The 57,671-nt window shown below is 52.2% G+C and carries 51 protein-coding genes and 1 tRNA gene (2 of these 52 running past the window's edge); 35 read left to right on the top strand and 17 right to left on the bottom strand.

Annotated features, from left to right (window positions below; all coding sequences use genetic code 11):
* The 3 genes from lptB to ptsN form a co-directional block, all read left to right on the top strand.
* A protein-coding gene (gene lptB, locus KHQ09_RS02950; protein ID WP_051139016.1) for an LPS export ABC transporter ATP-binding protein crosses the window boundary here: on the top strand, nt 1-651 show its 3' portion. Its footprint begins 132 nt before the window's first position; 651 of the gene's 783 nt are visible here — the last part of the coding sequence; its start codon lies off the left edge, out of view; its stop codon occupies nt 649-651.
* 385 nt (nt 652-1,036) lie between these two features.
* Nucleotides 1,037-1,627, top strand: a complete 591-nt coding sequence (gene hpf / locus KHQ09_RS02955; protein WP_075654090.1) for a ribosome hibernation-promoting factor, HPF/YfiA family — start codon at nt 1,037-1,039, stop codon at nt 1,625-1,627.
* A 485-nt stretch (nt 1,628-2,112) separates the two neighbouring features.
* Nucleotides 2,113-2,577 carry a PTS IIA-like nitrogen regulatory protein PtsN gene (gene ptsN, locus KHQ09_RS02960; protein WP_213596191.1) on the top strand — a complete coding sequence of 155 codons (465 nt, stop codon included), beginning with the start codon at nt 2,113-2,115 and terminating at the stop codon, nt 2,575-2,577.
* A gap of 163 nt (nt 2,578-2,740) precedes the next feature.
* On the opposite strand, the gene KHQ09_RS02965 is transcribed toward ptsN, so the two are convergent.
* Together KHQ09_RS02965 and KHQ09_RS02970 are read right to left on the bottom strand one after the other, a co-directional pair.
* On the bottom strand, nt 2,741-2,992 hold the full coding sequence (locus KHQ09_RS02965) for a BQ00720 family protein (RefSeq protein WP_075654091.1): 252 nt from the start codon (nt 2,990-2,992) through the stop codon (nt 2,741-2,743).
* A gap of 144 nt (nt 2,993-3,136) precedes the next feature.
* Nucleotides 3,137-3,577, bottom strand: coding sequence for an Hsp20 family protein (locus KHQ09_RS02970; RefSeq protein ID WP_022710706.1), 441 nt, complete (start codon nt 3,575-3,577; stop codon nt 3,137-3,139).
* Between the two features lie 222 nt (nt 3,578-3,799).
* Between KHQ09_RS02970 and KHQ09_RS02975 the strand changes: the two genes are divergently transcribed.
* Nucleotides 3,800-4,735, top strand: coding sequence for a nucleoside hydrolase (locus KHQ09_RS02975; protein ID WP_213596193.1), 936 nt, complete (start codon nt 3,800-3,802; stop codon nt 4,733-4,735).
* Between the two features lie 46 nt (nt 4,736-4,781).
* Here the strand turns inward: KHQ09_RS02975 and KHQ09_RS02980 are convergent, their stop codons facing one another.
* A complete protein-coding gene (locus KHQ09_RS02980; protein ID WP_213596195.1) occupies nt 4,782-5,663 on the bottom strand; it encodes a ribokinase in 882 nt (293 codons plus the stop codon).
* A 26-nt stretch (nt 5,664-5,689) separates the two neighbouring features.
* Nucleotides 5,690-6,208, bottom strand: coding sequence for a DUF2244 domain-containing protein (locus KHQ09_RS02985; protein WP_075654093.1), 519 nt, complete (start codon nt 6,206-6,208; stop codon nt 5,690-5,692).
* A gap of 151 nt (nt 6,209-6,359) precedes the next feature.
* Here KHQ09_RS02985 and nth point away from each other — a divergent pair, with 151 nt between their 5' ends.
* Complete coding sequence (nth, locus tag KHQ09_RS02990; protein WP_213599755.1) at nt 6,360-7,085, top strand: endonuclease III; 726 nt, start codon at nt 6,360-6,362, stop codon at nt 7,083-7,085.
* Here nth and KHQ09_RS02995 read toward each other — a convergent pair.
* Nucleotides 7,082-7,720: an aspartate/glutamate racemase family protein gene (locus tag KHQ09_RS02995; protein WP_213596197.1), complete on the bottom strand. Its 639-nt coding sequence runs from the start codon at nt 7,718-7,720 to the stop codon at nt 7,082-7,084. The genes nth and KHQ09_RS02995 overlap by 4 nt on opposite strands.
* Nucleotides 7,721-7,731: 11 nt before the next feature.
* Complete coding sequence (locus KHQ09_RS03000) at nt 7,732-8,451, bottom strand: sulfate transporter family protein (protein WP_022710712.1); 720 nt, start codon at nt 8,449-8,451, stop codon at nt 7,732-7,734.
* 248 nt (nt 8,452-8,699) lie between these two features.
* On the opposite strand from KHQ09_RS03000, the gene KHQ09_RS03005 reads away from it, so the two are divergent.
* On the top strand, nt 8,700-9,722 hold the full coding sequence (locus KHQ09_RS03005) for an adenosine kinase (protein ID WP_213596199.1): 1,023 nt from the start codon (nt 8,700-8,702) through the stop codon (nt 9,720-9,722).
* Nucleotides 9,723-9,759: 37 nt separating this feature from the next.
* Here the strand turns inward: KHQ09_RS03005 and KHQ09_RS03010 are convergent, their stop codons facing one another.
* The 3 genes from KHQ09_RS03010 to hrcA form a co-directional block, all read right to left on the bottom strand.
* Entirely contained in the window at nt 9,760-10,419 is a 660-nt protein-coding gene (locus KHQ09_RS03010; RefSeq protein ID WP_022710715.1) for a trimeric intracellular cation channel family protein, read from the bottom strand.
* A gap of 169 nt (nt 10,420-10,588) precedes the next feature.
* Entirely contained in the window at nt 10,589-11,236 is a 648-nt protein-coding gene (grpE, locus tag KHQ09_RS03015; protein WP_213596201.1) for a nucleotide exchange factor GrpE, read from the bottom strand.
* 106 nt (nt 11,237-11,342) lie between these two features.
* The gene (gene hrcA, locus KHQ09_RS03020) at nt 11,343-12,428 is read right to left on the bottom strand and encodes a heat-inducible transcriptional repressor HrcA (RefSeq protein ID WP_213596203.1); all 1,086 of its coding nucleotides are present in this window, start codon (nt 12,426-12,428) and stop codon (nt 11,343-11,345) included.
* Nucleotides 12,429-12,641: 213 nt separating this feature from the next.
* On the opposite strand from hrcA, the gene rph reads away from it, so the two are divergent.
* From rph to KHQ09_RS03090, 14 genes are all read left to right on the top strand, one after another.
* Nucleotides 12,642-13,358 carry a ribonuclease PH gene (gene rph / locus KHQ09_RS03025; protein ID WP_022710718.1) on the top strand — a complete coding sequence of 239 codons (717 nt, stop codon included), beginning with the start codon at nt 12,642-12,644 and terminating at the stop codon, nt 13,356-13,358.
* A gap of 146 nt (nt 13,359-13,504) precedes the next feature.
* Nucleotides 13,505-13,930, top strand: coding sequence for a VOC family protein (locus tag KHQ09_RS03030; protein WP_420801424.1), 426 nt, complete (start codon nt 13,505-13,507; stop codon nt 13,928-13,930).
* Nucleotides 13,931-13,934: 4 nt separating this feature from the next.
* The gene (rdgB, locus tag KHQ09_RS03035) at nt 13,935-14,588 is read left to right on the top strand and encodes an RdgB/HAM1 family non-canonical purine NTP pyrophosphatase (RefSeq protein WP_213596205.1); all 654 of its coding nucleotides are present in this window, start codon (nt 13,935-13,937) and stop codon (nt 14,586-14,588) included.
* Nucleotides 14,588-15,799: a radical SAM family heme chaperone HemW gene (gene hemW, locus KHQ09_RS03040; protein WP_213596207.1), complete on the top strand. Its 1,212-nt coding sequence runs from the start codon at nt 14,588-14,590 to the stop codon at nt 15,797-15,799. The genes rdgB and hemW overlap by 1 nt, the downstream gene beginning before the upstream one ends.
* 22 nt (nt 15,800-15,821) lie before the next feature.
* On the top strand, nt 15,822-16,727 hold the full coding sequence (gene rsmI / locus KHQ09_RS03045; protein WP_213596209.1) for a 16S rRNA (cytidine(1402)-2'-O)-methyltransferase: 906 nt from the start codon (nt 15,822-15,824) through the stop codon (nt 16,725-16,727).
* 58 nt (nt 16,728-16,785) lie between these two features.
* On the top strand, nt 16,786-17,157 hold the full coding sequence (locus KHQ09_RS03050; protein ID WP_116086339.1) for a YraN family protein: 372 nt from the start codon (nt 16,786-16,788) through the stop codon (nt 17,155-17,157).
* 125 nt (nt 17,158-17,282) lie between these two features.
* Entirely contained in the window at nt 17,283-18,755 is a 1,473-nt protein-coding gene (cysG, locus tag KHQ09_RS03055; RefSeq protein WP_213596211.1) for a siroheme synthase CysG, read from the top strand.
* Nucleotides 18,755-19,054 (top strand): DUF2849 domain-containing protein, encoded by a 300-nt coding sequence (locus tag KHQ09_RS03060; protein WP_213596213.1) that lies wholly within the window; start codon nt 18,755-18,757, stop codon nt 19,052-19,054. Before cysG ends, KHQ09_RS03060 begins: the two co-directional genes overlap by 1 nt.
* Before the next feature lie 28 nt (nt 19,055-19,082).
* Nucleotides 19,083-20,753, top strand: coding sequence for a nitrite/sulfite reductase (locus KHQ09_RS03065; RefSeq protein ID WP_213596215.1), 1,671 nt, complete (start codon nt 19,083-19,085; stop codon nt 20,751-20,753).
* The gene (locus tag KHQ09_RS03070; RefSeq protein ID WP_213596217.1) at nt 20,743-21,492 is read left to right on the top strand and encodes a phosphoadenylyl-sulfate reductase; all 750 of its coding nucleotides are present in this window, start codon (nt 20,743-20,745) and stop codon (nt 21,490-21,492) included. Before KHQ09_RS03065 ends, KHQ09_RS03070 begins: the two co-directional genes overlap by 11 nt.
* Nucleotides 21,489-22,028 carry a DUF934 domain-containing protein gene (locus KHQ09_RS03075; RefSeq protein WP_213596219.1) on the top strand — a complete coding sequence of 180 codons (540 nt, stop codon included), beginning with the start codon at nt 21,489-21,491 and terminating at the stop codon, nt 22,026-22,028. The genes KHQ09_RS03070 and KHQ09_RS03075 overlap by 4 nt, the downstream gene beginning before the upstream one ends.
* A 151-nt stretch (nt 22,029-22,179) precedes the next feature.
* Nucleotides 22,180-22,527 carry a 2Fe-2S iron-sulfur cluster-binding protein gene (locus tag KHQ09_RS03080; RefSeq protein WP_022710729.1) on the top strand — a complete coding sequence of 116 codons (348 nt, stop codon included), beginning with the start codon at nt 22,180-22,182 and terminating at the stop codon, nt 22,525-22,527.
* Between the two features lie 94 nt (nt 22,528-22,621).
* Entirely contained in the window at nt 22,622-22,915 is a 294-nt protein-coding gene (locus KHQ09_RS03085) for a Dabb family protein (RefSeq protein WP_213596221.1), read from the top strand.
* 174 nt (nt 22,916-23,089) lie between these two features.
* Nucleotides 23,090-23,335, top strand: a complete 246-nt coding sequence (locus tag KHQ09_RS03090; protein ID WP_022710731.1) for a hypothetical protein — start codon at nt 23,090-23,092, stop codon at nt 23,333-23,335.
* A 76-nt stretch (nt 23,336-23,411) separates the two neighbouring features.
* Here KHQ09_RS03090 and KHQ09_RS03095 read toward each other — a convergent pair whose 3' ends face one another.
* Nucleotides 23,412-23,894, bottom strand: a complete 483-nt coding sequence (locus KHQ09_RS03095) for a BA14K family protein (protein ID WP_116086351.1) — start codon at nt 23,892-23,894, stop codon at nt 23,412-23,414.
* Nucleotides 23,895-24,228: 334 nt separating this feature from the next.
* Here KHQ09_RS03095 and metH point away from each other — a divergent pair, with 334 nt between their 5' ends.
* Nucleotides 24,229-27,981 carry a methionine synthase gene (metH, locus tag KHQ09_RS03100; RefSeq protein WP_213596223.1) on the top strand — a complete coding sequence of 1,251 codons (3,753 nt, stop codon included), beginning with the start codon at nt 24,229-24,231 and terminating at the stop codon, nt 27,979-27,981.
* Between the two features lie 135 nt (nt 27,982-28,116).
* Entirely contained in the window at nt 28,117-28,371 is a 255-nt protein-coding gene (locus KHQ09_RS03105; protein WP_213596225.1) for a hypothetical protein, read from the top strand.
* Between the two features lie 94 nt (nt 28,372-28,465).
* Here KHQ09_RS03105 and KHQ09_RS03110 read toward each other — a convergent pair whose 3' ends face one another.
* Complete coding sequence (locus tag KHQ09_RS03110) at nt 28,466-29,593, bottom strand: NAD(P)/FAD-dependent oxidoreductase (RefSeq protein ID WP_213596227.1); 1,128 nt, start codon at nt 29,591-29,593, stop codon at nt 28,466-28,468.
* Between the two features lie 284 nt (nt 29,594-29,877).
* Here KHQ09_RS03110 and cysD point away from each other — a divergent pair, with 284 nt between their 5' ends.
* From cysD to cysQ, 3 genes are all read left to right on the top strand, one after another.
* Entirely contained in the window at nt 29,878-30,858 is a 981-nt protein-coding gene (gene cysD / locus KHQ09_RS03115; protein ID WP_213596229.1) for a sulfate adenylyltransferase subunit CysD, read from the top strand.
* The gene (gene cysN / locus KHQ09_RS03120) at nt 30,858-32,810 is read left to right on the top strand and encodes a sulfate adenylyltransferase subunit CysN (protein ID WP_213596231.1); all 1,953 of its coding nucleotides are present in this window, start codon (nt 30,858-30,860) and stop codon (nt 32,808-32,810) included. The genes cysD and cysN overlap by 1 nt, the downstream gene beginning before the upstream one ends.
* 74 nt (nt 32,811-32,884) lie before the next feature.
* On the top strand, nt 32,885-33,703 hold the full coding sequence (gene cysQ, locus KHQ09_RS03125; RefSeq protein ID WP_213596233.1) for a 3'(2'),5'-bisphosphate nucleotidase CysQ: 819 nt from the start codon (nt 32,885-32,887) through the stop codon (nt 33,701-33,703).
* A 50-nt stretch (nt 33,704-33,753) separates the two neighbouring features.
* Here cysQ and KHQ09_RS03130 read toward each other — a convergent pair whose 3' ends face one another.
* Both KHQ09_RS03130 and KHQ09_RS03135 read right to left on the bottom strand, forming a co-directional pair.
* On the bottom strand, nt 33,754-34,332 hold the full coding sequence (locus KHQ09_RS03130; RefSeq protein WP_022710739.1) for a transglycosylase SLT domain-containing protein: 579 nt from the start codon (nt 34,330-34,332) through the stop codon (nt 33,754-33,756).
* Between the two features lie 299 nt (nt 34,333-34,631).
* Nucleotides 34,632-34,708 (bottom strand) — tRNA-Pro (locus tag KHQ09_RS03135).
* Nucleotides 34,709-35,117: 409 nt separating this feature from the next.
* On the opposite strand from KHQ09_RS03135, the gene KHQ09_RS03140 reads away from it, so the two are divergent.
* The 8 genes from KHQ09_RS03140 (at nt 35,118) to KHQ09_RS03175 (ending at nt 46,513) form a co-directional block, all read left to right on the top strand.
* Nucleotides 35,118-36,659, top strand: a complete 1,542-nt coding sequence (locus KHQ09_RS03140) for a phosphomannomutase/phosphoglucomutase (RefSeq protein ID WP_213596235.1) — start codon at nt 35,118-35,120, stop codon at nt 36,657-36,659.
* 33 nt (nt 36,660-36,692) lie between these two features.
* Nucleotides 36,693-39,026, top strand: a complete 2,334-nt coding sequence (locus KHQ09_RS03145; RefSeq protein ID WP_238481548.1) for an AGE family epimerase/isomerase — start codon at nt 36,693-36,695, stop codon at nt 39,024-39,026.
* A 230-nt stretch (nt 39,027-39,256) separates the two neighbouring features.
* Nucleotides 39,257-40,024 carry a DeoR/GlpR family DNA-binding transcription regulator gene (locus KHQ09_RS03150; protein WP_213596237.1) on the top strand — a complete coding sequence of 256 codons (768 nt, stop codon included), beginning with the start codon at nt 39,257-39,259 and terminating at the stop codon, nt 40,022-40,024.
* A gap of 238 nt (nt 40,025-40,262) precedes the next feature.
* Nucleotides 40,263-41,789 (top strand): glycerol-3-phosphate dehydrogenase, encoded by a 1,527-nt coding sequence (glpD, locus tag KHQ09_RS03155; RefSeq protein ID WP_238481549.1) that lies wholly within the window; start codon nt 40,263-40,265, stop codon nt 41,787-41,789.
* Nucleotides 41,790-42,077: 288 nt separating this feature from the next.
* Nucleotides 42,078-43,079 (top strand): helix-turn-helix domain-containing protein, encoded by a 1,002-nt coding sequence (locus KHQ09_RS03160; protein ID WP_213596241.1) that lies wholly within the window; start codon nt 42,078-42,080, stop codon nt 43,077-43,079.
* Between the two features lie 233 nt (nt 43,080-43,312).
* A complete protein-coding gene (adh, locus tag KHQ09_RS03165; protein ID WP_213596243.1) occupies nt 43,313-44,830 on the top strand; it encodes an aldehyde dehydrogenase in 1,518 nt (505 codons plus the stop codon).
* A 262-nt stretch (nt 44,831-45,092) separates the two neighbouring features.
* Nucleotides 45,093-46,127, top strand: a complete 1,035-nt coding sequence (locus KHQ09_RS03170; protein WP_028233590.1) for a zinc-dependent alcohol dehydrogenase — start codon at nt 45,093-45,095, stop codon at nt 46,125-46,127.
* Nucleotides 46,128-46,147: 20 nt separating this feature from the next.
* Nucleotides 46,148-46,513, top strand: a complete 366-nt coding sequence (locus KHQ09_RS03175) for a DUF779 domain-containing protein (RefSeq protein ID WP_022710747.1) — start codon at nt 46,148-46,150, stop codon at nt 46,511-46,513.
* Between the two features lie 64 nt (nt 46,514-46,577).
* Here the strand turns inward: KHQ09_RS03175 and KHQ09_RS03180 are convergent, their stop codons facing one another.
* From KHQ09_RS03180 to KHQ09_RS03195, 4 genes are all read right to left on the bottom strand, one after another.
* A complete protein-coding gene (locus tag KHQ09_RS03180) occupies nt 46,578-48,938 on the bottom strand; it encodes a glucose/quinate/shikimate family membrane-bound PQQ-dependent dehydrogenase (RefSeq protein WP_213596244.1) in 2,361 nt (786 codons plus the stop codon).
* Between the two features lie 244 nt (nt 48,939-49,182).
* Nucleotides 49,183-51,693, bottom strand: coding sequence for a heavy metal translocating P-type ATPase (locus KHQ09_RS03185; RefSeq protein WP_213596246.1), 2,511 nt, complete (start codon nt 51,691-51,693; stop codon nt 49,183-49,185).
* Nucleotides 51,694-51,710: 17 nt separating this feature from the next.
* A complete protein-coding gene (locus KHQ09_RS03190; protein ID WP_213596248.1) occupies nt 51,711-52,013 on the bottom strand; it encodes a heavy-metal-associated domain-containing protein in 303 nt (100 codons plus the stop codon).
* A 111-nt stretch (nt 52,014-52,124) separates the two neighbouring features.
* The gene (locus KHQ09_RS03195; RefSeq protein WP_213596250.1) at nt 52,125-54,224 is read right to left on the bottom strand and encodes a putative bifunctional diguanylate cyclase/phosphodiesterase; all 2,100 of its coding nucleotides are present in this window, start codon (nt 54,222-54,224) and stop codon (nt 52,125-52,127) included.
* A gap of 490 nt (nt 54,225-54,714) precedes the next feature.
* On the opposite strand from KHQ09_RS03195, the gene KHQ09_RS03200 reads away from it, so the two are divergent.
* Nucleotides 54,715-56,808 carry an LTA synthase family protein gene (locus KHQ09_RS03200; RefSeq protein WP_238481550.1) on the top strand — a complete coding sequence of 698 codons (2,094 nt, stop codon included), beginning with the start codon at nt 54,715-54,717 and terminating at the stop codon, nt 56,806-56,808.
* Between the two features lie 160 nt (nt 56,809-56,968).
* Nucleotides 56,969-57,671, top strand: partial view of a sensor histidine kinase gene (locus KHQ09_RS03205; RefSeq protein WP_213596252.1) — the 5' end (the start) only. It continues 1,325 nt past the right edge of the window; only the first 703 of its 2,028 coding nucleotides appear in the window; its start codon is at nt 56,969-56,971; its stop codon lies beyond the right edge, outside the window.

Below are 57,671 nucleotides of genomic sequence, written 5' to 3' on the forward strand. Positions count from 1 at the left end.
GGTGTGCGTGCCGGTGAGGCTGTCGGTATTCTGGGGCCGAACGGTGCCGGTAAAACCACTTGCTTTTATATGGTGACCGGTCTGGTGCCGGTCGACAGCGGTACGATTGAGATCGACGGTTTTGACGTAACATCTATGCCGATGTATCGCCGTTCACGGCTCGGCATCGGCTATCTGCCGCAGGAAGCTTCGATTTTCCGTGGTCTGTCGGTTGAAGATAATATCAAGGCCGTGCTGGAAGTGGTTGAAAAAGACCGCAAAAAGCGTGCCATTGAACTCGATGCGCTGCTGGAAGAATTCCATATCACGCATCTGCGCAAGGCGCAGGCGATTTCACTGTCGGGTGGTGAACGCCGTCGTCTCGAAATTGCCCGTGCGCTGGCATCCCGCCCGAATTTTATGCTGCTGGATGAGCCTTTTGCCGGTGTGGATCCGATTGCGGTTGCGGATATTCAGCAGCTTGTGCGTCACCTCACCAGCCGCGGCATCGGTGTGCTGATTACCGATCACAATGTGCGTGAAACGCTCGGCCTGATTGACCGCGCTTATATTATCCATGCCGGACAGGTGCTGACCCATGGCCGTCCGAAAGAGATCGTCGCCAATCCTGACGTACGCAGATTGTATCTGGGTGATCAGTTTACTCTGTAAGTTCAAATTTTACGCAAAGCGTTATTAGAGCATTTCACAGTCAAGTTGGATCAACTTGACGTCGGGATAATGCGACAAACTAAAGAATCTAGAGCGAGCATTGCGATCCAGCATGAATGTAAACCGCTCTAGTCAGCGAATCCCGGGAGCAGTTTCTGCTCCCGAATTTATTTGAAATCGTTGATGATTTTGATAGCGGGCGTTTATTTCGCCGGAATTTTCGACAGGCGCTTATATAGTGACTGATTGTGTCAATCAAAGAGCTGTCCGCATATTCTTTTGGCACATGCAAAGTTTATTTTATTTTATGTCAGTTCGCTTTGCGCAATGCCTTCGCTTGTGGTTAGATTGAGGTGTTCGAATATAGACAGCGAGGTACTGCCACATGAGTCTCCGCGTTTCGGGTAAACATATGGACATCGGTGATGCTTTCCGCATCAGAATTGAAGACCGTGTCCGTGATGCTGTTAGCAAATATTACGAAGGTGGCTTTTCCGGTACAATTACAGTCGTTAAATCAGGTTCCCGTTTTACTACGGATTGCACTTTGCATCTGGATACCGGAGCGACTCTGCAGTCTTCTGCAGAAGCGCAGGATCCGCAATTTTCTTTTGACGCAGCGGCTGAAAAGCTGGAGACAAGGATGCGCCGCTATATGCGTCGCCTCAAGTCCCGCTCTCTGGTTCAGTCAGCGCGCAACAATCATCAGAATATCGCCTATAGCGTGATGGAACCGGCTCCCGACGAAGATCATGATCTTCCTGAGGATTATGCGCCGACGATCGTCGCGGAATCATCCGTTTCTCTGCGCACGCTGAGTGTTGCATCTGCCGTTGTTGAGCTTGATCTGACAGAGCATCCTGTATTGGTCTTCCGCAATGCAGGAAGTGAAGAAGTCAACATTGTCTATCGTCGTCCGGATGGCAATATTGGCTGGATTGATCCGTCCAGAGTCGCACAGGCAGCCCGCGTTTAAGGCTGAACAGACAGGCCCCGCTATTTGCGAATCCGCAGATAGCGGGGTTTTGCTTTTCCGGAACAGAATATTGAAGCGATGAGTGGGTTACCTCTCCCGTTTCCGGATGTATTTATACATCAATCAAAAAACTTGAAATTTTTCTCATATTTTAACTCACTGAAATAACATATAAAAAATCAAATAATGTTTTCTGCCCTGTCTTCTGCGTGGTTGCGGCTGTTATTCACGATATCTAGAGATAGGAATTTTTGTGTTACTGGTGTACCTTGAGCGGAATGCCGCGAAGCAGGCGTCAGTGAATGCGTGTTGTAATCTTTTTTTAATTTTTATTTATGATTGAAATCAATGCGTTACGGATTTGATGCGTGAAAAGTGTGAGTAGAATCGCGAATTTGACTTGAGTATCTGTTGAATGGGCAGTAGATCACTGCACCTCCCGGTTACGGAGATGATTACTCCGCATGAGAGAAGGAATGGAGAAAATGGATCTTAGCGATCTGATTCAGCCAGGGGCGATTATCCCTTCGCTGAAGGCAAGCTCCAAGAAGCAATTATTGCAGATCTTGGCTGAGAAGGCTGCTGAACTCACAGGTCTTTCTGAGCGAGAAGTTTTTGAAACTGTGACTCAGCGTGAGCGTTTGGGGTCTACCGGTGTTGGCAACGGCATCGCGATACCACATGGCAAACTGCCGAATATCAGTAAAATTACCGGTGTTTTTGCGCGTCTTGAGCAGCCGGTGGATTTTGAAGCACTGGATGACCAGCCGGTTGATCTGGTCTTTCTGTTGCTTGCACCGGAAAATGCCGGCGCCGATCATTTGAAGGCACTGTCCCGCATTGCGCGTTTGCTGCGCGATCCGGATATGGTTGCCAAATTGCGCGGCACCGTTGATGCGCAGGCTCTGCATTCGTTTTTGATTGCGCCGCCTGCAGCCAATGCGGCCTGAAAAGTTGATAATTCTGCTGAGTAAGCAGGGTTAGTTGAATTAAAAATGCCGTGTTTGCCCTGTGCAGCGCGGCATTTTTCATGAAGCGGGAATAAAAACAAAACCCGCCTGTGATACAGGCGGGTTGTAATGTGTTTAACCGGTTTCACTTTTCAGGATGCGCTTAATGCAGCATCACTGTGTGGAGTTCATGTTCCTGTGCTCCGGCCAATGCTGTGGCGCGCATATCGGAAAGCATGATCGGGGTTCCGCTGGCGCCGAAGAGAGCCCAGAGTTCCATGCCCGGCGCCATTGGTGGTAATGCAGGGAAGCGCCGTGACAAATCTTCGGAGCGAACTTTGCGCAAATAGGCTATTTCACCTTCGCCGAGATGGGCAAATTCGAATTCTGTAAAAATGTGTTTGTCAGCAGTCATTTTAGGCCTCCTGTCCTGGCAGCTCAAAATTGACGCTGCCTTTCGAGAGCATTTGCAGTTGCATTTATCAGCCGATAAAACTGCAACCACGGAGCTGATTATAACAATGAACCCTTTACAGTTCTTTTATAATCCTGAGAACGGTCACTCTTTCACGTTTATACTAATACGCTTGACGAGGCGTTCTGGTTCCGGTCTGTCGAGATCAATCGACAATAATCCGTTTTTTAGTTCCGCGTTGACCACGCGCATACCGTCTGCCAGCACAAAAACACGCTGAAACTGACGTGCAGCAATGCCGCGATGCAGATATTCCCGCTCGGATTCATCAGTCTGCCGTCCGCGGATAACCAGCTGGTTATCTTCAGTCGTAACTTCCAGATCGTCATCAGAAAAACCGGCAACAGCAAGCGTGATGCGCAATTTCTCAGGAACCGGTTGTTCCTGATCCTGCGCAGAACTGCGCAGTCTTTCGATATTATATGGCGGATAGCCGTCACCGGATTTAGCAATCCGTTCCAGCGTTTTTTCCATCGTATCGAAACCCAGCAGCAGCGGGCTGGAGAAAGGTGTAAGTCTGGTCATTGTTCAGTCCTTAAGAGCGACCGTTTGGGGAAAACCCGTAGCGGCGTTTTCCTGTTCTTTATATGGCTTGAGAAAAGCTCCACTTCAAGAGCAACAGCTGATATGTGCGTTATCGTTCAAGATTCGTGCTGAAAATAATTTCACTGCATTTATAGTGCGCCTGAAAGCTCATGAGTTCACATGACAGCATGCGCAGATTTTTTGATGAAAGGGATGGCTTTGATGGCCCGCAAAATTATTATCGACACAGATCCGGGGCAGGATGATGCATTGGCAATCCTGCTGGCACTGGCAAGTCCGGAGCTGGATGTGCTGGGTATTGTTGCTGTGGCCGGTAATGTGCCTTTGCCTCTGACGCAGCACAATTCTCTGAAAATTGCCGAGCTGGCAGGCAAGCCGCAGACAAAGGTTTTTGCAGGCGCGTCCAAGCCGCTGGTTCGTCCGCTGGTCACCGCAGAGGAAGTCCATGGCCGCACCGGTCTTGATGGTCCTGATCTGCCTGAGCCGGTGATGAAATTGCACAAGCAGCATGGTGTGGATTTCATCATTGAGACTTTGCTGCATGAAGCTGCGGGCACAGTCACGCTTTGCGTTCTCGGACCTTTGACCAATATTGCACTGGCGCTGAATAAGGCTCCTGAAATTGCCCCGCGCATTCAGGAAATCGTGCTGATGGGCGGTGGTTTCTTTGAGGGCGGCAATATCACGCCAACCGCTGAGTTCAACTTCTATGTGGATCCGGAAGCGGCGAAAGTCGTTTATGCCTCCGGTGTGCCGATTGTGATGATGCCGCTGGATGTTACCCATAAGGCGCTGACAACCGCAAAACGTATTGAGGCTTTCCGCTCCCTTGGTAACAAGGTGGGTGATGCCTGTGTGGCAATGCTGGAGTTTTTCGAACGCTTCGATGAGGAAAAATACGGCACAGACGGCGGACCGCTGCATGATCCGAATGTAATTGCCTATCTGCTGAAGCCGGAACTCTATTCAGGCCGTCATTGCAATGTTGAGATCGAAACCGCGTCCGAGCTTTGCCTCGGTATGTCGGTAATCGACTGGTGGGGTGTTACCAAACGCCCGAAAAATGCAATCGTGATGCGTGATGTTGACCACGAAGGTTTTTTCACATTGCTGACCGAGCGTATCGCAACGCTTTAAATATAGAGACGACAAAAAAGGCCGGAGATTGCTCCGGCCTTTTCTTTTACTGGACTTCTGCCGCGTAAGGAATGGAAGGCTGAGCACCGGCTTTCAGGCAGGTGAGCGATGCTGCCTTTGCAGCGCGCTGGCAGGCATCACGCAAAGACAGGCCGCTGTCGAGACCGGCTGCGAGATAGCCGCAGAATGTGTCACCGGCACCAACCGTATCCACCGGTTTAACCTTCAGGGCAGGCAGGCTGTAATGCTCATCCGGCGTTGCCACCATAATGCCCTGCGCACCCAGCGTTACGATAATGGTACGGCCATAATGTTCGGCAAAATCGATCATTCTGGCCTGACGGTCATCGCCGGACAATTCAAGCTGAACACTGGCCAGATCAAACTCCGTTTCATTGGCAATAATAATATCGGCGCGCGGCAACAGGCTTGCGGCATCATCGCGCCAGGGCGCGGTATTGAGAATGCAGGTTGTGTCGCTGGTTTCTGATGCAGCGATGGCTTTCTCCAGTGTCGGCAGCGGAATTTCCATTTGCAGAAGCAGATAACCGCCATCCAGATCAGCGGTGTTTACATCGTCTTGCGTAACCAGACCATTGGCACCCGGAATGACGATGATGGTATTTTCGCCGCTGTCTTCAACAGTGATGAGCGCGATACCGGTGGCATCGCCGCGTGTGGCGACACGGGTCAGATCCACGCCGTCGGCACGCAGCAATGCAACGGCCTGCGAAGCGAAGGAATCATCACCAACAGCACCGACCATACGCACGGATGCACCGGCACGTGCGGCAGCGAGTGCCTGATTGGCACCTTTGCCGCCGGCGGCTGTTGAGAAATTTCTGCCTGTGAGGGTTTCACCGGGCTCCGGCAGTTTCGGACTGCGGGCGATGAGGTCAAAATTAATCGAGCCGATAATCGTAATCATAAAACATCCGGTATTTAACCCGATCGTCAGCGGCGGCTGCGTGTCAGGGCGTTGGAAAAAGCACTTGCAAAGCTCTCGCGGTCATCGGGTGGCAAAAATCTGCCAATATCCAAAGTTCTGCCGTCACTATGCAGCTGCATCTGGATAATGCCGATATCATCTTTACGGGTAATGTGAAACCGTGTGCGGAAAGGATTAAACTGATATGCGCGGATACGTCCTGAAGCGGAGACTTGCCTGATGAGCAACTGTTCGCGTGACACCGTAATTTCTTCCCGTTGTCTGGCGGCATAATAATTAAGCCGGAACGCCAGATAGATCAGGGCAATGTCCAGTCCGAACAGCCCAACCACCGGCCCGACTACTGGCAATGCACCGATCTGCATGAAAACCATGCCAATACAGGCCCAGAGCAGCAGCAGGCTTAAAATCATAATCTGAAAACCGCGCGGTGAAAGCGAGCGGTAGGGAAGCAGGGTCGCTTTGAAAAACTGTGCGCCATAGGCGTCCGGATCCGCACCGTCCGGATGGTAGGGTGCATTCATGGCAATAACTCTCGGGCCGCATATCGTTGGTAAAAGCTCGGCAGCACAAAATGCTAGAGCAAGTTTTGTGTGCCCGAAAAAGAGCACGGTACTCCAGCCTGCGGCAAGCTTGCAGATAGGCTTCTTGCTTATAGCTTACTATATAAATGCCATGCAGAACAACCAGACCCAGATTCCCGCAAAATCTCAGCGTCGTGTCAGCGGCACGCTTTACACACCGGCAGAAATCCATGAGATTTTCCGGCGGTTTTCCGTGCAGCGTCCGGAGCCGAAAGGCGAGCTTGAGCACGTCAACACTTTCACGCTGCTGGTGGCGGTGATGCTGTCGGCGCAGGCAACCGATGCGGGCGTGAATAAAGCAACGCGGGCATTGTTTGCCATTGCTGACACACCGCAAAAAATGGTCGATCTGGGGGAAGAGGTTGTCGGCGATTATATTCGTACGATCGGCCTGTGGCGTAATAAAGCGAAGAATGCAATTTTATTGTCTCAGGCGCTGATTGATCATTTCGGCGGTGAAGTGCCGGGTGACCGTGATGCACTGGTGACTTTGCCGGGGGTGGGGCGCAAAACCGCGAATGTCGTGCTGAATATGGCTTTCGGCCAGCCGACAATGGCGGTGGATACGCATATTCTGCGTATTGGCAACCGGATCGGCCTTGCGCCTTACAAAACACCGGATGAGATCGAAGCCAAGCTGGTGAAGATCATTCCGGCAGAATTTATGATGCATGCCCATCACTGGCTGATCCTGCATGGCCGCTATGTCTGCAAGGCCCGTACACCGGATTGCGCCAATTGCGTGATCGCCGATATTTGCAAATCGGCGCAGAAAACCAATACGATTCCGGCACCCTTGCTACGGATCGAAGATTAAGCGCGGTGCAGAAGCTGGCGCAGGGCGGCAGTTGGTGCATCAAACACGTGTGTCTTGTGGCGGATAAGTGCAGCGGCATTTGCCATAGAGGTTTGCGCCAGAACTACCAGCTGGCTGCCTGTATCATGTGCGGCGTTCGCAGTATCTGCAATTGCTCTTTCATAGGCTTTGATCTCACCGGCACGGAATAAATCCCATGCGCCGTCAATCAGCCTGATATCGGGTGCGACCTGCGCATTGGCAAAGACCTGACGGAATAATTCTGTCGTCGGTTCCAGTGTTGTCGGGGCAGTACACAGAACACTCACAGATAAACCGCTCTCCAGAGCCTGCTCTGCCAGAGCACGGTCTGTGCGCAGAACAGGCTTGGCAAAACCGGCGCGGGCACTGTCAGCGATTGCACCAAGGGTTGAACAGGTCACAAGAACTGCATCTGCCTCAGTGATGAGGTTTTGGATGATATGCAGCGTTGCCATTTCAATGGCTGGAGTAATACCTCCCTGCTTTTCTGCCGCTTCCAGCAATTCACCGTGAACCGCATGGTTGAGCTGTCCGGCATCAAGCTGGAAGGCTGCGGCAGCTTTCCCGAAAATTTCAATATTGCTGGCGGCCGTATGCAGGCAGGCAATGCGCATCTGTTTCTCTGTCAGTTTCTGTTGTTTGTGACCGGTTTCTTGCCGCTCAGGGCTTTATGCAGATGCACCATCATGGCAGCGGCGAAGAGCGGTGTCAGCAAATTGATGAGCGGTATCGCCATAAATCCGGCAATCACCAGACCACCGAGAAAAACTGTAATCCGGTTTTCTTCACGGAAGGCTTTGGCACCATCCTCGCCGCGATAGCGCATGGCTGCAAATTCAAAAAACTCACGTCCGAGAAGATAGCCGTTAACGATGAAAAAGGCGATCAGATTAACGCCCGGTATCAGCAGCATCAGCAATGCGAACAAATTGCCGAGGATGACCACAACCAGAAATTTGAGCGAATAGACGAGGGAACGGCCAACCGGCATCGGTGTGCCGGCCGGTTCATTGCTGTAATCTTCGCGCTCGATAATCTCTGCCACATCATCAAGAAACATACCTGCAATCAACGCAGTAACCGGCGCAATCAGAAAGGCGAGCAACAGCGCCAGCACAAAACCGGCGGCAATCGCGGCAAACAGGCCGAGCCAGCTTGTCCAGTCCGGCATAGCAGGCAGCATATTTTCAAACCACGGCCATGCCAGCCAGAAAAAGAACTGCCGTGCCAGTGCCCATAATGCGATCAGCGCCAGCAGGGTCAGGCCGAGCGATTTCCACAGAACTGAGCGGAACTCCGGTGAGGGCAGGCGATAGAGGGCATTAAGCGCGGCGGTGAGGATCATCGGGGCTCCGTCTTTTTTGTCTGGCGCGCATCTTATACGAAAACCGCTATACACTTTTCGGGATGCGCTCTTTTTTCCGATAGATAGGGAGCCTGTACGGGTGCAACAAGATGAGTTTTACAGATCGCCCGCTGTATTGATGAAAATGAAAACGCTTTTCTGCACTGGCAAAAAACACATTCCATAGATAGAACTGGTGCCGCAATGGATGTGAGGGCTGAGTTCCGGTCATCCGCCGCGAAGTTTTTATGGGAGTAAAAGCCATTTCTGCCGCCAAATATGACGTGTTATGCATCGGGAATGCAATTGTCGATATTATTTCCCGCACCGAAGATGATTTTCTGGTCAATAACGGCATTATCAAAGGTGCTATGAATTTGATCGACAGCGAAAGAGCCGAGCTGCTTTACAGCCGCAAAGGCCCTGCGATTGAAGCGTCAGGCGGCAGCGCAGGCAATACTGCGGCAGGTGTGGCCAGTCTGGGCGGTCGCTCTGCCTATTTTGGCAAAGTGGCGATGGATCAGCTCGGCACGATTTTTACACATGATATTCGTAGTCAGGGTGTGGCGTTTGATACGGCACCATTGCAGGAAGGCGTACCAACCGCCCGTTCCATGATTTTTGTGACGCCTGATGGCGAGCGTTCCATGAATACCTATCTCGGTGCCTGCGTGGAGCTTGGTATTGAAGATATTGAAAGCTCTAAAGTCAGCACATCCAAGCTGGTCTATTTTGAAGGCTATTTGTGGGATCCGCCACGCGCCAAAGAAGCAATCTTGCTGGCGTCGAAAATCGCCCATGAGCATGGCCGTGAAGTGGCTATGACTTTATCCGATCCGTTCTGTGTGGATCGTTACCGTGATGAGTTTCTTGATCTGATGCGCTCCGGAACGGTTGATATTGTTTTCGCCAATGAGGCGGAAGTTAAATCACTCTATCAGACTTCATCTTTTGAGAGTGCGCTTGAAGCCTTGCGTGCCGATTGCAAACTGGCTGCAGTGACCCGTTCGGAGCAGGGCTCGATCATTCTGCGTGGTGATGAAACCGTGGAAGTACAGGCGATTGAAATTGACGCGCTGGTCGATACAACCGGTGCAGGCGATCTTTATGCCGCCGGTTTCCTCTATGGCTATACCAATGACTATCAGTTGAAAGAATGCGGTGCGTTCGGCTCATTGGCTGCCGGTATTGTTATCCAGCAAATCGGCCCGCGTCCGCAGAATAATCTGAAGGATATTGCTGCACAGGCCGGTCTTATCAAAGCCAGCTGAATGGATAAATAAAACGGGTAGATATGACTTCCCGTTTTTATTCGTCGCGCACAATACCGTCACGTTTGAGTTCTTCTTCTGTGCGTCCGCGCCGCGCTTTGTGTGCAGGCAGTACCCAGCCGTAATATAAAGCGCCGCCGCGGATCAGAAAAGCGATGCCGGTACCGGCCAGCACAGAGAAGGTGATCGGCGCATTGAGCGCACTCAGCGCCACAAACGTACAGGCACCGGCAAGCGCTGCGGAAATATAGATTTCACGGCGCATCAATACAGATGGCTGCCCTGCCACCACATCACGCAAGACGCCGCCCATTGTTGCGGTGAAAATACCGGCAACGATGGCCACCCATGCATTGAAACCGAGATGCAATGCTTTTTCTGCGCCCATCACGCTGAACATCGCCATACCAATCGCATCAAGCCAGAGCAAAATACGATAACGCGATTCAACACGGTGTGCGGTGAAATAGACCAGAACAGCAGCACTGGTGCCGATCAGCAGATAGAGCGGTTCACGCACCCAGTTGACCGGTGTATTGCCGAGCATCAGATCACGCAGGGCACCACCGCCGACGGCGGTCATATTGGCAAGAAAGATGAAGCCGATAATATCAAGACGGCAGCGCGAGGCTGCCAGCGCACCGGTTGCGGCAAAGACAAAGACACCGGCATAGTCGATAAAATCGATAAATGTCATGTCTTGTCCTCCCTTATCTAAGCAAATCGCACCGGATTGCTTATGCTTGTGTAGCGCAATTTTATAAAAATTCAGCCCAATAAAAAGCGGACGCAAGGAAAGCCCTGCGTCCGTTTTGTCTTTACACTGAGCGACTGAGACTGATGTTAAGCCGCAATGTCAGGATATTTTATTCTTTAGGACCGCCGCGTGATACGCCGACCATGGCCGGACGCAGAACGCGGTCGCCGATGGCATAGCCGGTCTGCATGACCTGAACGACCGTATTATTCGGCACATCAGTATTCGGAACTTCAAAAATCGCCTGATGGAAATTCGGGTCGAATTTCTGACCTTCCGGCGACAACTGGGTTACACCATGACGCTCCAGTGCATTGATCATTGCACGTTCAGTCATTTCCACGCCTTCAGCCAGTGCTTTCAGGCCTGTGTCTTCAGCAAGCGCATCTGTCGGAATAGCATCCAGCGCACGACGCAGATTGTCCGATACAGAAAGCATGTCACGGGCAAAATTGGTCACCGCATAGGCTTTCGCATCCTGCATTTCGCGGGCAGTGCGTTTACGCAGATTTTCCATATCGGCAGCCAGACGCAGCATCTGGTCTTTCAGCGCATTATTCTCCACCTGCAATTCGGCAAGCGGGTTGATGGCATCTTCAGCGGCAGCATCATCTTCTGCAGCTTCAGCCACTGCTTCATCCTTGCGCGCTTTCAGAAAATCATCAGCGGCACGCTTCAGAGCATCGCGGTCACGCGGATTATTCAGGTCGCGCTGGCCAAGATCTGGGGTTTCGCCGTTTTTCTTTTCGTCAGCCATTATTCTCTTCCGTCTTGAATCATATTGTCTGGGATATCGATGTTTGTGTACTGAAAATCAAGGCCATCGCTCTGTGGCGCGGCAAATTAACAGGGTGAAACCGGTTTTAACCCCGCAACAGGCGGGAAACCAGCGAGGCCGTATAGTCCACCATCGGCACGATACGGGCATAATTGAGCCTTGTCGGGCCGATCACGCCAAGCGCGCCGATGACCCGTTGTTCGGAGTCGCGATAGGGCGCAACCACCAGTGAGGAGCCGGACAGGGAGAAGAGTTTATTCTCCGAGCCGATGAAAATCCGTACACCAGAACCGGCTTCCGCCAGATCCAGCAGCTGGATCATGCCTTCTTTGGTTTCCAGATCGTCAAACAGCAGGCGTAACCGTTCCAGATCATCCTGTGCGGAGATGTTTTCCAGAAGATTGGAACGTCCGCGCACAATCAAACGGGTTTGCTGGTCACCGGATGCACCGCTCCACACTGCCAGCCCCTGTTCCACCAGATGCTGGGAGAGGCTGTCGAGCGCCTGACGGGTTTCCTCCTGCAAAGTTGCAATCTGTGTGCGGGCTTCGGCAAGGGTTTTGCCGTGGATATGGGCATTCAGAAAATTCGAGGCTTCAATCAGCTGAGAAGACGTCACACCTGCAGGCAGGTCAAGGACACGGTTCTCTACATCGCCGCTTTGCGTGACCATCACCGCCAAAGCACGGGTCGGGTCAAGCCGCACAAATTCAATATGCTTCAGTGCGCCTTCGGCCTTAGTCGCCAGTACCAGACCGGCACCGCGTGACAGGCCGGAGAGGATTTGGCTGGCTTCGGTCAGCACATGCTCGACAGAGTTATTTTGCCCTGCTGCCCGCACCTGATGTTCAATGCTGCTGCGTTCATCGGCGGGAAGGTCGCTGACCTCCATAAAGGCATCGACAAAGAAGCGCAGACCTAGTTGGGTCGGCATCCGGCCTGCGGAAATATGCGGAGAATAGACCAGTCCCAGATGTTCCAGATCACTCATCACATTGCGGATGGTTGCCGGAGACAAAGATAAAGGCAGCAGACGTGACAGATTACGCGAGCCGACCGGCTCGCCGTCATTCAGATAGCTTTCAACAATGCGCTGGAAAATATCGCGTGACCGCTGATCCAGCACCTGTAAAGGGGCATGCAGAGTGTCAGCACGATCCGGTCTTATCATAGGTTCATTGGCTCCGTTTATACGCAATATATAGGCTATTGTGCAGCGCGGGCAAAGGGCGGGAGATGCCCTTTACATGTTTCCCCTTCGATTTTCCTTTAAATTTGGCGACTACAGGCTTAGAAGCAGGATAACTGCCTTTCAAAGGTGTCATCAGATTACAGTCAGGCTGCCGCTTATTGGCGATGCAGTCTTGTTTTAAAAGGAAAATCCATGCGTCCATCCAAACGCACTCCGGACGAAATGCGTGCAATCTCTTTTGAACGCGGTATTTCCAAACATGCAGAAGGCTCCTGCCTTGTGAAATTCGGCGATACCCATGTGCTTTGCACCGCAAGTCTTGAAGAAAAAGTTCCGGGCTGGATGCGCAACAGCGGTAAAGGCTGGGTCACAGCGGAATATGGCATGCTGCCGCGCTCAACCGGCGATCGTATGCGCCGTGAGGCTGCCAGCGGCAAACAGGGTGGCCGCACACAGGAAATTCAGCGTCTGATCGGCCGCTCCTTGCGCGCTGTTGTCGATATGCAGGCTCTGGGTGAATATCAGATCACTGTTGACTGCGACGTTATTCAGGCCGATGGCGGCACTCGCACCGCGGCGATTACCGGCGGCTGGGTTGCACTGCATGATTGCCTGCGCTGGATGGAAGCCCGCCAGATGGTCAAGGTCGACAAGGTTCTCAAGGACCATGTTGCTGCAATTTCCTGCGGTATTTACGAAGGCGTGCCGGTAATTGATCTGGATTATCCGGAAGATTCATCTGCTCAGACCGATGCGAATTTCGTGATGACCGGTCGCGGCGGTATTGTTGAAGTGCAGGGCACAGCCGAAGGTGAACCATTCTCGGATGAAGAGTTTGCGGCGCTGATGGTACTGGCACGCAACGGCATCAAGCGTCTGGTTGACCTGCAGAAAATGGCTGTTTCTTAACTCGGCAACAGGCTGCTCTGAATGCATTCTGAATTATCCAATAATTTAATTGGATAATTCCCCCGATCGTGAGCGGAGAATGTTCCGGAACCTGTTATAACGGGCCGGAGCATTTCCGTAACAATGATAATGGTGGGAAATTCATAATGCAGAACGAACAGCTGAAACCGAAACAGATCCTTGAAACCGCGCTTTATGTGCGCGATATCGAAGAGGCTGTGCAGTTCTACCGCGATATTCTGGGGTTGGAGCTGGCATTGCCCTATAATCATCGCAATGCATTTTTTCGCTGCGGCGAGGGCGTATTGTTGATTTTCGACGCCAGAGAGACGGTAAAACCGGCACCGGAAGGGGCGCTGCCTGTCCCGAGCCATGGTACAACCGGTGCAGGCCATATGTGTTTTGCAGCCAGCCGCGAGGAAATCGCACGCTGGAAGCAACATCTGGAAAAACATGGTATTGAGGTTGAGCGCGAATTTGACTGGCCGAATGGCGCGCGCTCACTTTACATCCGCGATCCTTCCGGCAATTCACTGGAATTCGCTGAACCCAAATTATGGAATAATGGATAAACTGATGAGAGAGCTGAACAAAGGCAAACTGGTTGTTGCAAGTCACAATGCGGGTAAGCTCAAAGAGTTTGCGGATCTGATCGGACCGTTCGGCTTTGATACGCAGTCCGCGGGTCAGCTTGGTCTGCCGGAGCCGGATGAAACCGGCACGACCTTCGAGCAGAATGCTTATATCAAAGCTTTTGCGGCGGCTGAAGCAACCGGTCTGCCGGCTCTCTCCGATGATTCCGGCATGATGGTTGATGCGCTGGGCGGTGAGCCTGGCGTCTACACTGCCAATTGGGCGGAACTGCCGGATGGCAGCCGTGATTTCAACATGGCGATGGGCAAAGTTATCGATAAGCTTGCTGCCGCAGGTGCAATGCTGCCGGAACAGCGCAAGGGTCGCTTTGTTTCCGTAATCTGCCTGTGCTGGCCGGATGGTCACGCGGAATATTACCGTGGTGAAGTGGAAGGCCAGATTGTTACGCCACGCGGCAATGACGGTTTCGGCTTTGACCCGCTGTTCCTGCCGGATGGTTATGACAAGACATTCGGTGAAATGACTGCAACGGAAAAACACGGCTGGAAGCCGGGTGATGCGCATGCCTTGTCGCATCGTGCACGCGCATTCAAATTGTTTGCCGAAGCAAAATTTGCCACGGCGGAAGTTAAATAATGCAGTCCCTGTCTGCCGTCGCTAATGCAAATAGTGTGAACCCACTGCCTATATTGCAGGCCGACGGGGATCATGCTTTCGGCATTTATCTGCATTGGCCGTTCTGCATGGCCAAATGTCCTTATTGCGATTTCAATTCGCATGTGCGGCATCAGCCGGTAGATCAGCCGCGTTTTGCGCAGAGCTTTCTGCGTGAAATGGCGACTTTGCGCGAGCGGACAGGACCACGCACGGTTACCAGTATTTTTCTGGGCGGTGGCACACCATCACTGATGCAGCCGCAAACCGTCGGCGCGTTGCTGGATGGAATCGCCAAATACTGGTCCGTTGCTGACAATATTGAAGTGTCGCTGGAAGCCAATCCGACCAGTGTGGAGGCCGACCGTTTTCGCGGCTACCGCGCTGCCGGTGTCAATCGCGTATCGCTCGGTGTGCAGGCACTGAATGACCGCGATCTCAAGCGTCTCGGACGTTTGCATTCTGTTGCCGAGGCGAAAGTGGCGATTGGTCTGGCACGCGAGATTTTCCCGCGTCTGTCCTTCGATTTGATCTATGCCCGCCCTGACCAGACGATTGCCGACTGGAATGCGGAATTGCGTGAGGCGGTAGCCCTCGCAGCCGATCATTTGTCGCTCTATCAGCTGACAATTGAAGAAGGCACACAGTTCTATAATCTCTGGAAGGCTGGCAAACTGACCACGCCGGAGCCGGATCATGCCGCAGCACTTTATGAAGAGACGCAGCGCGTGACAGCAGAGCTTGGTCTGCCTGCCTATGAGATTTCCAATCATGCGGTTGCAGGGCGTGAGTCCCAGCATAATCTGGTCTATTGGCGCTATGGCGAATATGTCGGCGTTGGCCCCGGTGCGCATGGGCGTTTCCGTGAGAATGGCACACGCACGGTAACCATTACCGAAAAACATCCTGAAACATGGGTGGATAAGGTTGAAGCCTCCGGTCACGGTATTATTGAAGAAGAATATCTGACAGCGGAACAGGAAGGCGATGAGTTTCTGATGATGGGACTGCGCCTGAAAGAAGGTGTTGATCTCAACCGCTATCAGAAGCTGACCGGCCATGGTCTGAACCCGCAGCGGCTGGAAGAGTTGCTGGAGCAAAAATTGCTGGAACTGCGCGATGAGCGTTTCTTGCGGGCAACGCCGGATGGTGCTTTGCTGCTCAATACGCTGGTTGCAGAACTGACTGCATAAGCCTTTAAAATAAGGATAGAACGTGGAAGACAATCTACAGGAAACGCGCGGCTATGTGGTGGGGGAAAAGAACTTCCGTGCCCGCCCGATTGAGCCTGCGCTCTATATTGTCGCCACGCCAATCGGTAATCTCGGTGATATAACTTTGCGGGCGCTGGAAGTGCTGGCATCGTGCGATGTACTGGCCTGTGAGGATACGCGCGTTACCCGTGTGCTGCTCAATCGTTTTGCGATTGCCCGCCGTCCGATGGCCTATCACGAGCATAATGCTGCTGAAGCCGGGCCAAAAATTCTGGAAGCACTGGCGACCGGTAAAAGCGTGGCACTGGTTTCCGATGCCGGTACGCCGCTGGTTTCCGATCCGGGCTATCGTCTGGTCGAGGAAGCCCGCAATGCCGGTTATAAAGTGGTGCCGGTGCCCGGTGCCTCGGCGGTGATGGCGGCTTTGATGGCCTCCGGCCTGCCGACCGACAGTTTCATGTTTTGCGGCTTCCTGCCACCGAAGCAGGGGCAGCGCCGCAATAAACTTGAGACCTATAAGACCATTGATACGACGCTGATTTTCTTTGAATCGCCTAACCGTGCCTCGGATACATTGCAGGATATGGCGGCAGTCTTTGGTGCGGATCGCCCTGCTGCTCTGTGCCGTGAGCTGACCAAAGCCTATGAGACTTTCTCAACCTCGACTTTGGGTGCGCTGTGCGAGCAATATGACGGCGAAGACCGTATTCGCGGTGAGGTGGTTTTGCTGGTCGGTGCGCCGTTGCAAAATTCCGTGCCGGTGACCGAGCAGGATATTGATGCTCTGTTGCTTTCGCTTGCACAGGAGCTTTCACCATCCAAAGCAGCCGGCGAGGCCTCCCGTATGACCGGTAAACAAAAAGGCGAGCTGTATCAGCGCCTGATGATATTGAAGGCCAAAAGCTAATGCGTCAAACCCGCCGCGCATGTCTCCCAAAAGTGTGAAGCGGTTTTGGGGAGAAGACATGCGCAAAAACAAAGCGAAGCAGCAGGCATTTTCTCGCGGAATACGGGCGGAACGGCTGGCTGCTTTCGCTCTGATGCTTAAAGGTTTTCGCATTGTCGAGCGACGTTACAAAACACGCTTTGGCGAGATTGATCTGATCGCCAGACGCGGCAGTCTGGTGCTGATTGTTGAAGTCAAAGCCCGTGCCTCCGTTGAAGCGGCGATGGAAGCTGTCAGTACTATGAACCTGTACCGGATTGAGTCCGCAGCCGATCATTGGCTTGCCCGTCAGCCGGATCATGACAGGCTTTCTCTGCGCTTTGATCTTATCGCGGTGCTGCCGCGCCGCTGGCCGGTTCATATTCCGGCGGCTGTCAGTTTCCGGAACTAAATTTCACGAAATTTGCAAAACTCGCAAAAGCGATGCGGCGCAGCGGCCAAGCGCACAAGCCTGTTGCTTATAAGCTGTCGCAGAATGCGCGATACTCGGCACAATCTTTAACCACCCTTTGAAAGGTGCTGATTGTGACGGCTCACCCAACCAGATTAACGGCTTTTCCGGCTTTCTTCCGCGTGGACAGCGCGGCAGTGCTGATCGTTGGCGGTGGTGAAGAGGCGCTGAACAAAGCGCGTCTGATTGCTGAAACAACAGCGCAAATCCGCATCGTGGTACCGGAAGGTGAGACACCGGAAGCTGATCTGGTGCAGTTCGTGCTGGATGGTGGCTATGATTTACGTACCGGTGCTTTGCAGGATAATGATTTCGCTCAGGTGAAACTCGCATTCGTGGCGACAGGTGATGCCGCACAGGATGCAAATATCGCTGATGAGATAAAAGCACGGCATATTCCGCTCAATGTGGTCGACAGGCCGCATCTGTGCGATTTCTTCACACCTGCGCTGGTGGCTCACGCACCGGTTGCCGTGGCAATCGGCACGGAAGGTGCAGGGCCGGTATTGGCGCAAAAACTGCGCCGCGAGATCGGTGCAGCGCTTTCTCCGCAGATCGGTGCACTGGCGCAACTGGCTGCGGATTATCGCGACAAGGTGGAAAGCACACTGCCGAGAGGTACAGCGCGGCGTCAGTTCTGGAATGTATTTTTCAACGGCACAATTACACAGGCTGTTGAGCGCGGTGATCTGAGCCTTGCGCGGGAGCTGGCCGATCAGGCTCTGATTGAGGTGAATATCCCTGCCGGTTATGTCTGGCTGGTTGGTGCTGGACCGGGGGCTGAAGATCTGCTGACTTTGCGTGCGCAACGCGTGCTGATGCAGGCGGATGTGATCCTTTATGATGCGCTGGTGCCGGAGAGCGTGGTGACTATGGGCAGGCGCGATGCGGTACGCATCCCTGTGGGTAAGCGCAAAGGCTGCCATAGCAAAAGCCAGAGCGAGATTAATCAGCTGCTTGTTGAGCTTGCTCAGGAAGGGCAGCGCGTTGTGCGGCTCAAATCCGGTGATCCGCTGGTCTTTGGCCGTGCCGGTGAAGAAATGGCCGCTTTGCGTGCAGCCAATATCGGTTTCGAGATCGTGCCCGGCATTACTTCAGCCATTGCCGCTGCCGCAGATATGCAGTTGCCTTTGACATTGCGTGGTGTTGCATCCTCCCTGATTTTCACCACCGGTCACGATATGGCGGGGGGCATACTGCCGGACTGGGCGCGGCTCGCTCTCAGCGGCGCAACCATTGCTGTCTATATGGGCGCAAGCGTTGCCGCTTCTGTTGCGAGCCGCCTGATCGGTGCCGGTCTGCATGAAGATACGGCGGTGGCCGTGGTGGAAAATGCCGGACGCACTGAGCGCGTAATGCTGCACGGCCTCTTAAAAGATCTGGCGCATCTGGAAAATCATAAAGAGCTGCGAGGGCCGGTGATGGTGATTATCGGCGATGCGGTTGCCGGTGCCTCTCTGGAAGATGCCCGCCCGCTTGCCCAGCAACAGACACCGGTATTGCATGCCTTGAAAGCCGGTGAAAAGGAGAAAGCATAATGACAGTCAAAGTTCTGAGTGCCAATCGTTTGAGCGACGGTGTTTCGGTCTGGCTTGCTGCGGATGGTCATTGGGCGAGTTCCATTCGCGGGGCACTGCTGGCGCGCCATCCTGAGGCTGTGGCAGCGCTGGAAGCGGCCGGTCAGCAGGCCAGCCGTTTTGATGAGGTGGTGGATATCAATCTGATTGATGTGGAGGAGCATGGCGACGAGTTGTTGCCGGTTCGTCTGCGTGAACGCATCCGTCTGTCCGGCCCGACAATCACGCCTGTTGTACGGCTGCATTCGGTAGCCGGTTGAGTTTTAATGCGCATTGGGAGAGCGTTGAATGTACCGGTATGATGAGTTTGACCGCGAATTTGTTTTCGCCCGTGTGGAACAGTTTCGCGATCAGGTTGCACGTCGTCTGAGCGGTGAGCTGAGCGAAGATCATTTCAAGCCGCTGCGGCTGATGAATGGTGTCTATCTGCAACTCCATGCCTATATGCTGCGCATTGCTATTCCTTACGGCACTTTATCCTCCCGTCAGATGCGTAAGCTGGCGCATATTGCCCGTGTCTATGATCGTGGCTACGGACATTTTACAACGCGACAGAATTTACAGTTCAACTGGCCGAAACTCACCGATATTCCCGCCATTCTGGAAGAACTGGCCGAGGTGGAGATGCATGCTATCCAAACCTCCGGAAATTGCATCCGCAATGTAACAGCCGATCATTTCGCCGGAGCGGCACTGGATGAAGTAGCCGACCCGCGTCCCTATGCCGAAATTTTACGCCAATGGTCATCACTGCATCCGGAATTCTCCTATCTGCCACGCAAATTCAAAATTGCGGTCACGGGGGCTGAGGCAGATCGTGCGGCCATTCAGGTGCATGATATCGGGCTGCATCTGAAAGAGAACGAGCAAGGACAGCGCGGCTTTGCAGTCTATATCGGCGGCGGGCAGGGGCGCACGCCGATGATTGCCAAAAAGGTACGGGATTTTCTGCCGGAAGCCGATTTGCTGACCTATATTACCGCTATTGTGCGGGTCTATAATCTCCACGGTCGCCGCGATAATAAATATAAGGCCCGTATCAAAATCCTCGTCCATGAAACCGGACTGGAAGATTTGCAGGCGCAGATTGAAGCCGAATGGCAGGTGATTAAAGACAGTGATCTGAAATTGCCGGAGGCCGATATTGCGGCCATTAATGCCTATTTTGCTGCGCCCGCTTTGCCGGAGCGCGCAGAGGGGCGCGGGCTTGTCGCTGCCACACGTAAAAATGATGTGGGTTTCGCCTCATGGTTTTCCCGTAATGTGACACCGCATAAACATCCTGATTATGGTGTGGTGACAATCTCACTCAAAGCGATTGGTGAAATTCCGGGCGATGCGTCAGCCGATCAGATGGATATTGTGGCTGATCTCGCCGAGCATTACGCGCAGGCAGAAATCCGCGTCAGCCATGAGCAAAATCTGGTGCTGCCGCATGTGGCACTGGCCGATTTGCCTGTGCTTTATGCGCAATTGCAGCAGGCCGGTCTTGCCACAGCCAATGCAGGGCTGATTACTGATATTATTGCCTGCCCGGGTCTCGATTATTGCGCGCTGGCCAATGCCCGCTCCATCCCTGTGGCGCAGCGTATTTCCGAGCGTTTCGGTTCGCAGGCGCGGCAAGAAGAGATCGGTGATCTGAAGATCAAAATCTCCGGCTGCATCAATGCCTGCGGTCATCATCATGTCGGCCATATCGGCATTCTTGGCGTGGAGAAAAAGGGCGAGGAACTATACCAGATCACGCTCGGTGGCTCCGGTGATGAGCAGACATCTATCGGTGATATTACCGGTCGTGGTTTTTCTTCTGAAGACGTGGTGGATGCCATTGAAACGGTTGTGAATACCTATCTGAATATCCGCAGCGCACCGCAGGAAAGTTTTCTGGAAACCTATCGGCGCTTAGGGGCGCAGCCGTTCAAAACCGCACTCTACGGGGAGGCTACCCATGCAGCCTGATACGCATCAACGAGTTGCGGACAGGGTTCAGCATCTCAATCATCTTTATGGTGAGGCTCCGGCTGAGGACATTATTGCTGCCAGTGTGCAGGAGTTTGGTGCAGGGCTGGCAGCTGTATCCTCTTTCGGTGCGGATTCTGCAATTTTGCTGCATCTGATTGCGCAGGTGCAGCCGTCATTGCCGGTTTTGTTCTTGCAAACCAATAAGCATTTTCCGGTGACATTGCGCTATCAGGCGCAACTGGTGCAGGAGCTTGGGCTGACAGATGTCCGCGATCTGTTACCGGATGCGAGTGCTTTGAAAACCCATGATCCGCTGGGCGCACTGTGCCTGACAGATAAAGACCGTTGCTGTGATTTACGCAAAGTCCAGCCGCTTGCACAGGGCATCGCACCATTTCAGGCATGGTTCACGGGGCGCAAGCAGTTTCAGGCGGCTACGCGCAACAGTCTGCCCGCTTTCGAGGCTGTGGGGCAGCATATCCGCATTAATCCTCTCAAAGACTGGAATGTAGAACAGCTGGAAACCTATCGCGAGGCGCATCATCTGCCGCCGCATCCGCTGGTGGAGCAGGGCTACCGCTCCATAGGTTGCATGCCATGCACGCGGCCAGTCAGTGATGATGAAGATCAGCGGGCAGGGCGCTGGTCAGGTTCCGGTAAAACCGAATGCGGTATTCATCTGGGTGGGCTGGAGCAGCATTTGCAGCAGGATAAAACAAAGGGAGCAGATGCATGACGGATGTTGCATTGCCTGCCGTCTGGTCACGCAGCGGCCTGACTGAGGATGAATTTGTAGCGGTTGAGACGCTTGAGGAAATTGCGGATCATACAGCTGTGTTGCTGTCGCTGACACTCTGGGCAGAACTGAACACACAGCCAAACCGCCTGCGCAATATCCGTATCGGTGTGCGGGTGGAGGCAGGAGAAACGCTGGATGCGCTGCTAGCCGGTCTCGACCGGATTGATGTGCTGGTGCTGGATTTTCCCGCCTTTAATGACGGGCGCTCTTTTTCCAAAGCCGCACGGCTGCGCTCTCATTACGGATTTGCCGGTGAGATCAGAGCATCAGGCGCTGTGCATATTGATCAGGTGAGTGCGATGCTGCGCTCCGGTTTTGACACGCTGCAGGTTAAAGATGCACGGACTTTGCAACGTCTGCTTACCGGAGAACTGCACGATAGCGGTCTTTATTATCAGCCGGTTGCCGGTGGCATTCATGGTGCCGAGCAGGGGCTGGCCGGATATAGCTGGCGGCGGCGACAGGGTCTGTAAGATCAGCTGTTTTCAATGCAGCCTGAATAGTTTTCACTATGGTCAATTCACGGTTTAGGGACAGGGAGGCAGGAATAAAGCTTGTTTTATGTGCTGAAAACATTATCTACCATTATATCTCCCAAGTCTGCGTTGTTCAAAAGGCATCGTTTTGAGTTCTGATACACTTTTCATTCATGTAACCGATCAAAAGGGCGAGCGGCATACGCTTGAGGCTCTCGAAGGCTTTCGCGTTATGGAAGTGATCCGTGACTGGGGCCTGAATATTAAAGCGGAATGCGGCGGTGCCTGTGCCTGCGGCACTTGTCATGTTTATGTAACGCCGGAATGGGCGGATAAACTCTATGACCCGCAGGATGAAGAGCTGGATCAGCTCGACCAGACCTTCCATGTCGAAGATAATTCACGGCTTTCCTGCCAGATTATTATGACGCAGGATCTGAACGGGCTTGAAGTCCGGCTGGCTCCGGGCACGGAAGCAGACCGTGAAGCGGCTTAACGCTCAAATTTCACATTGAATTGAAGATGACTTTTCCGGCGCCCATATGATAGATAACCATTCTTCATATCAACCGGCTGGTTAGGAAACACTCGTGATACGGCATATTGTATTTTTCAGCGTCAAAAGAGATCAGGACGTGGAGGATGTATGTCGCCGTTTACGGGCTCTGGCGACGATTCCCCATTCCGAATGTTTTGAAGTTGTAGCGAACAGCAAAGTTGATCCGATGTGTGACCGGATTGATCTGGTTGTTTATGGTGAGTTCCGTGACGAAGCTGCACTGGCCGCCTTTAAAGCGCATCCGACCTATGATGCAACGACTCAGGCTGTACGCCCGTTGCGCGAAATGCGCTATTCGGCTGATTTCACATCAACCATTGCCTGAAATAATCCCCTGAAAAGCAGTGCGATTGCTGATATTCATGATGATCTGCAGTTGAAGATTCACGTTAAAAGTGATTGTCTGGCTTTGAAATGACGACAAGCTGGCGGTTATTACACTGCAGGCTGTGTTTAAAACTGCTTTAAGCCCGCACGGGCTGGTACATAGGAAATGCATATGGACGATTATGAAAAATATGCCATGGGCATGATGATCGTTTTCGGCGCGCTGATTATTGGTGCCCTGATAACCGTAAATCTTGTGGTTTATGACAAGCCCGGCTTCTTGTTTGCACTTGGTGCGGCAATCGTCGCATGGTTTTCGGCATTCGCTGTTTTGCTGGATAAGCCGCGTGTTTACGGCGCATTGATTGCTGTGGCGATCGGTCTGGTTGCGGCTTCAATCGGCTCTTATGTTACCTGATCAGCTGATAAAGTTTGACTTTAATAAAACGCCGCCTGTTTCAGGCGGCGTTTTTGTTTCTGTCAGCGGGGCTTACTCAGATATAAGGGGAGTAGCACTGACGGCGCGGGCCGTAATTCGGCTGAAATGTATTGTCGGACGCACGGTAAGACCGGTAGCGGTTATAGCACCAGTTGATATGGGCATTGCGGCCGGAGCGGTAAACCGGTGCCGGACGGTAATAGCGTGGTGGTGCCGGACGGTAATAACGGAACTGCGGCTGATAATAAGGTCTGTAATAAGGCCGGTAGTGTGGACGATTCCAGTGACGCGGCCGGTCATAACGACGATCATAGCGACGGTCGTAACGGCGGTCATAATGCCGTCTTTCACGATATTCGCGGCGTTCCGGATAATATTGAACATTCCGGCTCAGGCCTTGTTTTGCTGCGGTCATATCCTGCAACACAGCACTATGAGCTGCAGCAACCGGCTGCGCTTGCGCTACAGTGCCGAAAGACAAAATGCTCATAGTCAGCGCTGTCAGCGCCGCAGTAAAATAAGAAAGCAGTTTTCTCATTTCTGTTTCTCCTCAATGAAGGCGCACTCAATAATCTTCTGTCAGCGTTTCATGACATATGCTTATCCGGCGCATCGGGCATGGTACTCTCTGAGAGATGAACGCTGCATGACTGTAATTATTCCCGCGATACAAACCGGAATTTGCTTTTTCCAATATACGCTGAAGCCACGGAAAAACTGCGGCGAATTTATGCCGGTGATTTCACAAATCATAACGGCAATGGCGCGTTCGGTGAGCAGTTGAAAGCAGGAATGGAGGGATTGCGCATTTGACATAAAGATATGTTTATGTCATCAACTCAAAACTATTTGAGTAACAGGCAGGAAATATAATGAGCACTTCACTGGATGATCTGTTTGGCCCCGTCGCTGCAAAGCCGGATGGTTCGGAAGTGCTTGCCGCTTTGCAGAAAGCTGCCTGTGAACGCATCCTCATTCTTGATGGTGCGATGGGTACGCAGATTCAGGGGCTGGGTTTCCATGAAGAGCATTTCCGTGGTGAGCGCTTTGCCGCTTGTGAGTGTCATTTGCAGGGCAATAATGACCTGCTAACCCTGACCCAGCCACAGGCAATTGAAGAAATTCATTATGCCTATGCGATAGCCGGTGCGGATATTCTCGAAACCAATACATTCTCTTCCACTTCTATCGCACAGGCCGATTACAGCATGGAAGAGGCGGTTTATGATCTGAACCGAGATGGTGCCCGTTTGGCACGCCGTGCCGCTCTGCGTGCGCAAGCCAAGGATGGCCGTCGCCGTTTTGTCGCCGGTGCCTTGGGGCCGACAAACCGTACGGCTTCCCTGTCGCCGGATGTGAATAATCCGGGTTTTCGCGCCGTGACATTTGATGATCTGCGCATTGCCTATGCCGAGCAGATCCATGGTCTGGTCGATGGCGGTTCGGATATTATTCTGATCGAAACCATTTTTGATACGCTTAATGCTAAGGCTGCGGTCTTTGCCTGTGAGCAGGTTTTTGCCGAAAAAGGCATCCGCCTGCCGCTGATGATTTCCGGTACAATCACCGATCTTTCCGGCCGCACATTGTCCGGTCAGACGCCGACAGCTTTCTGGTATTCGCTGCGCCATGCGCGCCCGTTCACAATCGGTCTCAATTGTGCGCTGGGTGCCAATGCGATGCGTGCGCACTTGGCAGAGCTTTCAGGTGTTGCCGATACATTTGTTTGCGCCTATCCGAATGCCGGCCTGCCGAATGAGTTCGGCCGTTATGATGAGACACCGGAAGTGATGGCCGCGCAGATGGAAGATTTCGCGCGTGAAGGTCTGGTCAATGTGGTGGGCGGCTGTTGCGGTTCTACGCCGGAGCATATTACCGCGATTGCTGAAGCCACGGGCAAATATGAACCACGCAAACCGGTGAAACTGGCGCCATTAATGCGCTTAAGCGGTCTTGAGCCGTTCACACTGACCAAGGATATTCCGTTTGTGAATGTCGGCGAGCGTACCAATGTCACCGGTTCTGCCAAGTTCAAAAAGCTGATTACCGCCGGTGATTACACCACGGCGCTCGATGTTGCCCGCGATCAGGTGAATAATGGTGCGCAGATCATCGACATCAATATGGATGAAGGCCTGATCGACAGCCAGAAGGTGATGATTGATTATCTCAATCTGGTTGCTGCCGAGCCGGATATTGCCCGTGTACCGGTGATGATTGACAGTTCCAAATGGGATGTGATCGAGGCCGGTCTGAAATGCGTGCAGGGCAAACCGCTGGTCAATTCTATCTCCCTGAAAGAAGGTGAAGAAGCCTTTATCCATCATGCCAAGCTGGTGCGTGCCTATGGTGCTGCCGTGGTGGTGATGGCTTTTGACGAGACCGGCCAGGCGGATACCAAACAGCGTAAGGTCGAGATTTGTACCCGCGCCTATAAAATACTCACCGAAGAGGTCGGTTTTCCGCCGGAAGATATCATCTTCGATCCGAACGTGTTTGCCGTGGCGACAGGGATTGAAGAGCATAATAATTACGGCAATGATTTCATCGACGCGACCAAGGAAATCATTGAAACCCTGCCGCATGTGCATATTTCCGGCGGTGTTTCCAACCTGTCCTTTTCGTTTCGCGGCAATGAACCGGTGCGTGAAGCGATGCATGCGGTGTTTCTCTATCATGCCATTCAGGTCGGCATGGATATGGGGATCGTTAATGCCGGTCAGCTGGCGGTTTATGAATCCATTGATCCGGAATTGCGTGAAGCCTGCGAAGATGTGGTGTTGAACCGTCGTGATGATGCGACCGAGCGTTTGCTGGAAATTGCCGAGCGCTTCCGTGGTGCAGCGGGCAAAGAAGCAAAAGAGAAAGATTTAAGCTGGCGCGAATGGAGTGTTGAGAAGCGTATTGAGCATGCGCTGGTCAATGGTATCACCGAATATATTGAAGCCGATACGGAAGAAGCCCGTCAGAGCGCCGAGCGTCCGCTGCATGTGATTGAAGGCCCGTTGATGGCCGGTATGAATGTGGTGGGTGATTTGTTCGGCTCAGGCAAAATGTTCCTGCCGCAGGTGGTGAAATCCGCCCGCGTAATGAAACAGGCCGTGGCAGTCCTGCTGCCATATATGGAAGAAGAAAAGGCGCAAAATGGCGGTGAAACTCGCCAGAGTGCCGGTAAAATCCTGATGGCGACGGTGAAGGGCGACGTGCATGATATCGGCAAGAATATTGTCGGCGTGGTGCTGGCCTGTAACAACTATGAAATCATCGATCTCGGTGTGATGGTGCCAGCCGCGAAAATCCTGCAGGTGGCAAAAGATGAGAAGGTGGACATTATCGGTCTGTCCGGCCTCATTACACCGTCGCTGGATGAAATGGTGCATGTGGCAGCAGAGATGGAGCGTGAAGGCTTTGATCTGCCATTGCTGATCGGCGGTGCGACGACCAGCCGTGTGCATACGGCAGTGAAAATCCATCCGAAATATCAGCATGGCCAGACCGTCTATGTGCTGGATGCCAGCCGCGCCGTTGGTGTTGTATCGCAGCTTTTGTCGCCGGAGCAGAAAGACGGCTATGTTGCCGATATCCGCGCGGAATATGCCAAGGTGACAGCTGCGCATGAGCGTAGTGAGGCGGAGAAGAAGCGCCTGCCGCTGGCGCGTGCCCGTGAAAATGGCGAAAAGCTGGACTGGGAAAACTATACCCCGCCGAAACCGACTTTCCTCGGCACCAAAGTCTTTGAAACCTATGATCTTGCAGAACTGGCGCGCTATATTGACTGGACGCCGTTCTTCCAGACATGGGAACTGAAAGGCCGGTTCCCAGCAATTCTCGATGATGAAAAACAAGGCCCTGCTGCGCGTCAGCTTTATGAAGATGCGCAGGCCATGCTGAAGAAGATCATTGATGAGAAATGGTTTGCACCGCGTGCGGTCATCGGCTTTTGGTCGGCCAATGTGGTGGGCGATGATATTCATCTTTATAAGGATGATAGTCGTCAGGAGCATACGGATACATTCTACACGCTGCGTCAGCAGCTGTCGAAGCGCGATGGCCGCCCGAATGTGGCGCTGTCGGATTTCATGGCACCAAAGGGTAGCGGCAAGGCTGATTATATTGGCGGTTTCGTCGTCACTGCCGGTATTGAGGAAGTGGCGATTGCCGAGCGTTTTGAACGCGCCAATGATGATTACTCCTCCATTCTCGTTAAAGCACTGGCCGACCGTTTTGCGGAAGCCTTTGCGGAAGCCATGCATGAACGGGTGCGTAAAGAATTCTGGGGCTATGCGAAGGATGAGACTTTCACGCCCGATCAGCTGGTGGGTGAGCCTTATGCGGGTATCCGTCCGGCACCGGGCTATCCGGCACAACCGGATCATACGGAAAAGACCACTCTGTTCCGTCTGCTCGATGCCACGGCAACCACAGGTGTGGAGCTGACAGAAAGCTATGCGATGTGGCCGGGTTCTTCGGTTTCCGGTCTCTATCTCTCGCATCCGGATAGCTATTATTTCGGTGTGGCCAAGGTCGAGCGCGATCAGGTTGAAGATTATGCGAGTCGCAAAAATATGCCGGTTGCGGATGTGGAACGCTGGCTTGGACCGATATTGAATTATATTGCTGAGTAATATTTAACGCCTTGAATAAAGTAATTTATTCAAGGCGTTAAGCAGATTTATAAGTTTATTTTGTTCATTTGCCGTTCATATATCCAGATATAATTTTTCCGTGCATTTCATTGTTTTCTTTTTGCAGAGCATGAATTGCAATCAAATTTAATGTTTATAAAGGTGATTTTTATGAAGCGTTTTATTATCGCAATTGCTGCCCTTGGTATGATCGCTCCGGTTGCAGCTCAGGCTGCACCTACTGCCAATGCGCCTATGGCAGCGCAGACGCAGAAGTCTGTTGCTCAAAAAACGATGGCCGCAAAAATTGTCAAAGGCAAAAAAGCCGCTGCTTCTAAAACAACCCAATCGACTATGAAGAAAACAGCACCTAAGCAGGTAAAGAAATAACGCTGATAGCGTGAAACAACCGGTGATTTTGTCCGGTAAATTACGCTGAGTTGCGTAGTCAGGCACAAATATCGTAGCGGTATTTGTGCCTTTCTTATTTTATAAGTGTGCTGACATGAGCGGCAATAGCGAGGCTGGAGGTTAGCCCCGGACTTTCAATGCCGAACAGGTTGATAAGCCCTGTTATGCCGTGGTCGTCACTGCCGGAAATGCGGAAATCCGCTGCTGTTTCACCGCTGCTACTCAGTTTCGGGCGGATGCCGCTATAGGTCGCTTGTAAAACACCGTCCGGCAATTCCGGCCAATATTGACGGATTGCAGCATAGAAACTGTCACCGCGCTGCGGATCAACGGAATAATCAAGACCTGTCTGCGGGGCGACATGCTCCAGCCATTCCACATCGGGGCCGAAGCGCATTTGCCCGTTGAGATCAAGCGTCAGATGTACACCCAAGCCCCCGTCTACCGGCACCGGATAAATCAGATGCGAGAACGGATTTTTGCCGGATGCTGAGAAATAATTGCCCTTGGCAAGATGCAATGCCGGAATATGCTCCGGCGCCAGCCCGTCTATGGTTGCGGCTATCGCCTGTGCACCAAGACCGGCAGCATTGATGAAGCGCTCGGCTTCCAGCGTAAATTCTTCACCGCTTTCACGGTCGCGGGTGGTAATAGAGAAGCCGCCATCAATCTGCTCAACACACAGGATTTCGGTGTTGAAGGCAATAGCTGCTCCATGATTTTCCGCATCGCCCTGCAGGCTCAGCATCAGAGCATGACTGTCGATAATGCCGGTGGAGGGGGAGAATAAAGCGGCAGTACAGCGGATGGAGGGTTCCAGCGCCTGTGCTTCTGCCGCACTCAGCCGTTGCAGATCATGCACGCCGCAGGCTTCGGCACGCGCTATGATTTTGTCCAGCGCGCTATGCTGAGCTTCCGATGTGGCGACAATCAGCTTGCCGCAGCGTTTATACGGAATGCCCTGTGCTTGCGCGTAGGCATAGAGCCGTTCTTTACCTTCAACGCAAAAGCGGGCTTTCAGACTATCCGGCTCGTAATAAATGCCTGCATGGATGACTTCGGAATTACGCGACGAGGTTTGCGTGCCGATCATATGTTCGGCTTCAAGCACCAGAGTTTCAAAACCGCGCATTGCCATTTCGCGGGCAATGGCCAGACCAACCACACCGGCTCCGGCAATCACACAAGCTGTCTTTTCCATAAATCATCCCCGTCTGCTCTCCGGCGGGCAGGTTATGCCGAGCGGCAGATGGTACGCAAGACAAAAGCTAGGTGAAAGCTGCGGAAAATCACGTTTGCGGTCATCGGAGAAAGGCATTCCATGTCTGGCTTCTTCCGCGCAATGAAAATGACATTCACCGGCAAACTTAAAGATATCATCCTTTCTCACTTGTGCGGTCTTTCGGCATGATGATGCGCATGTTTCATCGCCGGAACAGCGTTTCTCTGAGTGAAATGAAGGCCGGACAAAATACGGAATTGAGTATGAGCCTTGCACTGCATGTAGCGGATCTTGTACCGCTGACCTCTGACCGTCAGACCAGCCCGCATTTCGGCCGGTCTGTCGCGCCGCTGACCCATCTGCAAAGACTGGAAGCGGAGGCTATCCATATTTTCCGTGAAGTCGCTGCGAATTTTACAAAGCCGGTGATGCTTTATTCTGTCGGCAAAGATTCATCCGTAATGCTGCATCTGGCACGCAAGGCTTTTTATCCGGCGCCGCCGCCATTTCCGTTTCTCCATGTTGATACGACATGGAAATTCAAAGAAATGATTGCCTTTCGTGATGCGCAGGCCAAGGCGCACAAGCTTGATCTTCGGGTGCATATTAATGCGCAGGGTGTGGAGGCCGGTATCAATCCGTTTATTCACGGCTCCAATGTCCATACAGATGTGATGAAGACGCAAGCTTTACGGCAGGCGCTGGATAAATATGGTTTTGATGCTGCCTTTGGCGGTGCACGGCGCGATGAGGAGAAATCCCGCGCCAAGGAACGGGTATTTTCATTCCGCAATGCGACCCATAGCTGGGATCCGAAAAATCAGCGCCCAGAAATGTGGAATATTTACAACACGCGCATCCAGACAGGCGAGTCGATCCGCGTGTTTCCGCTGTCTAATTGGACGGAAGCAGATATCTGGCATTATATTTATCAGGAAAATATCCCGATTGTGCCGCTGTATTTTGCAGCGCCTCGTCCGGTTGTCGAGCGTGATAATATGCTCATTCTGGCCGATGATGAGAGGCTGCAATTGCGCGCGGGTGAAAAGATTGAAACCCGTATGGTGCGGTTCCGCACACTGGGCTGCTATCCGCTGACTGCCGCAATTGAATCGCAGGCGCAAACCTTGCCGCAGATTCTCGAAGAAATGCTGCTGACGCGCACATCGGAGCGGCAGGGGCGGCTGATCGACCGCGATGAGGCCGGTTCCATGGAAAAGAAAAAGCGGGAAGGATATTTCTGATGACGGATAGTATCACCCGTGCAGATCATTCAGATGCAGTGATTACGGATTATCTGGAGGCGCAGGAGCACAAATCGCATTTGCGGTTTCTGACCTGTGGCTCTGTTGATGACGGTAAATCCACCCTGATCGGGCGGCTGCTCTATGACGCCAAAACCCTGTTTGAAGATCAGATATCGCAACTGCATCAGGACAGCCGCAATCATGGCACGGCAGGCGATGATATTGATTTTGCATTGCTGGTGGACGGGCTTGAGGCAGAGCGTGAGCAGGGCATCACCATTGATGTGGCTTATCGGTTTTTCGCCACGCCGAAGCGGCGTTTTATCGTCGCCGATACACCGGGGCATCTGCAATATACACGCAATATGGTGACGGGGGCTTCCACTGCCGACCTCGCTATTGTGCTAGTTGATGCCCGCAAAGGTCTGCTGGAACAGACACGCCGTCACAGCTTTATCGCTTCGCTGCTAGGCATTCGCCATATTGTGCTGGCGGTGAATAAGATTGATCTGACCGGTTATGATGAGGCGATTTTTAATCAGATTGTGCTGGATTATCAGGCCTTTGCGCAAGGGTTGGGCTTCAGCACTGTTCAGGCCATTCCGGTATCGGCACGCTATGGCGATAATATTCGCGCATCTTCAGAGAAGATGCCTTGGTATCAGGGGCCTTCACTGCTGGAATGGCTGGAGACTGTGGCAACGGATACTAAAGCGGATGCCGAACAGGATTTTCGTTTTCCGGTGCAATATGTCAGCCGTCCCCATGCGGATTTTCGCGGTTTTGCAGGCACGATTGCCTCGGGGCAGGTCAGTGTCGGCGATGAAATTACTGTTGCCCGCTCCGGCGTGAGTTCAGCCATCCGCTATATTGTGACAGCAGATGGCGAACTTGAAACTGCTCATGCCGGACAGGCTGTGACATTGGTGCTGGAAGACGAACGCGATATTTCCCGTGGCGATATGCTGACGCATCCGCAATCACGGCCACAAGTGAGTGATCGCTTAGCGGCTAAGCTGGTCTGGTTTGCACCGGAGCCATTGCGGGCAGGGCGGCAATATTGGCTGCGTAGTCAGACCGATCAGGTCAGTGTGACCGTCAACACGCTGAATTACCGGATTGATATTGAAAACACGGAAAAACAATTCGCACAGGAGCCTGCCGATCAGTTGCAGATGAATGAAATCGGACAGGTGGCTTTGCAGCTTTCCGCGCCGCTGGCCTTTGATCCTTACGGGCAAAACCGTGCGACCGGTTCTTTCATTCTGATTGACCGGCTGACCAATGCAACTGTTGCCGCTGGCTTGATCGATCATTCTTTGCGCAAAGCCTCGCATATTCACGTGCAGGCGGCAAAAGTTACACCCGCAGAGCGGGCGGAACAGAAATATCAAAAGCCGGCACTGTTATGGTTCACCGGTCTGTCCGGTTCCGGCAAGTCGGCGCTGGCAACAGTGTTGGAACAACGTCTGCATCTGGCGGGGAAGCATACATTCATTCTCGACGGCGATAATCTGCGTCATGGCCTCAATAGCGATCTCGGTTTTTCAGCGGAGGATCGCAGCGAGAATATCCGCCGTATTGCTGAAACATCGCGTCTGATGCTGGATGCAGGGCTGATTGTGCTGGTGTCGGTGATTGCACCACTGGCACAGGATCGCGCTTTGGGTCGCCACCTTGCCGGAGAGCATGATTTTGTCGAGATTTTTGTCGATACGCCGCTGGAGCTTTGTGAGGCCAGAGATGTGAAAGGGCTTTATGCCAAAGCCCGCGCCGGTGAAATTCGTGATTTCACTGGTATTGATGCCCCTTATGAACGACCGGAAGCGCCGGAGTTGCATTTGCACGGGCAGACAGGCAGTGTGGATGATCTTGCCGATGAGATTGAGAAATATCTCAATCAGCGTGGTCTCATGCATAGTCTGGTCGATGAAGGCTGGTCAATTTAGTCTTGTCTGGGAGCAGTGTTCCTTCTGATTGCAGAATGTTATATATCGCCCTGAATGGGCGTGAGGAATTCAACATGAGCATTGAAAAGACGTCACTGGCTAATGATGATCTCATGGCAGTGATGCAGCAGGCGGCGCTTGAAGCCGGTCAGGAGATTATGCGGTTTTATGAGACTGGTTGTGAGATCAGTCTGAAACCAGATGCATCTCCTGTGAGCGAAGCCGATCACGTTGCTGAAAAGGTTATTCTCAAAGCCTTGCGCGCTTATCTGCCCGATGTGCCTGTGGTTGCTGAAGAAGAAATGGCTGCCGGTGACGGGCCTCTCGAGATTCGTAATCGTTTTTTCCTCGTTGATCCGCTGGATGGCACAAAAGAATTTGTGCTGCGCAATGGTGATTTCACAGTCAATATTGCGCTGATCGAAAACGGGATACCTGTGAGCGGTGTGGTCTATGCACCGGTCAGCCGCAGGCTCTATTGCGGGTCGCCGTCCGGTGCATGGCAATATGATGTGCAGCCGGAGGCTCTGTCGGAGGCAATACGTTTGCAGGTGCGTGAATGCGGCGAGCAGAAAACCGCTGTCGCAAGTCGCTCCCATAATACACCGGAAACAGATGCTTATTTGCAGAAACAGGCAATCGCATCCTGTGTGAGCGTCGGTTCATCTTTGAAATTCTGTCTGCTGGCCGCCGGTCAGGCTGATGTCTATCCGCGTTTCAGCCGGACAATGGAATGGGATACAGCAGCAGGCGATGCGGTATTGCGTGCGGCAGGCGGTAAGACCCTGACATTGGATGATCAGCCGCTGACCTATGGCAAGCGCAACCAGCCGTCAGACAGTGACTATGCCAACCCGTTCTTTATTGCTTATGGCGGTGCCGGGCCGGTCTGAACAGGCTCAGCTATCAGAAGCATTTCCAGTTTATCTTGGATGCACTCTAGTTACATACGCCCGCAATTGCGAAGCTGGGCTGCATAACGCTGCGAAATATTGGTGGCTTTTTTGGCAGCGCGCTGCACCATGGCATTGCCGCGCCAGCTGCCTTTTGCATAGCCGCCATGACCGGAATAATAAGCCAGATACAGATTATACGGATCGCTCAGAGAGATACCGTTACTGATATTGCTCTGCTTGTGATACCAGCCGACAAAATGGATCGCATCGCCGAAATTGGTGCGGCTCGCACCATAACGGCCGGTTTCACGCGTATAACGTGCCCATGTGCCGTCCAGCGCCTGAGAATAGCCATAGGCGGAAGACTGACGCTTCCACGGAATGAAACCGAGCAGCTTGGTACGTGGCGGGCGCGCATAGGGCTGGAAGCTTGATTCTGTGTAAATCGTCGCCATCATGATCGGGATCGGCACGCCAAAATCACGCTCGGCTTTTTTGGCATCCTTATGCCAGTTATTCACCCAGCCGTCGCGCTGATCGAAAATTGCACAGGCATTATTGACTGATTTGGGTGCAGAGGCGCAACCAGCCAGAAAAACAGCAAAAATAAGAAGGAATTTTTTCATTTAGGCGATCTTTCAGGCAGGCAATCTCTGGGGCGAAATGAAACATTCCGTCTTGCGAAAAAGACGATCCGCAAAACAGCAAAGTGATAATGCTGAAAATCATAACGTGAAAAACTTCGGCAAAATGTGGTGCAAACAGGTTTTGAATGACTATGTTTGCTGGCGTAGTTAACCTTGGGTTAAAAACGCGGTCGCCGATACCGGCGCTCAAATATAAAAATAACGTGCGATGATTAAATCATCCACGTTCAAAATATTGAATTCTATAGGGAAATTTATAAACACCGTTTGAGGTGTGATGGTCGGAGCGAGAGGATTCGAACCTCCGACCCCCTGATCCCAAATCAGGTGCGCTACCAGGCTGCGCTACGCTCCGTTGACCGTGAGGCGGCTTATAGCGCCGCATTTTGCTCCCTGCAAGCGAATTATGCAAAAAAATCAAAACAACTGTTTATTATTGAAATTTATGAGCTTTTTGCGTCTGATTTTCACTGTTGTCAGAATTGATTTTTGTACGGAAAAGACCGGTTTTTCAACGCAATGTGCGCATTGATCTTGATTATGAATTTATAAATAAATCAATATAATCAATTATTTAATGGCTAAATTTTCAGATTAAAATTTATTGGATTTGTCCGGTTTTTGCAAAATATCGCTTGGCAAAAATGATTTTCCGATCCTATGGTCAAAGAAGGAATACAAAACAGTTTTGAGTGAGTTTTAGCCGTCCGGAATGACATCCGTTCAGGTCATGCATGTTCTTTGATTCTTTTCAGGGGCAAATAATGCAATCAACCGCGATCAATACAGAGCAGTCCATTCAATATTTTACAAGTGAGTCTCCGGCGGGTGAGGCAATCTTGATCCGTCCGGAAGGTTTTCGGGAATATGATGCGCGTTGGTGGTATGGCTTTGCGGGTACTGAACAGTCCTCTGAGATTAATCTGGCAGGTATAACAGCTGTCGGAGCAGGTTTGGCGCATATGGTGCGGCAGCGCGGTATCGAACCGGCAATTGTGGTCGGCCATGATCTGCGCAGCTATTCGTTTGAGATTAAGACAGCGCTTATCAAAGGCCTGATATCCGGCGGGATGCAGGTCTTTGATATCGGGCTTGCGCTGTCACCTATGGCTTATTACGCGCAATTTGCACTGAATGTGCCGTCTGTTGCGATGGTGACCGCCTCACATAATGAAAATGGCTGGACAGGGGTGAAAATGGGCTGTGAACGCCCTTACACATTCGGACCGGCGGATATGGCTGAGCTGAAATCAATTATTCTGGAGCATCAGGCTGAGCCGGCTAAAGGCGGGTGCTATAATTCCGTCAATAATATCGAAAAGCTTTATTCCGCAGCTTTAACAAAAGGCCGCTTTTTAAAACGCCATCTGAAAGTTGTTGTTGCCTGCGGAAATGGCACTGCGGGACTGTTCGCTCCGCAAATTCTGCGCCGGATTGGTTGTGATGTTGTGGAAGTTGACTGCGCGCCGGACTGGAATTTTCCGCATTATAATCCTGATCCGGAAGCCGCTCCCATGCAAAAAGCAATGGCGGAGGCGGTCAGGACCTATGGAGCTGATCTGGCTTTCGGCTTTGATGGTGATGGCGACCGCTGCGGTGTGGCGGATCATGAGGGCAATATTATTTATGCTGACCGTATTGGCTTGCTATTGGCGCGGCAATTCTCAGAAAAGTACAAAGCCGCGCATTTTATTGTCGATGTGAAATCGAGCGGATTGTTTCGCAGTGATCCGGTATTGCAGGCTTATCAGGCAACGATCGAATATTGGAAAACCGGCCATTCCTATATCAAGCGACGCATGGAGGAGTGCCGCGCATTGGCGGCGTTTGAAAAATCCGGCCATGTGTTTTTGAACCAGCCTTTGGGACTGGGTTATGATGATGGTCTGGCAACCGCCATCGCGGTTTGCGAAATGCTGGCTGCCCATCCGGATCAGAGTTTGGCCGCGCTCCACCGGCAATTGCCGGCCAGCTATGCAACGCCGACGCTCAATATTCCCTGCTGTGATGGTGAAAAATACGGGCTGGTTAGCCGGATACAGGATTATTTTGCCAATTTGTTTGAGGCGGGTGGTTCATTTGCAGGGCAGAAGATTACGGAGCTTCTGACGATCAATGGCGCGCGTGTCACAGTGGCTGACGGCACATGGGGATTGATCCGTGCATCGTCAAACAAGCCGGATTTGGTGGTGGTTGCCGAGAGTCCGGTCTCGCTTGAGAGGCGCAATGACATGCTGCGTGCAATCAATGATGTTTTGAGACAATTCGGGGCAGGGGAATTACCCGATTTTGAGGGCGGTTTTTAAGTTTTTTGAATAGCTTGGGCGGGGGCGTTGGCTATGGCTTTTGATCGGGAAAACGGAAAGTTCAACGTAATTAATCATACGAATTTGCCGTTGTTGAGTTTTGTGATGTGCGGCGGCAGTGGCTCACGTTTATGGCCGCTCTCCAGAAGTGACAGGCCCAAACAATTTCATCGCCTGTCCGGCGATGAGAGCCTGTTGCTCGCGACTTTAAAGCGCCTGCAATTTGCTCCCGAGAACAGAATTTCTGTGATCGGTGCACAGGCTCATTCCGAGCAAATTGCAGAAATAATTTCTGCTATGTCTGATGTGGGGGATATCAGGACAATCTTAGAGCCTGTGGCGCGTAATACCGCTGCGGTTGCAGCACTGGCCTCGCTGTCTGCATTATCGGGCAGTGATGATGCTTTGATCCTGCTTTGTCCGGCAGATCATGAAATATCGACTACAGAGCAGTTTTGGCAGAGCGTAGCGCAGGGAGTTCCTGCTGCTGCGCAAGGAGCGATTGTTACATTCGGGCTTTTGCCGGAACGGCCGGAAACCGGCTATGGTTATATTCAGGCCTGTGAACCGCACGGCACTGGCTATGTTATCAGTCGATTTACTGAGAAACCGGATTATGACAGTGCATTGTCCTTCATCCGGCAGGGAAATTACTTCTGGAATTCCGGCATATTCTTGTTTCGTGCCAGCACTATGCGGGACAGCTTTCTGCAATATGCACCGGATATCTGGCTGGCTGCGCAGGCTGCACTTGATAAGGCAGAGCGCGATGATAATGCGATAAGATTACCGGAACATCTCTATCAGTCTGTGCCAGCGATTTCCTTCGATCATGCGATTATGGAAAAAGCAGGCAGACGTGTGCTGATACCGGCTTCATTCCGCTGGAGTGATCTCGGCTCATGGCACTCTTTGCTCCAACATCAACCGCAGGATAGTTGCGGCAATGTGCTGTGTGGGGACGTGATCGCCCATGATTGCAACAACAATTATATCCGCAGTGAACGCGGATTGCTCGCAGTGTCCGGCCTGAATGATATGGCTGTTATTGCCACTAAGGATGCAACCTTTGTGGCTCCGCTGGCACAGAGCCAGCATGTGCAGGCCATTGTCAGGCAGCTGACGCAGCAAAATCGTGCAGAATTATATTATGAAGCACCCATTTCTCTGTCGGGTACGCACCGGCAAAAGGTGCAGGACTGGTTATTTGAACAGGCACTGCCCCTCTGGTCTGTACGTGGTGCCGATCATCACCATGGCGGTTTCTATGAAAGCCTTTCTATGCAGGGGTTGCCGGTTGCAGGCCTTCGCCGTTCACGGACAATGGCACGGCAGATTTATGCTTTTGCGAAAAGTTCTCAGGCGGGATGGAGCGGGGAGGCTGCTGGTCTGATTGCTCATGGTCTGCTCTTCATGCAGGCAAAAGGGCGCAGTCGCAATGGCGGCTGGGTGCAGTCATTTCATGCTGATGGCAGTGTGGCGGAAAGTCAGGAAAATTTCTACGATCAGACCTGTATGCTGCTTGCACTGAGCTATGCTCATCAGGCCGGACATAATCAGGCTCTGCAATTGGCGCAGGAGACTCTTGCATTTCTGGATGCCAGATTGGCTTACCCAAAAGGCGGTTTCTACGAAACATCTGCTGACCACGCTAATCCGCAGGCTATACTCAGCAGCAATGCGCATATGCATTATCTCGAAGCCTGTCTGGCATGGCACGAGGTGAGCGGAGATCTTATGTTTCTCCGTCGTGCAGCCGAGATTGTAGCTCTGTGTGACTATTACTTTTTTGATCGTGATTATTGGTGTTTGGGTGAATATTTCACTGCAAACTGGCAGCGGATGCTGGATGAGCGTGGCGACCATACGGAGCCCGGCCATGCTTTTGAATGGGCAGCGTTGCTCAGTGATTATGCCAATCGCACCGGTTGCCAAAATACACAGCGGATGGCGCACCGTTTGTATAGTAATGCGATTTCCAGCGGCATTAACCGGACGACAGGACTGGCCTATAATGTGGTGTCGCGCGAGGGCAGGCTGGTAGATAGCGGCAGCCGCAGCTGGCAGCAATGTGAGGCGATTAAAGCCGCGATCATGCTTGATGGCTATAATGGTCAGGATATGAAACCGGAAATCGAAACACGCATCGCCACTTTGTTTCGTTGGCACCTACATCCTGCAAAATGCGGTTTGTGGATTGACCGCGTTAATAAGAGCGGAACCAACTGCTCCGGTCATGTACCGGCTTCAATCCTCTATCATCTGGTCAGTGCGCTGACTTTATATTTGCAAGTCACAGCTAAAGCAGCTGACACATCTATGACGGGCAAGTCAGGTATAGCTGAGAGGATAGCTATGTCAGTCTGAAAGGAATTGTCTGTGGAATTATGCTGATACAAAACAAACTTATTTGAATATGAGGTTGATCTGCTTGTGTTCAGCCACTGATTAGTTATCCTGACATGCAAAGCTGTTTCAGGAGAAGCGAGAGCCGGATTTCCTGAAGCCGCGTTCAAAAACAATCAGAGCGGGCGCGGAGGATAAATCCGCATCAGGCACGTTTTGTCCGTTTAATGGGTAAAATCAGGCAGATTTTTATGCAGCACTCTCCGCGTCATCGTGCCATTCTGGAACAGGCTAAGCTGAAAGGTCAGGTGCTGGTTGATGATCTGGCTGAACAATTTCAGGTCAGCCCGCAGACAATCCGTAAAGATCTCAATGATTTGTGCCGTGCGCAATTGCTGACCCGTACCCATGGCGGAGCACTGTTTCCCTCCGGCGTGGAGAATCTGGAATATGAAGCGCGTAGGCAGATTGCAGCCTCGGAAAAACAGGCAATCGGTCAGGCCGCAGCTGCATTGATACCGGAAGGCGCATCGCTTTTCATCAATATCGGCACGACTACTGAGGCCGTGAGCCAGCATTTACTGTCGCATAATCAGCTGATGGTGATTACCAATAATATCAATGTCGCCAGTCGCTTACGCGTCTATTCAGGGCTGGAAGTCATTATTGCCGGTGGTGTTGTGCGCGCCAGTGATGGTGGCATTGTCGGTGAGGCGGCAGTTGATTTCATCCGTCAGTTCAAAGTGGATTATGCAATTATTGGCGTTTCAGCGATTGATGCCGATGGTGCATTGCTCGATTTTGACTATCGCGAGGTAAAGGTTGCGCAGGCGATTATCGCCAATGCCCGTCATATTATTCTGGTTGCGGACTCCACCAAAATGGAACGCAGTGCACCTGTGCGAATGGGGCATTTATCGCAGATTGATACTTTCATCACCGATCAGTGCATTGAACCGTCATTGCGTCAGATTTGCGCCGATCATGATGTGCAACTGATTGAAGCTTTGAAACTTTAAGACCTGATAGGTTTTATCTCGCGACTGCATAAGTTTTTTGCGCGTTCTTATTTTTGTGAAGTTTCGTTTTTTCGCTCGATTTAGTTTCGTTTTTTACTATATTGCTTTCATATTGCGGATGATGCCGGATTGAAGACGATTCCGGTGCGCCGTTTTTCATGTGTCACAGCCGTGTCAATTTATCGTGCTTCAAGCAGTTACGTATTGAATTGACATGATTTTCGGCGGAGCTTGCGACGTGGTTGCAAATACGGACTACGATATTTTCATTATTGGCGGCGGTATTAATGGCTGCGGCATTGCCCGCGATGCCGCAGGGCGTGGTTTCCGCACCGGTCTGGCCGAAATGAAAGATCTGGCAAGCGGTACATCTTCCCGTGCAACCAAACTTATTCATGGCGGATTGCGCTATCTGGAGCATTATGAATTCCGGCTGGTACGTGAAGCCCTGATGGAGCGCGAAGTGATCTGGGCTAATGCCCCGCATGTGGTCAAGCCAATGCGTTTCATTCTGCCTTATCATCGCGGCGGTGTGCGTCCGGCTTGGCTGTTGCGACTGGGATTGTTCCTGTACGACCATATTGGCGGGCGTAAATTGCTGCCTGCAACCCGCACCTTGAATATGAAAACCGATAAGGCTGCGGCACCGCTGAAAGACATGTTCACCAAGGCTTTTGAATATTCCGATGCATGGGTTGATGATGCACGTTTTGTGGCACTCAATGCGATGGATGCTAAAGAACGCGGTGCAACAATCCGCACCCGCACCAAAGTCATTGCCGCACGGCGCACTGCTGATATCTGGCATTTGACATTGCTGGATTTGCGCTCGGGCAAAACCAGTGAGGTGACATCAAAGCTCGTGGTGAATGCTGCCGGCCCGTGGGTTGACCGTGTGCTTGCCGGTGTGGAAGGTCTGTCCGAGGTGCATAATGTGCGTCTTGTGCAGGGCAGCCATATTGTGGTGCGTAAGAAATTCGACGGCGATCGTTCTTATTTCTTCCAGAATAATGACGGGCGCATCATTTTTGCTATTCCTTATGAAAATGATTTTACGCTGATCGGCACAACGGATCAGGACTATCACGGTGATCCGGCGAAATTAGAAATTACTGATGCCGAGAGCGATTATCTGTGCTCTGCCGCCAGTGAATATTTCCGCGAACCGGTAAAGCGCGAAGATATTGTCTGGGCTTATTCCGGTGTCCGTCCGCTCTATGATGACGGAGCCGATAAGGCGCAGGAAGCCACGCGCGATTATGTGCTGAAAGACGATGCCGGTGAGAATAAAGCACCGCTGATTAATATTTTCGGCGGTAAAATCACAACCTATCGCCGTTTATCCGAGCATATGATGCAGAAGATCGAGCATTTTCTCGGTAAAAAAGGTGCGTCATGGACACATAAGGCGCCATTGCCGGGTGGTGACTTTCCGGTACAGGATTTTGGCCGGATGAGCGCGAAGCTTAGCATCCATTATCCTTTTCTGACGCCATCTCATGCGGCACGTCTGTTCCGTATGTATGGTACGCGTGCGCAGTGGATTTTGGGCAATGCAGCGGATTATAAAGATCTCGGTCAGCATTTTGGTGCCGATCTTTATGAAGTTGAAGTGCGTTATATGATGGTGCAGGAATGGGCACTGACCGCAGAAGATATTGTCTGGCGGCGTAGCAAGCGCGGACTGGTCATGACGGCAAGCGAGATCGCGGCGCTGGATCAGTTTATGAAAACCGAAACCGGTTACCATGAGGAAGCGGCGTAACGCTTTTCATATTATCCACTTGTAGTTTCACACCGCAGCAGGAAACTTCCGGCTGCGGTGTTTGTTTTTACAGCCATAGTTTCTCCTCCTTTGGGTCTCATCTTCATGCTCTTCACAGCAGCATAAATCTGGACTACCATTCTCTGTGCAGACACTGAGTGAAGCATAAGAGCAGTTTTCATTTTGACAGATGTTTGGATGCAGAAAACCGCTCTATCTCTTTGTATTACGCAGTTTCGAACGGAAAACCGTAAACACTTTTCCTGAAACTGCTCTGAGGAGCAGCCGATGAGCATTCAGTCAGGCGAAATATCCGCCGCGGCAGGTCAGTCAGTCTTCAGCGCTCATGCGGAGCGGGTTCACTCTGCCATTCGCGGCAGTGGTGCGGCGCGCTCGGCCCTCGTTGCCTCATGGCAGCGCTCTGCCCGTTTGCATGGTCTCAAGCCGCAGGATCCCGGCAAACCCCAAACTATCACCGCTCAGAAACTGCGCGAAGTGCAGGAATATGTCGAGCCGCTGACCCATCTGGCACAACCGGTGCTGGATCGTCTGTTCCTGTCGGTTGGCGGTATCGGTTGTTGTGTATTGCTGGCTGACGGTAATGGTGTGCCGGTGGAGCGGCGCGGGGCTGTTGCGGACGATAAGACATTTCATAAATGGGGTCTATGGACGGGTGCCGTCTGGAGTGAAGCCTGTGAGGGCACCAACGGCATTGGCACCTGTATTGTCGAGCAACGCGCAGTGACAATCCACCGTGAACAGCATTTTCATGCAAGAAATGCAGGGCTTTCCTGCTCTGTTGCCCCGATCCACGATCATACAGGGCAGCTTGTTGCGGTGCTCGATGTATCCTCCTGCCGGTCTGACCTGACTGAGGCCTATGCAGGGTTGATTTTTGCTGCGGTGAATGACGCGGCACGCAAGATTGAGACAGATTATTTCCGCTATCATTTCCAGAAAGCCCGTATTGTTCTGGCGCCTGTCACTGAGCATAACAGCGGTGCACTGCTGGCAATTGATCGTGATGATATGGTGATTGGTGCCAGCCGTTCCGCACGTCTGGCACTGGGGTTGGGCGAAGACGGGTTGAAAGATCCGGTTCCTGCGGCCGATTTCTTCGGAACGCTGGCTGAGCAGGATATGGATATGGCCGAAGCTGAACGCGGTGTCATTATCCGCGCCCTTGCACGGGCTGAGGGTAAAATTTCCTCGGCAGCCAAAATTCTTGGCATGAGCCGTGCAACCCTGCATCGTAAGCTTAACCGTTTGCAAATCAGACGAAACGGCTGAGCCGCGCGGCATTCCGGAAGATGTGAAATGTTTTTTGGACGGGATGCACGAACTTAAAGCCATCTCTCAAACTGTCTCATTCTTGCGACATTGCGGGCAAGCGTTTGTGATGAGTGCTCCGCTGGCCTCATGACAAGCTGCGTATTTCCCGCAACATTATTTGTGAGTTCAGGCATTTGCATCTGAGGAGAGATGTAAATGCCATGACTGAGCGAGAAACAGGGAGAGAGACAATGAACAAGGTTGAAGTAAACCGGACTGTTCATCCTGAATTTGCCAAACGCTATGGCAATTTCATCGGCGGCAAATGGGTCGAACCGAAATCCGGACGTTATTTTGAGAATATTTCACCGGTCAACGGACAGGTTCTCTGCGAGATTGCCCGTTCCGATGCAGCGGATGTGGAATTGGCGCTTGATGCCGCCCACGCTGCGAAAGAAGCATGGGGACGCACCAGTGCCGCAGAACGTGCGCTGATCCTCAACAAAATCGCTGACCGGATGCAGGATAATCTGGCACTGCTCGCCGAAGCTGAAACCTGGGACAACGGCAAGCCGATCCGCGAAACCACCAATGCCGATATGCCGCTGGCGATTGACCATTTCCGCTATTTTGCCGGTGCTATCCGTGCGCAGGAAGGTGGCATCTCTGAAATCGATCACGATACAGTCGCCTATCACTTCCATGAACCTTTGGGTGTGGTCGGGCAGATTATTCCGTGGAACTTCCCGATCCTGATGGCGGTGTGGAAACTGGCACCGGCACTGGCTGCAGGTAACTGCGTGGTGCTGAAACCGGCTGAGCAGACACCGGCTTCTATTCTGGTGCTGGCGGAACTGATCGGTGATCTTTTGCCTGCCGGTGTGCTGAATATTGTCAACGGTTTCGGCCTTGAGGCCGGTAAGCCTTTGGCTTCCAGCCCGCGTATTGCCAAAATCGCCTTTACCGGTGAAACCACCACCGGCCGTCTGATTATGCAATATGCCAGTCAGAATCTCATTCCGGTCACGCTGGAGCTGGGCGGTAAATCGCCGAATATCTTTTTTGAAGATGTGACCGCGGAAGATGATGACTATCTCGACAAAGCCATTGAAGGCTTTGTAATGTTTGCGCTCAATCAGGGTGAGGTCTGTACCTGCCCGAGCCGTGCGCTGATCCATGAAAAAATCTACGATAAATTCATGGAAAAAGCTCTGAAACGGGTAGAAGCGATTGTGCAGGGTGACCCGCTCAATCCGGCAACCATGATCGGCGCGCAGGCCTCGCAGGAACAGCTGGAAAAAATCCTCAGCTATATGGATATCGGTCGTCAGGAAGGCGCGGAAGTGCTGACCGGTGGCGAGCGTAACCAGCTTGGCGGTGATCTGGCCGGCGGTTTTTATGTGAAGCCGACGGTATTCAAAGGTCATAATAAGATGCGAATTTTTCAGGAAGAAATCTTCGGTCCTGTGGTTTCCGTTACGACCTTTAAAACGGATGAGGAAGCGCTGTCGATTGCCAATGACACGCTTTATGGCCTTGGTTCCGGTGTGTGGACTCGTAATGGCAACCGTGCTTACCGCTTTGGCCGTGGTATTCAGGCAGGGCGTGTCTGGACAAACTGCTACCATGCTTATCCGGCGCATGCGGCCTTTGGTGGTTACAAACAATCCGGAATAGGGCGCGAAAATCACCTGAAAATGCTCGATCATTACCAGCAGACCAAAAATATGCTGGTGAGCTACAGCCCTAAAAAACTGGGCTTCTTCTGATCTGACGAAATGATCTCCCCCGAAGCCATGACCGGTTTCGGGGGAGATATGCATAACAAAAAATGAGAGCGAACGCAGTGAGTAGGATGCGTTGCAAACGTTCTGAATGTGGTTGCATTCCACGGCTGTCAGGCTGATCCGGCCTGATTGTGAAATGCTTCAGCCACGGTGATCCGGTCAATCCGGCTCGCCGACTTTCCGTAATGTTGGTGTCATGAATGGAGCAGAAGGAGTGCCTCTCTTTCTGCCAAAGGAGATTGTTATGGCAAAAACTATGAAAGCCGCTGTTGTACGTGAATTCGGAAAACCCCTGACAATTGATGAAGTGCCGATACCCGTTCCGGGGCCGGGGCAAATTCAGGTTGCTATTCAGGCATCCGGTGTCTGTCACACCGATCTTCATGCGGCTGAAGGCGATTGGCCGGTGAAACCAAATCCGCCATTTATTCCGGGACATGAAGGTGTGGGCTATGTCTCCGGCGTTGGTGCCGGTGTCAAACATGTCAAGGAAGGTGACCGCGTTGGTATTCCGTGGCTTTATACGGCTTGCGGCTATTGCAATCATTGTCTCGGTGGTTGGGAGACCTTGTGTGAATCTCAGGAAAATACCGGCTATTCTGTGAATGGCGGCTTTGCCGATTATGTGGTGGCTGATCCGAATTTTGTCGGTCATTTACCGAAGAATATCGAGTTTAACGAAATCGCGCCGGTACTCTGCGCTGGTGTGACTGTTTATAAAGGGCTGAAAGTCACGGATACCAAACCTGGTGACTGGATGGTGATTTCCGGTATCGGCGGGCTTGGCCATATGGCGGTGCAATATGCCAAAGCCATGGGGCTCAATGTTGTGGCTGTCGATATTGATGACGCCAAACTTGATCTGGCGCGACGGCTGGGTGCAGTTGCAACCGTCAATGCCAAAACCAGTAATGATCCGGCAGCTGAAGTGAAAAAACTGACCGATGGCGGTGCGCAGGGCGCACTGGTGACAGCGGTCTCGCCAAAAGCGTTTCAGCAGGCGCTGGGGATGATGTCGCGTGGCGGCACGATTGCTTTCAACGGTCTGCCTGCCGGTGAGTTTCCGGTGTCGATTTTCAACATGGTGCTGAATGGCGTGACATTGCGCGGTTCCATTGTTGGCACAAGGCTGGATTTACAGGAGTCGCTTGATTTCGCTGCAGATGGTAAAGTGAAGGCGACGATCAGCACTGACAGGCTGGAGAATATCAACGCGATTTTCGACAAGATGCGCAAAGGTGAAATCGAAGGCCGTATCGTGATGGATATGACCAAATAGCCCACAAACAGGAGGGCGTCATGACTGAAGCAGAAATGAACACGAATACAGCGCCGCTGAACAAAGTGACTGCGACGCCTGACGCCCTCAAACTGATTGCCGAATTGCAGGCAGAATATGGCCCTGTGATGTTTCATCAGTCCGGCGGTTGCTGTGATGGTTCATCGCCGATGTGTTATGCACAAGGTGATTTTCTGATCGGCGATCAGGATGTGCAATTGGGTGAAATTGGCGGTGCGCCGTTTTATATCAGCCGCTCGCAATATGAAGCATGGAAACATACGGATCTGATTATTGATGTGGTGCCGGGGCGGGGCGGTATGTTCTCGCTCGATAATGGCCGTGAAGTGCGTTTTCTGACCCGCTCGACCATTTGTACGATTTAATTGCTCCCAAGGCGTGACGTAAAAAAGGGCGGAAATTCCGCCCTTTTTTATATGTCTGTATGGCTTATGGCAGCTTGTAAGACATCACATAATCACCGGCTTTAGTGCCGACTGAACCATGACCACCGGCAACGATCAGCACATATTGTTTGCCGTCTTTGCCGGTATAGCTCATCGGTGTGGACTGGCCACCCGCAGGCAGACGTGTCTGCCAGAGTTGCTTACCGGTGGTGAGGTCATAGGCGCGTAGATAATCGTCAACCGCTGCGCCGAGGAAGGCAACGCCGCCTGCGGTAATCATCGGTCCGCCGATACCCGGCACGCCGAGTTTCAGCGGAATTGGCACCGGTGCCATATCTTCTACCGTGCCGTTTTTATGTTTATAGGCGATCTTGCCTGTGCGCAGGTCAACACCGGCCACATAGCCCCATGGCGGCGATTGGCACGGAATGCCAAGCGGTGACAGGAGCGGCCCCATAAATACGCCGTAAGGTGCGCCGTCATTACGGTTCAGCCCCTGTTCACTGGCTTTTTCATCCTCACCTTTCGGCGGTATCTGATCCGCAGGCACAAGGCGAGAAGTGAAGGCCAGATAGGTCGGCATACCGAACATCACCTGACGTTTCGGATCAACCGCCACGCTACCCCAGTTAAAGACGCCGAAATTGCCGGGATAGACAATTGTACCCTGCAGGGAAGGCGGGGTGTAACGACCCTCATAGCGCAGCGAGCGGAACTGGATGCGGCAGGCAAGCTGATCGAACATCGTTGCCCCCCACATATTGGCTTCCGTCAGCGGCGGAGGATTGAAGCTGAGACCGGAAAGCGGCTGTGTCGGTGCGGAGAAGTCTTCCGGTATTGCACCTGTCGGGGCTGCAACTTCGGTCACAGGAATAATCGCTTCACCGGTACGCCGGTCGAGCACATAAATATCGCCCTGCTTGGTTGGACCAACCAGTGCGGGCACAGCTTGCCCGCTCTTATTGGTAATGTCGAGCAACACGGGCTGAGCAGGCACGTCCATATCCCAGAGATCATGATGCACAGTCTGGCGTACCCAGCGCACCTGACCGGTTTTTACATCCAGAGCTGTGATGGAGGAAGAATATTTCTCTACCGCCTCACTGCGCCCCATGCCGAGCTGATCCGGCACCTGATTACCGAGCGGTATATAGATCAGGCCGAGATTTTCATCAGCGCTGAACACCGACCAGCTATTCGGTGAATTGGTGGTGTAATGCTCACCGTCCGCAATCGGTGTGGTGACATCAGGATTACCGGAATCCCAGTTCCACAACAACTGGCCGGTGAGAATATCAAAGGCGCGGATAACGCCCGACTGTTCCTGCGTCGAGAAATTATCATTCACCGCGCCGCCGACGATGATTTTTCCGTCCATCGCAGTTGGCGGGGAGGTGGAGTAATAATAGCCGGACGGATTATATTTCATACCGCGGGTCAGATCGAGCACGCCTTTTTCGGCAAAACTCTCGCAAATCCGGCCGGTTTTGGCATCCAGTGCAATCAGATGCGCATCCGATGTCGGCAGATAAACCCGCTCATAACAGGCCTGATCTGCGGCAACGCTCTGGTCTTTCCAATAGGTCACGCCACGGCAGGTCTGGTGCTGGCGCTGGGTATTGGCGCTGACCTCAGGGTTATAGCGCCACTTTTCCTTGCCGGTATCCGCATCCAGCGCAATGGCAATATTATGCGGCGTGCAGAGATAAAGCGTGTCTTCAATTTTGAGCGGTGTCACCTGATAGGTGGTTTCCGTCACATCCTGCGGCTGGCGCACATCGCCGGTTTGGTACTGCCATGCAAGCTGCAGGCTAACCACATTTTCCGGTGTGATTTGTGTGAGTGGTGAATAACGCTGACCATATTGCGTGCGGCCATATTGATGCCATTCGCCATCCGGTACCGTATTGCCCATATCCGGTGTTGCCGCGACCGCTTCTGTGGGAAGGGAACCGTCGAGATTATGCGGGTCTTTGGTGATTGAGATACCGGCAACAATCAGTGCGGCCGCGATTGCCCCCAGCAGCGGCAGAGGACTGGCGCTGCCTGCACGTGCCTGTTCTATCGTTGGTGCAACTTCTCTGCTGGCAGGGCTGAGCGCTTTGCGGATCGGTGGCAGCAACAGCCACAGACCCAGCAGCACAATAATGCCGCCGCGTGAACCGAGCGGCCACCAGTCAAAGCCGACTTCATAAAATGCCCAGCCGAGTGTGCCGAGAATGATCAGGGCATAGACCCAGAGTGCCGCAGCACGGCGGGTGAAAAGCAGTATGGCGGTCAGTAAGAAACCGGCCGCTGTAATAATGTAATAAAGGCTGCCGCCCAGCAGGGCGAGTTTTATGCCACCATAACCAAGCGCGATGCCTATGAACGCAAAGAGGATGGCTGTTAATGAAACTAACACAATGCTACCCCTTATTTATTGAATGGGGAAGAATATAGATCAGTAAAGCACAGCGGGAAGTGCTTCGAAACATTTATTTGAAAATAGAACAAATGAATCGGCGCAGATACAGTTAATTCTGACAGGAAAAAGCGCAGGAAATTCTGTAAAACAATAAGTAAATCAATTCTCTAATCAATTAAAACGCCGCCCGTAACAGGGCGGCGTTTTGTTTGAAAGCATTAGCCTTGGGAGGATGGTGCTTTTATAGGCGTGTGCTGGTGAAACTGCGCAGGCGCAGCGCATTGGTCAGCACGAAGATACTCGACAGTGCCATGGCTGCCGCAGCCAGTACCGGCGAGAGCAGGATGCCGTAAAACGGGTAGAGCAGGCCTGCCGCAACCGGAATGAGCGCGGTATTGTAGGAAAACGCCCAGAACAGGTTCTGACGAATATTGCGGATGGTCGCTTTGGACAGAGCAATCGCATCCACAACAGCAGTCAGATCGCCGCTCATCAGCACCACATCGGCGCTTTCAATTGCGATATCCGTACCGGTGCCCACAGCCACACCCACATCAGCAGCAGCCAGTGCCGGTGCATCATTGATGCCGTCGCCGACAAAGATGATTTTACGGTCAGAACCTGCGAGACGCTTCAGTGCTTCCACTTTACCATCCGGCAGAACTTCCGCTGACACCTCATCAATGCCGAGTTCTTTGGCAATGGCATTGGCCACGACTTTGCTGTCACCGGTAATCATCGCCACTTTCAGGCCAAACTTATGCAGGGCATCAATCGTAGCTTTGGTTGTAGGTTTCAGCTCATCCGCCACGGAGAAGGCGGCGACCAGTGCACCGTCGCGTGCCATATAGAGCACGGATTGTGCTTTCGCGGTCATTGCCGCTGCGGCCTCTGCACCGGTGCTGACATCAATGCCGAGCTTTTTCATGAAACGTTCTGCGCCGACATGGATGGGCTGACCGTCAACCATGCCACTGACGCCGAAGCCCGGTACAGCTTCAAAGTCTTTGACTTCCGGTTGTTTCAGCCCCTTGTCTTCCGCAGCCTGTACCACAGCAGTCGCAATCGGATGTTCTGAGCGGGATTCCAATGCGGCTGCCAATGCCAGCATCTCATCAGCATTCTGATTGCCGAATGTATGGAACTGCGACAGCACAGGTTTGCCAATGGTCAGCGTGCCGGTTTTATCAAAAGCGATAATATCGGCATCGCGCAGGCTTTGCAGGGCATCACCACGGCGGAACAGTACACCCATTTCCGCACCGCGACCGGTACCGACCATGATCGAGGTCGGTGTTGCCAGACCCATGGCACAAGGACAGGCGATAATCAGCACGGCAATGGCATTAGCCAGCGCGAAGGTGAAGGCCGGTTCAGGGCCAAAGATAAACCAGATCAGGAAGGTGACAAAGGCTGCGAGCATAACCGCAGGCACAAACCATGTCGTGACTTTGTCGATCAGGTTCTGGATCGGCAGCTTATCGGCCTGTGCATCTTCCACCATGCGGATGATCTGCGAGATCACCATATCCGCACCAACCTTGGTGGCGCGATAGGTGAAGGCGCCGGTCTTGTTGACCGTACCACCGACAACCGTATCACCGACATTTTTCGTGGCAGGGATTGGCTCACCGGTAATCATAGATTCATCAATATAAGACGTACCCTCAGTGATCTCACCATCGACCGGCACTTTCTCACCCGGACGCACCAGAACGAGATCGCCTGCACGCACATCCTCCAGCGGAACATCCTGTGCCACGCCGTCACGCACCACACGCGCGGTTTTGGCCTGAAGCCCGAGCAGATGGGCAATGGCATGGGATGTGCGGCCTTTGGCGCGGGCTTCCATCCAGCGGCCGATCAGGATCAGCGTAACGATAACCGCTGCTGCCTCATAATAGACATTGACGGTTTGCGCTGGCAGGACAGAGGGCATGAAGGTTGCAACAACCGAGAAGCCCCATGCTGCCAATGTGCCGACAGCTACGAGCGAGTTCATGTCCGGACCGCCGCGCAACAGCGCCGGAATACCGATACGGAAGAAACGCAAGCCCGGACCAAACAATACGAGCGTTGTGAGAATGAACTGGAGATACCAGCTGTTTTGCGTACCGATTGTGCCGGCAATAAAATGATGCAGCGGCGGGAACAGATGCGAACCCATTTCCGTGATGAAAACCGGCAGTGCTAAAGCACCGGCGATCAGCACGTCGCGCTTGAGGGTTTTAATCTCGGCATCATTTTTCTCTGCACGGCGTTCCGCACCGCTTGCAGGAGCGGCCGCTGCCACAGGCTGTGCCGGATAACCGCTTTTGGTGACAATATCCGCCAGCATTTGCGGCGTGACTGACGGATCACTGAGCGTGATATTGGCGCGTTTGGTCACCAGATTAACGGAGGCTGCAGCAACGCCGGCAGAGGATTGCAGGGTCTTTTCCACGCGTCCGACACAGGATGCGCAGGTCATGCCATCTACTTCCAGCACCACCTGTGCCGGTGGTTGCGGAATATGCGCGGTGTAACCGGCTTTCTTGATAGCTTCGGCAGCAAGGCCTGCATCCGGCTTATCTGCAAAGCGCACGGTGGCCTGCTGTGTCGCCAGATTGACTGTTGCGCTGTTGACGCCCGGCAAAGCGAGCAAGGCTTTTTCCACACGGCCTACACAGGAGGCGCAGGTCATGCCGTCAATATCAAGCGTAACAACAGGCTGACCCGAGCGTGTCTGCTCAGGGTGACTATGTTTGGTCATGACAGAAACTCCTGCCTTTAGCCGAGGATTTTTGTTTCGTAACCTGCCGCATCAATGGCTTTGGCAATTGCTGCTGCATCTGCCGGAGCCGAAAAACCGATGCTGGCTTGCTTCTTCGCCAGATCAACGCTGACGGTGCTGACACCTTCAACGGCTTTGGCGGTTTTCTCAATTTTTGCCACGCAGGAACCGCAGCCCATACCGTCAACAGAGAGCAGAACAGTGGAGGAAACGGATTGTGTCATGATGATCTTCAGGGCTGATCGTGCGGAAAGTCCCGCCTGCGGAAGCCCTGCCTTTCTTGTCAGTTTCAGGCGCATGTCAGCGCTTTTGTTGATGTTGACAAGAAGATAGGGCTTCCCATGATGGGAAGGTCAAGGACATTTTCCGTAAGAAATATATTTAATTTAACTATATGATTTTACGTAATTTTATCCGTCATATCCCGCGATGAAGTCACAAACATCGCGCTGTGACATCGGTTTTCCGGTGAAGAATCCCTGTACCTCACCGAATTGTTCGTCTTTCAGGCGCGTGAGCTGTTCCTGTGTTTCCACGCCTTCTGCCGTCGTTACAATATTGAATGCGCTGCCTAGAGAAACCACAGCCTGAATAATCGCCAGATTGCGTTTGTCATTATCAATATTGGACACAAAACTGCGATCAATCTTGATCTTATCAAAAGGGAAAGTGCGCAAATAATTGAGGGACGAATAGCCGGTGCCAAAATCATCCATGGCAATGCTCACGCCCAGATTGCGCAATTCGAATAACAATTCGGTATTATGCTCGGTATTGGACAGCAGCACTGTTTCTGTGATTTCCAGTTCCAGACGGTTGGCCTGCAAGCCGCTTTCTTCAAGGGCGGATTTCACCATGTCCAGCATGTTGCGGCTGTTAAACTGTACCGGCGACAGATTGACGGAAACTTTGATTTTCTCCGGCCATGAAATGGCATCCTGACAGGCCTGCCGCAGAACCCAGGCACCGATTGCAGAAATGATACCGGTATCTTCGGCAATCGGAATGAAATCATCCGGTGCGACCAGTCCGCGGGTCGGGTGCTGCCAGCGCAACAGAGCCTCACATCCGGTAATAAGATCTGTCGTCAGCGAGAAAATCGGCTGATAAAACAGCACAAATTCATTATTTTGCAGAGCGGTATGCAATTCCAGCGCGGTGCGGTGGCGTTTTTCGACTGCCTCGCGCATGGATCTTTCATAAAAACGGTAGACACCGCGCCGGTCTGCCTTGGCAGCATAAAGCGCCAGATCGGCATTGCGCAACAGCGTATCAATATCCTCACCATCTTCGGGGGCAATGACAACACCGATGGTACAGCCGACATATTCAGGACTGCCGTCCAGATGAAAAGGTTTGCTGAACAGATTGGTGATTTCTTCGGCAAAATGGCCGATTTCCTGCCGGTGATCAGGGTTTTCCGGGTCAAAAGGATGGATGATCGCAAATTCATCACCGCCAAGACGGGCAATAAAATCCTGCGGTTTCAGAAAGGCGCTGAGACGACGGGCGACCTGACAGAGCAGGGCATCGCCTGCCGCATGGCCGATACTGTCATTGATATGTTTGAAGTGATCGACATCAAGAAACAGCAGGGCATGGCTCTGGATTGCTTCCTTTTTGGAGAATAAATCCGTCGTATGGCGCGAAAAATAGACCCGGTTCGGCAGATTTGTCAGCGAGTCATGCATGGCCGTATAGGTCAGATGCGCCTGCAGAGCCTGTTCTTCCGTGATATCTTCCATCAACCCGATCAGGTAACGCGGTTTTTCTCCGTTTTGCGATGGAATTGTGCGTTTCATCACCCGCACATGACGGCTGTGACTGCGTAACGGAATTTCATTTTCGGCAGTGAAAACACTGTCGCTCTCCATCACATATTGATCTTGCGTGACAAAATTACGGGCATCTTCTTCACTGAAAACCTGATGATCGGCTTTGCCGATGACATGCGCAGATTCTTTGCCGGTAATGGCACTGGCTGTTTCATTGAACAGAACATAGCGCCCGCTATCCTGCATATCTTTAATGAAAACCCCGATCGGCAGGTTTTTAATCAGACTGTCGAGCAATGAGCGGGTCTGGCTGATTTCATTGCGCGCTTTGCGGATTTCTGTCTGATCCTGAATGATCGCGAGAATTGCAGGCTGATCGTTGAAATTTGTACGCCGTCCATAGGTGATGACTTCAATTGTCTCGCCATTGGCTTTCAGATGTTTCCAGATTTGCGGCTTTCCGAAGTCAGTTTCTGCGTGGATGGCAGCGATCATGCGTTCGTGCTCGGATTCAGGGCGGATATCCAGCACAGTCATCCGGCTCATCTGCTCCGGCGTATAGCCGTAAAATTCAAAAGCAGCGTCATTCAGCAATAAAAATTTGAGCGAAATCGGATCATACAGCCACATCGGAATAGGGTGCTGTGTGAAGAGCAAACGAAAATCATTCTCTGATAAAGCAGGCTGAAAATACAGCGGGGAGTCGATCTGACTGTTCAGCGGGGCAGTTGTCATAAAGGCTCCGTGTCTTTTAGTTGGCAAACATCATGCCCGGCAGTGCCGTGCGGCTGTTTACACCGCATGATAAGCCTACACGACACATCACAAATCTTAAAACTACATTACAAGCCTGCGATAATTTTTTTCCAGATATTTCTGAGGAAAAATAGCGAATAAAATTACATCTATTTGAAAAATATAGAGAATTATCGTTCTGGCGATGTTTCATTATTTGTGACGTTTTTTTACAATTTTGTTTTTTTGAATGCAGAACAGTGCCGGAGCATATCCGGCGGTGGAATTTGTCGTCTTTGCTCTTTGTCATCTCTTGCTTCGGAGTGCCTGTTTACCTAAAAGCTAACGCCTGTGTGAAGTTTTTGTGAAGTCTTTGTGACTGCTTTTTTATCAGCAATGACCGGTAAAATTACCGGCAGAGACAAACAGGCAGACGCATCGTGTAACGCTGCAGGAACCGGAAAGTTCCTGTTATTTTGGAAGCTGCCCATTGAGCAATCTTGCGACGCCGGTCCCTCATCATGCACCGCATGCTGTCCCTTACTCTGACAGCGCGCTGAATCACGGGGATAAGTGGAAGGGCGCGCGGCGCAATGGCCGGTTCTGTGCATATTTTGCCCGCAGGCACTGGTTCTGGCGCGCATTGATTGCCACAGCCGGAACGCTGTTCCTCACCCTATCTGTCGTGATGCTGACCGAGTGGCTGATGCGCGGTTCCGCTGCATCATGGAAGCAGTATTTTACGCTGACACATCGCCCGCTCTGGACGACATTGGCTCTTGTTTTCCTCACACTGTTTTTGCTGGACAGCCTGCTGGGGCGTTTGTGGCAGGGTGTTTTGATTGTTGCGCCGGTTTTGCTTGGGCTTGCATGGTTCAGCCGGCAAAAGGGCATGTATCTCGGCGATCCGCTCTATCCGAGTGATCTGCTTTATACCCGTCAGGTTGTTGATCTGATGCCATTGCTGGTGCGTGACAGGCCGCTGGATGCGGCGCTGATCGTGCTCGCTTCGATGGCGGCTCTTGCGGCTTTGTATTTTTGCTGGCGCTTTTTCCGTCGCTCTGTGCCGCGTCTGAGCTGGACTGCGCGTGCAGCGCGTCTTGCTGTGGCCATACCGGCTCTGATCTGGTTCGGCAGTATTTCCGATTATTCCAGCTTCTCCTATATCCGCGACCGCATGGGCATTGTGCCGATGATGTGGGATCAGAAGGAAAATTATGCCCATAACGGTTTGGTTGTGGCGTTTATTTTCAATATTCCCATGGCCAATGTTTCTGCGCCGAACGGCTATTCGCAGGAGCGGATTGCCAGTATTGCGGAATATTTATTCCCTGCAGATGATGACAGCGGTCTGCTGGGCGGCTCATCTTCTGCCCACGGCAATACCATTGTTCCGGTTGCCGCACGCAATGACGAAAAGCCAGATGTTATTGTTATTATGAGCGAATCTTTCTGGGATCCATCCCGTCTTCCGGGTGTGGCCTTTGATGAAGATCCGATTAAAAATGTGCGTGCCAATCAGTCCGGCCATGTGTTTTCGCCGGAATTCGGCGGCATGACCGCAAATGTTGAATTTGAAGCGCTGACCGGTTTTTCGAATGCCTTTTTGCCTTATGGCAGCATTCCTTATCAGCAATATGTGCGCAGACCTGTGCCTTCGCTGGCTTCATTCTTCAGCGAGCAGGGTTATGAAACCCGCGCGCTGCATCCCTATCGCCAGTGGTTCTGGAACCGTGGCTCTGTCTATGAAAATTTCGGCTTTGATAAATTTCTGTCCGAAGAAAATCTGCCGGAGCTGATGAAAAAAGGCCATCTGGCTTCCGATGAAGAATTCACCAGCGAGATTATCCGCTCGGCTGAAGAGGCGGAAAAACCGCTCTTCCTGTTCGGTGTATCTCTGCAGGGACATGGTCCTTATGCGCCAAGCCGCTATCCGGACAGTCAGATCAAAGTTGTTACCAATGCTGACAGCGCTGTGAGTGAGGCATCCAAAGGGTCTGTGCGGTCTTTTGCACAGGGCGCACAGGATGCGGATATCAATCTCGGACGGCTGATGGCTTGGGCGAAGAAGCGCGAGCGGGAAACAATTATTGTTTTCTTCGGCGATCATCTGCCGCCGCTCGGCGATGTCTATGTTGAGAGCGGCTATATGAAGAACCGTACGGCCAGCCGCGTGGATACGGCCGATCATATGCTGGCGCAGCATGAAACCCCGCTGGTATTGTGGTCAAGCCGTACAGACAGTTTGCGCGGTGTCGGCACAATCAGCCCGTCTTTCCTGCCGCTTTATGTTCTGGAAATGGCCGGTCTCCAGCATCCTTACTACACCGGATTTTTGAGCAAAGTGCATCAGGAATATAGCGTGATTGATGGCCATCTGCTGCTGGATAAAGATTACACACCCCATGCCGGATGGATGCAGCAACCGGTAATGCCGCAGATTTTGCAGGATTACCGTCAGGTTCAGTATGATATGATGTTCGGAAACAGCTATTCCAAAGAAAAGATGTTTCCGTTTATCAGTGCCGGTATTTATGCCACGACCGGTGAGAACAATAAAAAACAGGTTACTTCGCAATATTAGCGGATTGAGCGCCTGCTTTTTTACTGACTTGCTATGATGAAATAATTTTTTTATGTTTGGTCAAAGATTGCGACTATCGTTCTTTGTTTGACCGTCATCAGAACGGGTTTTCCCGTAAAATGACCGGCATCTGCACTGAACCGATCAGGGAGAGGCAGATTTGAAGCGACATCTCACGCTATTTGCGCTCGCTCTGTTGCTTCCTCTGATTATATTGGTCGGCTTTTTTCTATGGCTTCTGGTTTTACAGGAAAGAAGCCATATTGAAAATCAGGCTTTTGATGTTACCCAATCCCTCGCGGTTACAATTGACCGTGAGGTCTACGGCCTTCAGCGCGCAGCTGAAATTATCAGCTATTCCAATATTCTGAAGAATGGCCGTTTTGATATTCTCCAGACGACCCTGCATGATATGGCGCAGGAATTAAACATCAATATTACGGTCTATGATCCTGAGGCGAAACTGCTGGTTGCCTCGGATCCTGCACGGGTCGGTGATCTGCCGCTGCTGACAAAAACAGATCTTGCGGCTGCCAAAGCGGCAGGCAAACCCTATGTCACCGGTGTGCGGCGTGCTCATGAGAATACACCTTTTTGTTTTACGGTGGTTCGTCCGGTTTTTGTTGACGGGAAAATCAATTATTTTCTGGCGCTGAGCATGGAAGCACAGCGCATTACCGATCTTTTGAATTTGAGCGGTATATCCAAAAACTGGATTGCGGTTGTGGTGGATCAGAATGATCAGGTTCTGGCGCGCAATAATAACAGCAATGATTATACGGGACAGCTGATACCGGATAAATTGCGTGCGGAAGCCACAGATAAGCAGGGGCGCTGGCGCGGACAGATTCTCGATGGCAATC

It is taken from the genome of Pseudochrobactrum algeriensis, assembly GCF_018436245.1.
In the GTDB taxonomy this organism is placed as follows: Bacteria; Pseudomonadota; Alphaproteobacteria; order Rhizobiales; family Rhizobiaceae; genus Pseudochrobactrum; species Pseudochrobactrum saccharolyticum.

What these genes read in the sequence shown, in the direction of transcription:
- hpf (WP_075654090.1), top strand. Translation starts at nt 1,037, where the DNA reads ATGAGTCTCCGCGTTTCGGGTAAACATATGGACATCGGTGATGCTTTC.
- ptsN (WP_213596191.1), top strand. Translation starts at nt 2,113, where the DNA reads ATGGATCTTAGCGATCTGATTCAGCCAGGGGCGATTATCCCTTCGCTG.
- KHQ09_RS02965 (WP_075654091.1), bottom strand. Translation starts at nt 2,992, where the DNA reads ATGACTGCTGACAAACACATTTTTACAGAATTCGAATTTGCCCATCTC.
- KHQ09_RS02970 (WP_022710706.1), bottom strand. Translation starts at nt 3,577, where the DNA reads ATGACCAGACTTACACCTTTCTCCAGCCCGCTGCTGCTGGGTTTCGAT.
- KHQ09_RS02975 (WP_213596193.1), top strand. Translation starts at nt 3,800, where the DNA reads ATGGCCCGCAAAATTATTATCGACACAGATCCGGGGCAGGATGATGCA.
- KHQ09_RS02980 (WP_213596195.1), bottom strand. Translation starts at nt 5,663, where the DNA reads ATGATTACGATTATCGGCTCGATTAATTTTGACCTCATCGCCCGCAGT.
- KHQ09_RS02985 (WP_075654093.1), bottom strand. Translation starts at nt 6,208, where the DNA reads ATGAATGCACCCTACCATCCGGACGGTGCGGATCCGGACGCCTATGGC.
- nth (WP_213599755.1), top strand. Translation starts at nt 6,360, where the DNA reads ATGCAGAACAACCAGACCCAGATTCCCGCAAAATCTCAGCGTCGTGTC.
- KHQ09_RS02995 (WP_213596197.1), bottom strand. Translation starts at nt 7,720, where the DNA reads ATGCGCATTGCCTGCCTGCATACGGCCGCCAGCAATATTGAAATTTTC.
- KHQ09_RS03000 (WP_022710712.1), bottom strand. Translation starts at nt 8,451, where the DNA reads ATGATCCTCACCGCCGCGCTTAATGCCCTCTATCGCCTGCCCTCACCG.
- KHQ09_RS03005 (WP_213596199.1), top strand. Translation starts at nt 8,700, where the DNA reads ATGGGAGTAAAAGCCATTTCTGCCGCCAAATATGACGTGTTATGCATC.
- KHQ09_RS03010 (WP_022710715.1), bottom strand. Translation starts at nt 10,419, where the DNA reads ATGACATTTATCGATTTTATCGACTATGCCGGTGTCTTTGTCTTTGCC.
- grpE (WP_213596201.1), bottom strand. Translation starts at nt 11,236, where the DNA reads ATGGCTGACGAAAAGAAAAACGGCGAAACCCCAGATCTTGGCCAGCGC.
- hrcA (WP_213596203.1), bottom strand. Translation starts at nt 12,428, where the DNA reads ATGATAAGACCGGATCGTGCTGACACTCTGCATGCCCCTTTACAGGTG.
- rph (WP_022710718.1), top strand. Translation starts at nt 12,642, where the DNA reads ATGCGTCCATCCAAACGCACTCCGGACGAAATGCGTGCAATCTCTTTT.
- KHQ09_RS03030 (WP_420801424.1), top strand. Translation starts at nt 13,505, where the DNA reads ATGCAGAACGAACAGCTGAAACCGAAACAGATCCTTGAAACCGCGCTT.
- rdgB (WP_213596205.1), top strand. Translation starts at nt 13,935, where the DNA reads ATGAGAGAGCTGAACAAAGGCAAACTGGTTGTTGCAAGTCACAATGCG.
- hemW (WP_213596207.1), top strand. Translation starts at nt 14,588, where the DNA reads ATGCAGTCCCTGTCTGCCGTCGCTAATGCAAATAGTGTGAACCCACTG.
- KHQ09_RS03050 (WP_116086339.1), top strand. Translation starts at nt 16,786, where the DNA reads ATGCGCAAAAACAAAGCGAAGCAGCAGGCATTTTCTCGCGGAATACGG.
- KHQ09_RS03060 (WP_213596213.1), top strand. Translation starts at nt 18,755, where the DNA reads ATGACAGTCAAAGTTCTGAGTGCCAATCGTTTGAGCGACGGTGTTTCG.
- KHQ09_RS03065 (WP_213596215.1), top strand. Translation starts at nt 19,083, where the DNA reads ATGTACCGGTATGATGAGTTTGACCGCGAATTTGTTTTCGCCCGTGTG.
- KHQ09_RS03070 (WP_213596217.1), top strand. Translation starts at nt 20,743, where the DNA reads ATGCAGCCTGATACGCATCAACGAGTTGCGGACAGGGTTCAGCATCTC.
- KHQ09_RS03075 (WP_213596219.1), top strand. Translation starts at nt 21,489, where the DNA reads ATGACGGATGTTGCATTGCCTGCCGTCTGGTCACGCAGCGGCCTGACT.
- KHQ09_RS03090 (WP_022710731.1), top strand. Translation starts at nt 23,090, where the DNA reads ATGGACGATTATGAAAAATATGCCATGGGCATGATGATCGTTTTCGGC.
- KHQ09_RS03095 (WP_116086351.1), bottom strand. Translation starts at nt 23,894, where the DNA reads ATGAGAAAACTGCTTTCTTATTTTACTGCGGCGCTGACAGCGCTGACT.
- metH (WP_213596223.1), top strand. Translation starts at nt 24,229, where the DNA reads ATGAGCACTTCACTGGATGATCTGTTTGGCCCCGTCGCTGCAAAGCCG.
- KHQ09_RS03110 (WP_213596227.1), bottom strand. Translation starts at nt 29,593, where the DNA reads ATGGAAAAGACAGCTTGTGTGATTGCCGGAGCCGGTGTGGTTGGTCTG.
- cysD (WP_213596229.1), top strand. Translation starts at nt 29,878, where the DNA reads ATGAGCCTTGCACTGCATGTAGCGGATCTTGTACCGCTGACCTCTGAC.
- cysN (WP_213596231.1), top strand. Translation starts at nt 30,858, where the DNA reads ATGACGGATAGTATCACCCGTGCAGATCATTCAGATGCAGTGATTACG.
- cysQ (WP_213596233.1), top strand. Translation starts at nt 32,885, where the DNA reads ATGAGCATTGAAAAGACGTCACTGGCTAATGATGATCTCATGGCAGTG.
- KHQ09_RS03130 (WP_022710739.1), bottom strand. Translation starts at nt 34,332, where the DNA reads ATGAAAAAATTCCTTCTTATTTTTGCTGTTTTTCTGGCTGGTTGCGCC.
- KHQ09_RS03140 (WP_213596235.1), top strand. Translation starts at nt 35,118, where the DNA reads ATGCAATCAACCGCGATCAATACAGAGCAGTCCATTCAATATTTTACA.
- KHQ09_RS03145 (WP_238481548.1), top strand. Translation starts at nt 36,693, where the DNA reads ATGGCTTTTGATCGGGAAAACGGAAAGTTCAACGTAATTAATCATACG.
- KHQ09_RS03150 (WP_213596237.1), top strand. Translation starts at nt 39,257, where the DNA reads ATGCAGCACTCTCCGCGTCATCGTGCCATTCTGGAACAGGCTAAGCTG.
- KHQ09_RS03160 (WP_213596241.1), top strand. Translation starts at nt 42,078, where the DNA reads ATGAGCATTCAGTCAGGCGAAATATCCGCCGCGGCAGGTCAGTCAGTC.
- adh (WP_213596243.1), top strand. Translation starts at nt 43,313, where the DNA reads ATGAACAAGGTTGAAGTAAACCGGACTGTTCATCCTGAATTTGCCAAA.
- KHQ09_RS03170 (WP_028233590.1), top strand. Translation starts at nt 45,093, where the DNA reads ATGGCAAAAACTATGAAAGCCGCTGTTGTACGTGAATTCGGAAAACCC.
- KHQ09_RS03175 (WP_022710747.1), top strand. Translation starts at nt 46,148, where the DNA reads ATGACTGAAGCAGAAATGAACACGAATACAGCGCCGCTGAACAAAGTG.
- KHQ09_RS03185 (WP_213596246.1), bottom strand. Translation starts at nt 51,693, where the DNA reads ATGACCAAACATAGTCACCCTGAGCAGACACGCTCGGGTCAGCCTGTT.
- KHQ09_RS03190 (WP_213596248.1), bottom strand. Translation starts at nt 52,013, where the DNA reads ATGCGCCTGAAACTGACAAGAAAGGCAGGGCTTCCGCAGGCGGGACTT.
- KHQ09_RS03195 (WP_213596250.1), bottom strand. Translation starts at nt 54,224, where the DNA reads ATGACAACTGCCCCGCTGAACAGTCAGATCGACTCCCCGCTGTATTTT.